The sequence below is a fragment of the Caballeronia sp. Sq4a genome, from assembly GCF_023170545.1.
Lineage (GTDB): Bacteria > Pseudomonadota > Gammaproteobacteria > Burkholderiales > Burkholderiaceae > Caballeronia.
In genome coordinates this window covers 2,824,760-2,881,791 of sequence record NZ_CP084250.1, presented here as the reverse complement: position 1 = coordinate 2,881,791, position 57,032 = coordinate 2,824,760, and the positions used below count along the sequence as shown (strand labels likewise).

At 64.2% G+C, this 57,032-nt stretch carries 51 protein-coding genes and 1 pseudogene (1 of these 52 cut by a window edge); 32 read left to right on the top strand and 20 right to left on the bottom strand.

Annotated features, from left to right (window positions below):
• Positions 1-32: 32 nt before the first annotated feature.
• Entirely contained in the window at positions 33-1,220 is a 1,188-nt protein-coding gene (gene metK / locus LDZ24_RS13705) for a methionine adenosyltransferase (protein WP_244847574.1), read from the bottom strand.
• Positions 1,221-1,504: 284 nt separating this feature from the next.
• Between metK and LDZ24_RS13700 the strand changes: the two genes are divergently transcribed.
• The 12 genes from LDZ24_RS13700 (at position 1,505) to LDZ24_RS13645 (ending at position 14,476) form a co-directional block, all read left to right on the top strand.
• A complete protein-coding gene (locus LDZ24_RS13700; RefSeq protein ID WP_248320784.1) occupies positions 1,505-2,389 on the top strand; it encodes a lipid A biosynthesis lauroyl acyltransferase in 885 nt (294 codons plus the stop codon).
• Between the two features lie 58 nt (positions 2,390-2,447).
• A complete protein-coding gene (dapF, locus tag LDZ24_RS13695; RefSeq protein WP_248320783.1) occupies positions 2,448-3,320 on the top strand; it encodes a diaminopimelate epimerase in 873 nt (290 codons plus the stop codon).
• A 34-nt stretch (positions 3,321-3,354) separates the two neighbouring features.
• Positions 3,355-4,074 carry a DUF484 family protein gene (locus tag LDZ24_RS13690; protein ID WP_248320782.1) on the top strand — a complete coding sequence of 240 codons (720 nt, stop codon included), beginning with the start codon at positions 3,355-3,357 and terminating at the stop codon, positions 4,072-4,074.
• A gap of 10 nt (positions 4,075-4,084) precedes the next feature.
• Entirely contained in the window at positions 4,085-5,008 is a 924-nt protein-coding gene (gene xerC, locus LDZ24_RS13685; protein WP_248320781.1) for a tyrosine recombinase XerC, read from the top strand.
• A gap of 36 nt (positions 5,009-5,044) precedes the next feature.
• Positions 5,045-6,244, top strand: coding sequence for a class I SAM-dependent rRNA methyltransferase (locus LDZ24_RS13680; RefSeq protein ID WP_248320780.1), 1,200 nt, complete (start codon positions 5,045-5,047; stop codon positions 6,242-6,244).
• A gap of 132 nt (positions 6,245-6,376) precedes the next feature.
• Positions 6,377-7,444 carry a GTP-binding protein gene (locus tag LDZ24_RS13675; protein WP_248320779.1) on the top strand — a complete coding sequence of 356 codons (1,068 nt, stop codon included), beginning with the start codon at positions 6,377-6,379 and terminating at the stop codon, positions 7,442-7,444.
• A 517-nt stretch (positions 7,445-7,961) separates the two neighbouring features.
• A complete protein-coding gene (dksA, locus tag LDZ24_RS13670; protein WP_061122132.1) occupies positions 7,962-8,378 on the top strand; it encodes an RNA polymerase-binding protein DksA in 417 nt (138 codons plus the stop codon).
• Positions 8,379-8,722: 344 nt separating this feature from the next.
• Entirely contained in the window at positions 8,723-9,259 is a 537-nt protein-coding gene (gene hslV, locus LDZ24_RS13665) for an ATP-dependent protease subunit HslV (RefSeq protein ID WP_175938755.1), read from the top strand.
• A gap of 12 nt (positions 9,260-9,271) precedes the next feature.
• Positions 9,272-10,609, top strand: coding sequence for an ATP-dependent protease ATPase subunit HslU (hslU, locus tag LDZ24_RS13660; RefSeq protein ID WP_248320778.1), 1,338 nt, complete (start codon positions 9,272-9,274; stop codon positions 10,607-10,609).
• Positions 10,610-10,935: 326 nt separating this feature from the next.
• Entirely contained in the window at positions 10,936-12,018 is a 1,083-nt protein-coding gene (gene ada, locus LDZ24_RS13655; protein WP_248320777.1) for a bifunctional DNA-binding transcriptional regulator/O6-methylguanine-DNA methyltransferase Ada, read from the top strand.
• A gap of 196 nt (positions 12,019-12,214) precedes the next feature.
• Positions 12,215-13,834 carry a glutamate--cysteine ligase gene (gene gshA, locus LDZ24_RS13650; protein ID WP_248320776.1) on the top strand — a complete coding sequence of 540 codons (1,620 nt, stop codon included), beginning with the start codon at positions 12,215-12,217 and terminating at the stop codon, positions 13,832-13,834.
• A gap of 141 nt (positions 13,835-13,975) precedes the next feature.
• Positions 13,976-14,476 (top strand): hypothetical protein, encoded by a 501-nt coding sequence (locus LDZ24_RS13645; protein WP_248320775.1) that lies wholly within the window; start codon positions 13,976-13,978, stop codon positions 14,474-14,476.
• 10 nt (positions 14,477-14,486) lie between these two features.
• On the opposite strand, the gene LDZ24_RS13640 is transcribed toward LDZ24_RS13645, so the two are convergent.
• Together LDZ24_RS13640 and LDZ24_RS13635 are read right to left on the bottom strand one after the other, a co-directional pair.
• Positions 14,487-16,046, bottom strand: coding sequence for a DHA2 family efflux MFS transporter permease subunit (locus tag LDZ24_RS13640; RefSeq protein ID WP_248320774.1), 1,560 nt, complete (start codon positions 16,044-16,046; stop codon positions 14,487-14,489).
• Positions 16,047-16,145: 99 nt separating this feature from the next.
• Positions 16,146-16,643, bottom strand: coding sequence for a MarR family winged helix-turn-helix transcriptional regulator (locus tag LDZ24_RS13635; RefSeq protein ID WP_248320773.1), 498 nt, complete (start codon positions 16,641-16,643; stop codon positions 16,146-16,148).
• 184 nt (positions 16,644-16,827) lie between these two features.
• Here LDZ24_RS13635 and LDZ24_RS13630 point away from each other — a divergent pair, with 184 nt between their 5' ends.
• Positions 16,828-17,115, top strand: a complete 288-nt coding sequence (locus tag LDZ24_RS13630) for a hypothetical protein (RefSeq protein ID WP_248320772.1) — start codon at positions 16,828-16,830, stop codon at positions 17,113-17,115.
• Positions 17,116-17,311: 196 nt separating this feature from the next.
• Entirely contained in the window at positions 17,312-18,880 is a 1,569-nt protein-coding gene (locus tag LDZ24_RS13625; protein WP_305854668.1) for an efflux transporter outer membrane subunit, read from the top strand.
• Positions 18,881-18,889: 9 nt separating this feature from the next.
• On the opposite strand, the gene LDZ24_RS13620 is transcribed toward LDZ24_RS13625, so the two are convergent.
• The 12 genes from LDZ24_RS13620 to gspD form a co-directional block, all read right to left on the bottom strand.
• Positions 18,890-19,672: a type II secretion system protein N gene (locus LDZ24_RS13620; RefSeq protein ID WP_248320771.1), complete on the bottom strand. Its 783-nt coding sequence runs from the start codon at positions 19,670-19,672 to the stop codon at positions 18,890-18,892.
• A complete protein-coding gene (gspM, locus tag LDZ24_RS13615; RefSeq protein ID WP_175938736.1) occupies positions 19,669-20,172 on the bottom strand; it encodes a type II secretion system protein GspM in 504 nt (167 codons plus the stop codon). Before gspM ends, LDZ24_RS13620 begins: the two co-directional genes overlap by 4 nt.
• A complete protein-coding gene (gene gspL / locus LDZ24_RS13610; RefSeq protein ID WP_248320770.1) occupies positions 20,169-21,524 on the bottom strand; it encodes a type II secretion system protein GspL in 1,356 nt (451 codons plus the stop codon). Before gspL ends, gspM begins: the two co-directional genes overlap by 4 nt.
• 31 nt (positions 21,525-21,555) lie before the next feature.
• The gene (gene gspK / locus LDZ24_RS13605; RefSeq protein ID WP_248320769.1) at positions 21,556-22,668 is read right to left on the bottom strand and encodes a type II secretion system minor pseudopilin GspK; all 1,113 of its coding nucleotides are present in this window, start codon (positions 22,666-22,668) and stop codon (positions 21,556-21,558) included.
• The gene (locus tag LDZ24_RS13600) at positions 22,665-23,348 is read right to left on the bottom strand and encodes a prepilin-type N-terminal cleavage/methylation domain-containing protein (protein WP_248320768.1); all 684 of its coding nucleotides are present in this window, start codon (positions 23,346-23,348) and stop codon (positions 22,665-22,667) included. The genes gspK and LDZ24_RS13600 overlap by 4 nt, the downstream gene beginning before the upstream one ends.
• Positions 23,326-23,724, bottom strand: coding sequence for a type II secretion system minor pseudopilin GspI (gspI, locus tag LDZ24_RS13595; protein ID WP_248320767.1), 399 nt, complete (start codon positions 23,722-23,724; stop codon positions 23,326-23,328). The genes LDZ24_RS13600 and gspI overlap by 23 nt, the downstream gene beginning before the upstream one ends.
• A complete protein-coding gene (locus LDZ24_RS13590; protein WP_255774822.1) occupies positions 23,724-24,206 on the bottom strand; it encodes a GspH/FimT family pseudopilin in 483 nt (160 codons plus the stop codon). Before LDZ24_RS13590 ends, gspI begins: the two co-directional genes overlap by 1 nt.
• Positions 24,207-24,218: 12 nt before the next feature.
• Positions 24,219-24,683 carry a type II secretion system major pseudopilin GspG gene (gene gspG, locus LDZ24_RS13585; protein ID WP_244139978.1) on the bottom strand — a complete coding sequence of 155 codons (465 nt, stop codon included), beginning with the start codon at positions 24,681-24,683 and terminating at the stop codon, positions 24,219-24,221.
• Positions 24,684-24,802: 119 nt separating this feature from the next.
• Positions 24,803-25,216, bottom strand: coding sequence for a general secretion pathway protein GspC (locus LDZ24_RS13580; protein WP_206467272.1), 414 nt, complete (start codon positions 25,214-25,216; stop codon positions 24,803-24,805).
• On the bottom strand, positions 25,216-26,433 hold the full coding sequence (gene gspF, locus LDZ24_RS13575; protein ID WP_175938722.1) for a type II secretion system inner membrane protein GspF: 1,218 nt from the start codon (positions 26,431-26,433) through the stop codon (positions 25,216-25,218). The genes LDZ24_RS13580 and gspF overlap by 1 nt, the downstream gene beginning before the upstream one ends.
• A 4-nt stretch (positions 26,434-26,437) precedes the next feature.
• A complete protein-coding gene (gene gspE / locus LDZ24_RS13570) occupies positions 26,438-27,928 on the bottom strand; it encodes a type II secretion system ATPase GspE (RefSeq protein WP_175940558.1) in 1,491 nt (496 codons plus the stop codon).
• Positions 27,929-27,933: 5 nt separating this feature from the next.
• Positions 27,934-30,369, bottom strand: a complete 2,436-nt coding sequence (gene gspD / locus LDZ24_RS13565; protein WP_248320766.1) for a type II secretion system secretin GspD — start codon at positions 30,367-30,369, stop codon at positions 27,934-27,936.
• Positions 30,370-30,965: 596 nt separating this feature from the next.
• Here gspD and LDZ24_RS13560 point away from each other — a divergent pair.
• Together LDZ24_RS13560 and LDZ24_RS13555 are read left to right on the top strand one after the other, a co-directional pair.
• Positions 30,966-31,412, top strand: a complete 447-nt coding sequence (locus LDZ24_RS13560; protein ID WP_175938720.1) for a lytic transglycosylase domain-containing protein — start codon at positions 30,966-30,968, stop codon at positions 31,410-31,412.
• 107 nt (positions 31,413-31,519) lie between these two features.
• Positions 31,520-32,737, top strand: a complete 1,218-nt coding sequence (locus tag LDZ24_RS13555; RefSeq protein WP_248320765.1) for a GTP-binding protein — start codon at positions 31,520-31,522, stop codon at positions 32,735-32,737.
• 211 nt (positions 32,738-32,948) lie between these two features.
• On the opposite strand, the gene LDZ24_RS13550 is transcribed toward LDZ24_RS13555, so the two are convergent.
• Entirely contained in the window at positions 32,949-33,227 is a 279-nt protein-coding gene (locus tag LDZ24_RS13550; protein ID WP_008352404.1) for an HU family DNA-binding protein, read from the bottom strand.
• A 503-nt stretch (positions 33,228-33,730) separates the two neighbouring features.
• Here LDZ24_RS13550 and mnmC point away from each other — a divergent pair.
• The 7 genes from mnmC (at position 33,731) to LDZ24_RS13515 (ending at position 42,745) form a co-directional block, all read left to right on the top strand.
• Positions 33,731-35,542 (top strand): bifunctional tRNA (5-methylaminomethyl-2-thiouridine)(34)-methyltransferase MnmD/FAD-dependent 5-carboxymethylaminomethyl-2-thiouridine(34) oxidoreductase MnmC, encoded by a 1,812-nt coding sequence (gene mnmC / locus LDZ24_RS13545; RefSeq protein ID WP_248320764.1) that lies wholly within the window; start codon positions 33,731-33,733, stop codon positions 35,540-35,542.
• Positions 35,543-36,274: 732 nt separating this feature from the next.
• A complete protein-coding gene (locus tag LDZ24_RS13540; protein ID WP_248320763.1) occupies positions 36,275-37,477 on the top strand; it encodes a cation:proton antiporter in 1,203 nt (400 codons plus the stop codon).
• Positions 37,478-37,529: 52 nt separating this feature from the next.
• Positions 37,530-38,645: a YbdK family carboxylate-amine ligase gene (locus LDZ24_RS13535; protein WP_175938712.1), complete on the top strand. Its 1,116-nt coding sequence runs from the start codon at positions 37,530-37,532 to the stop codon at positions 38,643-38,645.
• Positions 38,646-39,424: 779 nt separating this feature from the next.
• Positions 39,425-40,069 carry a MarR family winged helix-turn-helix transcriptional regulator gene (locus LDZ24_RS13530; protein ID WP_175938710.1) on the top strand — a complete coding sequence of 215 codons (645 nt, stop codon included), beginning with the start codon at positions 39,425-39,427 and terminating at the stop codon, positions 40,067-40,069.
• Between the two features lie 146 nt (positions 40,070-40,215).
• A complete protein-coding gene (locus tag LDZ24_RS13525) occupies positions 40,216-40,944 on the top strand; it encodes a glutamine amidotransferase (RefSeq protein ID WP_248320762.1) in 729 nt (242 codons plus the stop codon).
• 70 nt (positions 40,945-41,014) lie between these two features.
• Complete coding sequence (locus LDZ24_RS13520; protein WP_206467267.1) at positions 41,015-42,127, top strand: NADH:flavin oxidoreductase/NADH oxidase; 1,113 nt, start codon at positions 41,015-41,017, stop codon at positions 42,125-42,127.
• Positions 42,128-42,268: 141 nt separating this feature from the next.
• Positions 42,269-42,745, top strand: coding sequence for an SET domain-containing protein (locus LDZ24_RS13515; protein ID WP_248320761.1), 477 nt, complete (start codon positions 42,269-42,271; stop codon positions 42,743-42,745).
• Positions 42,746-42,759: 14 nt separating this feature from the next.
• Here LDZ24_RS13515 and LDZ24_RS13510 read toward each other — a convergent pair whose 3' ends face one another.
• Positions 42,760-44,286, bottom strand: coding sequence for a sensor histidine kinase (locus LDZ24_RS13510; RefSeq protein ID WP_248320760.1), 1,527 nt, complete (start codon positions 44,284-44,286; stop codon positions 42,760-42,762).
• A gap of 29 nt (positions 44,287-44,315) precedes the next feature.
• Positions 44,316-45,002 (bottom strand): response regulator transcription factor, encoded by a 687-nt coding sequence (locus tag LDZ24_RS13505; protein ID WP_035962098.1) that lies wholly within the window; start codon positions 45,000-45,002, stop codon positions 44,316-44,318.
• 613 nt (positions 45,003-45,615) lie between these two features.
• On the opposite strand from LDZ24_RS13505, the gene LDZ24_RS13500 reads away from it, so the two are divergent.
• Complete coding sequence (locus tag LDZ24_RS13500) at positions 45,616-46,101, top strand: Lrp/AsnC family transcriptional regulator (RefSeq protein WP_175938702.1); 486 nt, start codon at positions 45,616-45,618, stop codon at positions 46,099-46,101.
• Here the strand turns inward: LDZ24_RS13500 and LDZ24_RS13495 are convergent.
• Positions 46,077-46,613: pseudogene (locus tag LDZ24_RS13495) on the bottom strand (class IV adenylate cyclase). The gene LDZ24_RS13500 and the pseudogene LDZ24_RS13495 overlap by 25 nt on opposite strands.
• Positions 46,614-46,685: 72 nt before the next feature.
• Positions 46,686-47,588, bottom strand: a complete 903-nt coding sequence (locus LDZ24_RS13490) for a LysR family transcriptional regulator (protein ID WP_248320759.1) — start codon at positions 47,586-47,588, stop codon at positions 46,686-46,688.
• A gap of 158 nt (positions 47,589-47,746) precedes the next feature.
• Between LDZ24_RS13490 and LDZ24_RS13485 the strand changes: the two genes are divergently transcribed.
• From LDZ24_RS13485 to LDZ24_RS13450, 8 genes are all read left to right on the top strand, one after another.
• Positions 47,747-49,423 carry a GMC family oxidoreductase gene (locus tag LDZ24_RS13485; RefSeq protein ID WP_248320758.1) on the top strand — a complete coding sequence of 559 codons (1,677 nt, stop codon included), beginning with the start codon at positions 47,747-47,749 and terminating at the stop codon, positions 49,421-49,423.
• A gap of 300 nt (positions 49,424-49,723) precedes the next feature.
• The gene (locus tag LDZ24_RS13480; protein WP_175938694.1) at positions 49,724-50,503 is read left to right on the top strand and encodes an ABC transporter ATP-binding protein; all 780 of its coding nucleotides are present in this window, start codon (positions 49,724-49,726) and stop codon (positions 50,501-50,503) included.
• Positions 50,500-51,261, top strand: coding sequence for an ABC transporter ATP-binding protein (locus LDZ24_RS13475; protein WP_248320757.1), 762 nt, complete (start codon positions 50,500-50,502; stop codon positions 51,259-51,261). Before LDZ24_RS13480 ends, LDZ24_RS13475 begins: the two co-directional genes overlap by 4 nt.
• Before the next feature lie 92 nt (positions 51,262-51,353).
• Complete coding sequence (locus tag LDZ24_RS13470; RefSeq protein ID WP_248320756.1) at positions 51,354-52,574, top strand: ABC transporter substrate-binding protein; 1,221 nt, start codon at positions 51,354-51,356, stop codon at positions 52,572-52,574.
• Between the two features lie 79 nt (positions 52,575-52,653).
• Complete coding sequence (locus LDZ24_RS13465; protein ID WP_248320755.1) at positions 52,654-53,538, top strand: branched-chain amino acid ABC transporter permease; 885 nt, start codon at positions 52,654-52,656, stop codon at positions 53,536-53,538.
• On the top strand, positions 53,538-54,509 hold the full coding sequence (locus LDZ24_RS13460; RefSeq protein WP_175940556.1) for a branched-chain amino acid ABC transporter permease: 972 nt from the start codon (positions 53,538-53,540) through the stop codon (positions 54,507-54,509). The genes LDZ24_RS13465 and LDZ24_RS13460 overlap by 1 nt, the downstream gene beginning before the upstream one ends.
• Positions 54,510-54,997: 488 nt before the next feature.
• Entirely contained in the window at positions 54,998-56,164 is a 1,167-nt protein-coding gene (locus LDZ24_RS13455; RefSeq protein ID WP_248320754.1) for an ABC transporter substrate-binding protein, read from the top strand.
• Positions 56,165-56,405: 241 nt separating this feature from the next.
• Positions 56,406-57,032: the 5' portion of an ABC transporter substrate-binding protein gene (locus tag LDZ24_RS13450; RefSeq protein WP_248320753.1), read on the top strand. Its footprint extends 546 nt past the window's final position; only the first 627 of its 1,173 coding nucleotides appear in the window; it begins with the start codon at positions 56,406-56,408; its stop codon lies off the right edge, out of view.

Here is a 57,032-nt window from a genome sequence, read left to right as displayed (position 1 = left end):
CTGCCGGTTTTTTATTTATCGCGCCCAAAGGCTTACGCCACGCGCACCACCGGTTCCGTGCCGGCAGCTTCAGCCAGCAACAGCGCCTTGTCCGCGGCTTCCCACGAGAATTCCGGCTCTTCGCGGCCGAAGTGACCGTACGCCGCCGACTTTTCGTAGATCGGGCGCAGCAGATCGAGCATCTGAATGATGCCCTTCGGACGCAGATCGAAATGTTCGAGCACGAGCTTGGTGATCTCGGCATCCGACACGCGGCCGGTGCCGAACGTGTTCACCATCACCGACGTCGGACGCGCGACGCCGATGGCGTACGACACCTGAATCAGGCAGCGCGACGCCAGACCGGCCGCGACCACGTTCTTCGCGACGTAACGGCCGGCGTACGCCGCCGAGCGGTCCACCTTCGACGGGTCCTTGCCCGAGAACGCGCCGCCGCCGTGCGGAGCCGCGCCGCCGTACGTATCGACGATAATCTTGCGGCCCGTCAAACCGCAGTCGCCTTGCGGACCGCCGATCACGAACCGGCCCGTCGGGTTCACCAGGAACTTGATGTCGCCCTTGATGAGTTCCTTCGGCAGCGTCGGCTTGATGACTTCTTCGATCACGGCTTCGCGCAGTTGCGGCAGCTCGATGTCCGGCGCGTGCTGCGTGGAGAGCACGACGGTGTCGATGGAGTGTGGCTTGCCATCCACGTAGCGCACGGTGACTTGCGACTTCGCGTCCGGACGCAGCCAGGGCAGACGGCCGTCGCGGCGCAGGTTCGCCTGACGCTCGACGAGACGGTGCGACAGGTGAATGGGCAGCGGCATAAGTTCGGGCGTTTCGTCGCACGCGTAACCGAACATCAGGCCCTGGTCGCCCGCGCCCTGGTCGAGATTGTCGTCGTGCGCCTTGTTCACGCCTTGCGCGATATCCGGCGATTGCTTGTCATACGCGACGAGCACCGCGCAGCCGCGATAGTCGATGCCGTAGTCCGTGTTGTCGTAACCGATGCGCTTGATGGTGTCCCGCGCGATCTGGATGTAATCGACGTTGGCGGTGGTCGTGATTTCGCCCGCGAGGACGACGAGACCGGTATTGCAGAGGGTTTCCGCCGCGACGCGCGAGTATTTGTCCTGAGTCAGGATGGCGTCGAGAATAGCGTCGGAGATTTGGTCGGCGACCTTGTCCGGGTGGCCTTCGGAAACGGATTCGGAGGTAAACAGGTAGTCGTTCGACACGCTTCAGACTCCAATTAAGTACGGTTGAGATTCACGTAGCCGACTTCGTTTGGAGTCTGAAGCGGCGACGCTTTAGCGGATGTCCTTTCTCCGTCCTGAACCTCGATGCACGCGATGCATGCATTCGGCTCAGGCCGGCTTCGCCCCGCAAGTTGTCCATTAACTCGGCGAAGGTCTTATTATACCGGTTTCCCGTGTTTTTACAGAGTCGAACGCTTGTCGTCATTCGTCCCGCGCTTATCCTCCGCCGGTAGCCGCCGCCCGTATGTTCGCGGGAGCACCTCATGTTAGGGCGCATCGGCGTGTCGCTCGCCATCGGCTTTCTGAAGTTTCTCGCCATCATTCCTTACGGCATTACCGCGCGTTTCGGCGATGCCCTCGGCTGGCTGCTTTATAAGATTCCGAGCCGGCGCAAGCGCATCGTGCATACGAACCTCAAGCTCTGCTTTCCCGAATGGTCGCCGGAGCGCCGCGAGGAAGTCGCGCAGATGCACTTCCGCCATGCCATTCGCAGCTATGTCGAGCGCAGTGTGCAGTGGTTCGGATCGGCGAAGAAGCTGGAAAAGCTGATCGAAGTGGACAGCGCCGTCGATCTCAGCGATCCCGACCTGCCGCCCACGCTCTTTCTCGGGCTGCACTTCGTCGGCATCGAGGCGGGGTCGATCTTTCTGAACTACTCGCTGCACCGGCAATGCGGATCGCTGTATCAGCCGTTTTCGAATCCGCAGGTCGAAGAAATCGCCAAGCGGCAGCGCGCCCGCTTCGGCGCGGACATGGCGAGCCGCGCGGACAGCGCGCGCATCGTGCTGCGCTGGCTGCGCGACCGCAAGCCCGTCATGCTGGGCGCGGACATGGATTACGGCATGCGCAATTCCACCTTCGTGCCATTCTTCGGCATTCCGACGTGCACGCTGACGGCTGTCGGCCGGCTCGCGAAGACGGGCAAGGCGCAAGTGGTTCCGTTCATCGGCGAAGTGCTGCCGGACTACAAGGGTTATCGGCTGAAGATCTTCGAGCCGTGGCAGAACTACCCGACCGGCGACGACGATGCCGACGCCCGCCGCATGAACGCGTTTCTCGAAGAGCAGATTCCGCGCATTTCCGAACAGTATTACTGGGTTCACAAGCGCTTCAAGACGCGGCCGCCGGGCGAGGCGAGTTTTTATTGAGCCGCGCGGCGCCAAGCGGCACGAAACGCCGCACCGAGGCTCACATACAATAGCGGCCATGAAACTCAAGTTCACCAAGATGCAGGGCGCGGGCAACGACTTCGTCGTGCTCGACGGCTACTCGCAGGCGCTCGATCTGAGCGCCGCGCAGGTTCGCGCGCTCGCCGACCGTCATTTCGGCGTCGGCGCGGATCAGCTGCTGCTCGTCGAAAAGCCGACCGTCGATGGCGTGGACTTCAAGTACCGCATCTTCAATTGCGATGGCGGCGAAGTCGAGCATTGCGGCAATGGCGCGCGCTGCTTCGTGAAGTTCGTGCGCGATCGCGGGCTGACCGCTGCTTCGACGGTGCGCGTGCAGGTGCAGAAGGGCGTCATCACGCTGACGATGCAGGACAACGGCGAAGTGACGGTCGACATGGGCGCGCCGGTATTCGATCCGCCGCGCGTGCCGTTCGACGCGAGCGGTCTCGACGGCCGCAGCGAAGGCAACGATACGCTCTGGCCGCTCGATGTCGGCGGAAAGACGCGCTGGGTGTCGGTCGTGTCGATGGGCAATCCGCACGCGGTGCAGGTCGTGGACGACGTCGAAGCGTATCCCGTGCTCGCCGAAGGGCCGCAGATCGAGCGCCACCCGCGCTTTCCGGAGCGCGTCAACGCGGGCTTCATGCAGATCGTGGATCGGCATTCCGTCAAACTGCGCGTCTTCGAGCGCGGCGCGGGCGAAACGCTCGCCTGCGGCACGGGCGCATGCGCGGCGGTGGCCGCAGGCATCCGGCGCGGCGTGCTGGATTCGCCGGTGCGCGTCGAGACGCACGGCGGCACGCTCACGATCAGCTGGGACGGCGCACGCGACGAATCCGCCGCGCTTTTCATGGCCGGACCCGCCGCGACGGTCTTCGAAGGCGAGATCGAGCTTTCGGACATCGGCTGACTTGAGCCCACGCATTCAAACGTATCAGGCAAACATGAATCCACGCGAAGTCGCCGACTATCTGCTCGACAACCCCGATTTTTTCGTCGAGCACGCCGAACTGCTCGGCACCATCCGGCTTTCGAATCCGCACGGCAAGTCGGCTGTGTCGTTGCAGGAACGCCAGATGGAAATGCTGCGCGACAAGAACAAGCAGCTCGAGCGGCGGCTCGCCGAACTGCTGCGCTACGGCCACGAAAACGACAGCATCGCCACGAAGTTCAACCGCTGGACCGTGCGCGTGACCGGCCAGCGCGACCCGTACGCGCTGCCGTCCACCATCAGCAAAGGACTGTGCGAAGTGTTCGACGTGCCGCATGCCGCGCTGCGCATGTGGGATGTCGATGAAGCGTATCGCCAGGCGGATTTCGCGCGCCATGTCGGCGAGGAAGTGCGCATTTTCGCGGGCAGCCTCGACGCGCCGTATTGCGGCGCGAACAGCGGCTTCGCGGCGGCGCAGTGGCTCGGCGTGGCGAATTCGGCATCGGCGTCCAGCGGCGCATCGCTGGAAGACGCGTCCGCCGAACGCGGCATTCAGTCGATTGCGCTGGTCGCGCTGCGCGATCCGCAAGCCGGCCCGGATGCGCCCGCGTTCGGCCTGCTCGTGATGGGCTCGCCCGACGCGCGGCGCTTCCACGACGGCATGGCGACGGATTTCCTCGCGCAGATCGGCGTGCTGGCGAGCGCGGCACTGTCCCGCCTTCTGCCGAACTAAGCGACGCGACATGCAGCCCGCCGACCACATCGCCGCTTATCTCGCGATGCTCGAACACGAGCGGCGTCTGTCGGAGCACACGCTGCGCGGCTACACGTACGAACTCGGCGAACTGCGCGCGCTCGCCAAGGGCCGCGCGCTCGAAACGCTGACGGCCGCCGACATGCGCGGCGCGGTCGTGCGCGCGCACGCGGCGGGGCTGTCGCCGCGCTCCATCGCGCATCGGCTGTCGGCGTGGCGCGCGTTTTACCGCTGGCTCGCCGAACGCGTCGACATGTCCGCGAATCCGGTCGCGACGGTGCGCGCGCCGAAGCGCGAAAAGACGCTTCCGAAGGCGCTTTCCGTCGACGACGCAATGGCCCTGATGGACGCGCCGCGTGCCGACAGCACTGAAGCATTGCGCGATCAAGCCATGCTCGAACTGTTCTATTCGTCGGGGCTGCGGCTTTCGGAACTGGTCGGGCTCGATGTCCGTCACGTCGATACGAAGGAACATCAGTCCGCCGGCTGGCTCGATCTGGCTGCAGCCGAAGTCACCGTGCTCGGCAAAGGCAAGCGCATGCGCAAGGTGCCGGTCGGCCGCAAGGCGATCGATGCGCTGCGCGCGTGGATCGACGTCCGCGGCGAATTCGTCAAGCTGGACCCGCACGCGCTCTTTCTTTCCGTGCGCGGCAATCGCATGTCGCCGGGCGTGGTGCGCGAGCGCGTCAAGCGCATGGCGCTCTTGGCCGGCATTCCGGCGAATGTGCATCCGCACGTGCTGCGGCATTCGTTCGCCACGCACGTCTTGCAGTCGAGCGGCGACCTGCGCGCGGTGCAGGAACTGCTGGGTCATGCGAGCATCACCGCGACGCAGATCTATACATCGCTGGACTTTCAGCACCTTGCTCGTGTCTACGACTCGGCGCATCCGCGCGCGAAGAAGCGCGACTAACACCGCGGCGCCATGCGCGCTGCTCCGATCATCGCAATGAACACCATCACGCTCAAACCGGCGAAGGACAAGTCGCTCGTTCGCCGCCATCCGTGGATTTACGCGAACGCCATCGCGCGCATCGACGGCAATCCCGCGCCCGGCGCGACTGTCACCGTGCGCGCCGCCGATGGCCGCTTTCTCGCGCGCGCGTCGTACAGCCCGCATTCGCAGATTCGCGCCCGCGTCTGGACCTTTGACGAAGCCGAGCCCGTCGATCACGCGTTCTTCAAGCGCCGCGTGCAGCGGGCGGTCGCGCATCGGCAGACGATGGTCCGCGATACCGGCGCGACGCGCCTCGTCTTCGGCGAAGCGGACGGCTTGCCGGGTCTGATCGTCGATTACTACGTCGCCGATCAAGGCTCGCGCGCGCAGCTCGTCTGCCAGTTCATGGCGACGGGCGTCGAGGCGTGGAAGACGGCGATCGTCGATGCGCTGATCGCCGCGACCGGCTGCCCGAACGTCTACGAACGCTCCGATGTGTCGATCCGCCAGAAGGAAGGGCTGGAGCAGACGACCGGCGTGCTCGCGGGCGATCCGCCGCCGGACACGCTCATCACGAACGAATGCGGCGTGCGTTATCACGTCGACGTGAAGCACGGCCACAAGACCGGTTTCTACGTGGACCAGCGCGACAACCGCGTGCTCGTGCAGCAGAACGCGCAAGGCCGCGACGTGCTCAACTGCTTCTGCTATACGGGCGGCTTTTCGCTCGCGGCGTTGAAGGGCGGCGCTGCGCGCGTGGTGTCGGTGGATTCGTCCGGCGAGGCGCTCGCGCTCGCGCGTGAGAACGTCAAGGCCAACGGCTTCGACGCGGAAAAGGCCGAATGGCTCGACGCCGACGCCTTCAAGACGCTGCGCCGTCTGTACGACGAAGGGCAGCGTTTCGACCTGATCGTGCTCGATCCGCCGAAGTTCGCGCCGTCGCGCGAAACCGTGGACCGCGCCGCGCGCGCGTACAAGGACATCAATCTGAGCGGCTTTAAGCTGCTGCGTCCGGGCGGGCTGCTGTTCACCTATTCGTGCTCGGGCGCGATCGATGCAGACTTGTTTCAGAAGATCGTCGCGGGCGCGGCGGCCGATGCCCGCGTCGATGCGCGCATCCTGAAGCGCCTGGGCGCGGGCGTCGATCACCCGCTGCTCACGGCGTTTCCGGAAGGCGAGTACCTCAAGGGCCTGCTGTTGCAAATCGCGTGAGCGGCCTTATCTGGCTGCGGCAAGGTCACGCGGCGCAAAGCGTCCGCTTAGCGAATATGTTTCAATAACCGATTCAGTGCGCCACCGACCGGCCGCGCGATTCCGAACACTGACAAGGAAACAGGCGACACCATGATTCCCGTAACCATCCTGACCGGCTTTCTGGGCAGCGGCAAAACCACGCTGCTTAAACGCATCCTGAACGAGAAGCACGGCATGAAGATCGCCGTGATCGAGAACGAGTTCGGCGAAGAGAACATCGACAACGAAATTCTCGTGCAGGAAACGAACGAGCAGATCATCCAGATGAGCAACGGCTGCATCTGCTGCACGATTCGCGGCGATCTGGCGCGCGCGCTGGAAGACCTCGCGAACCGCAAGAAGGCGGGCACGCTCGACTTCGACCGCGTGGTGATTGAAACCACGGGTCTCGCGAATCCCGGTCCGGTCGCGCAGACGTTCTTCATGGATAACACGGTCGCCGACGAATTCCTGCTCGACGCGATCATCACGCTCGTCGATGCGAAGCACGCGAACGCGCAGCTCGACCAGCACGAAGTGGTGCAGCGGCAAGTCGGTTTCGCGGACCGGCTGTTCATCACGAAGTCCGATCTGGTGGATGCAGACGCGCTCGAAGCCCTGAAGCACCGGCTGGTGCACATGAACCCGCGCGCGGCGATCAAAGTCGTCAACTTCGGCGATGCCGACATCAAGGAAATTTTCGATCTGCGCGGCTTCAACCTGAATTCGAAGCTGGAAATCGATCCGGACTTCCTCGCGGAAGACGAGCACGATCATGACCACGATCACGCGCACGACGATCACGACCACGCCACCTGCGGTCACGACCACAGCCACGATCACGAGCATCATCATCACCACCATCACGCGCACCACGACGACAAGATCAAGTCGTTCGTGTATCGCAGCGACAAGCCGTTCGATCCGAACCGCCTCGAAGACTTCCTCGGCGGCATTTTGCAGATCTATGGCGAGCGGCTGCTGCGCTACAAGGGCGTGCTCTATATGAAAGGCGTCGATCGCAAGGTCGTCTTTCAGGGCGTGCATCAGATGATGGGCAGCGACCTCGCCGCCAAATGGATGCCGATCGAGAAGAAGAACAGCAAGATGGTGTTCATCGGTATCGAGCTGCCGAAAGATCTGATCACCGACGGCCTCGACGCCTGCCTGGTGAAGTAACGACCCGGCACGCATTTCGCTGATCTGCGCCAAGCGCGCGAAAGGCGGGACGCAACGTCGATGCGAAGATGCGCCGCCCGCGAGCCTCGCCGGCGGCGTTTTTCTTGGGCGTTTATTGTCGCGGTTATGTAGTCGCGCCCACCAAGCGACATCGCTTTTTGCGTGTTCAGGCGTTATATTTTTGAAATTCCGGCGGCTTTCGACAGGGTTTTCCTCGGTTATCGTCGGAAATTGCGGTTCAGTTACAATACAGCCCCACTGGAGAAGGGCGAATCCGTTCGGCGCATACGAATACGGGCGTTGGCCGTCGGATGTCAGAAAAGGATGCCCCGGCGGACGATCTGCTGATAGGCCGCGAGGGCCATAAGGCGAGCGTTGAAACGGAGCAGCCAATATCGGTTTCCAGAGGAGTTCGGCCCCGCATCGAGTGTCGCGTGACGCCAAAACGCTGCATGCATGCGGGCAACGCAAGTGCGGGCGTTGCCAAGACATCGCCTTACATTGAAGAAGCAAGCAGATGACAACGAAACTCTTGACCGAAGCCGAAATCCTGAAGATGAGCGAGAAGGACTACATGAACGAGGAACAACTCGCCTTCTTCAAGAACCGGCTCGAGCAGTTGCAAGCGGACATTCTCAAGAATGCCGGCCAGACGACGGAAAACCTGCGGGAAACGGTGATCGTGCCGGACCCGGCGGACCGCGCGACCATCGAAGAAGAGCATGCACTGGAACTGCGCACGCGCGACCGCGAACGCAAGCTGCTGAAGAAGGTGCAGCAATCGCTCGCGCGCATCGAATCCGGCGACTACGGCTGGTGCGAAGAAACCGGCGAGCCGATCGGCATTCCGCGTCTGCTCGCGCGCCCCACGGCCACGCTCTCGCTCGAAGCGCAAGAGCGCCGCGAACTGCGCCAGAAACTCTTCGGCGACTGAAGCGGCAAGCGCGGCGAACGGTGCGGGCCCGCCCGCAACGGGGAACGCGCCGCCGCGAAAATCCGCGAAGTCGGGCGCTGGCACGAACAAAAGGCACACGTGAATCGTGTGCCTTTTTGCTTTTCGGGCGTCCACGAAACCCACACCTTGATAATTCCGGCCGCGCCCTAAACTGATCTCGACGCGCCCGCTCATCGCGAAGGCGCGCGCGCGGCGCCGTACGCTTCGAGCCTTCCGGCCAGGCGGAACCCCGCGCCGTGCACTCCATCGAATTCTCGACTGCGTGGCGGCTCGTCACTGATCGCAAGCCGCCCGCGTTCTTCTGGTTTTCTTAAGGAACGCACATGGAACAATTTCACGGCACGACCATCGTCTCCGTGCGACGCGGCGGCAAAGTCGCGTTGGGCGGCGATGGTCAGGTGACGCTCGGCAACATCGTCATGAAGGGCGGCGCCAAGAAAGTGCGCCGCATCTATGGCGGCAAGGTGCTGGTCGGCTTCGCCGGCGGCACGGCCGACGCGTTCTCGCTGCTGGATCGCTTCGAAGCGAAGCTGGAGAAGCACCAGGGCAATCTGACGCGCGCCGCCGTCGAACTGGCGAAAGACTGGCGCACCGACCGCATGCTGCGCCGTCTCGAAGCCATGCTGATCGCCGCCGACGCGCAGGCCACGCTCGTCATCACCGGCAACGGCGACGTGCTCGATCCCGAAAACGGCATCTGCGCGATCGGCTCCGGTGGCGCGTATGCGCAAGCCGCCGCGCAGGCGCTCGCGGAAAACACCGAGCTCTCGCCGCGCGATATCGTTGAAAAGGCGCTGACCATCGCCGGCGATATGTGCATCTACACCAACCACAATCGCGTCATCGAGACGATCGAATAAAGGAACCCAGCGATGACCACCATGACTCCCTCCGAAATCGTCTCCGAACTCGACAAACACATCATCGGCCAGGGGCGCGCCAAGAAGGCGGTTGCCGTCGCGCTGCGCAACCGCTGGCGTCGCCAGCAGGTCGCCGAGCCGCTGCGCCAGGAAATCACGCCGAAGAACATTCTGATGATCGGGCCGACGGGCGTCGGCAAGACCGAAATCGCGCGGCGTCTTGCGAAGCTCGCGGACGCGCCGTTCATCAAGATCGAGGCGACGAAGTTCACCGAAGTCGGCTACGTGGGCCGCGATGTGGACAGCATCGTGCGCGATCTGATCGAAATCTCCGTCAAGCAGACGCGCGAGGCGGAAATGAAGAAGGTGCGCACGAAGGCGGAAGATCGCGCGGAAGACCGCATTCTGGATATCCTGCTGCCGAGCGCGCGCCCGGTCGGTTTCGGCGCGGCCGAAGCGACCAGCGAAGGCGATAACACCACGCGCCAGACGTTCCGCAAGCGCCTGCGCGAAGGCGCGCTGGACGATAAGGAAATCGAACTGGACGTCGAGTTGCCGCAAGTCGGCATGGACATCATGGGCCCGCCGGGCATGGAAGACATGACCGAGCAGATTCGCTCGATGTTCGCGAACATCGGCGGCGGCAAGAAGACGCGTCGCAAGGTGAAAGTGAAGGAAGCGCTGAAGCTGCTCACCGACGAGGAAGCCGGCAAGCTGCTCAACGACGAAGAGGTCAAGACGAAGGCGGTGCAGAACGTCGAGCAGAACGGCATCGTGTTTCTGGACGAGATCGACAAGATTGCGTCGCGCAGCGAAGTCGGCGGGGCGGAAGTGTCGCGCGCGGGCGTGCAGCGCGACCTGCTGCCGCTCGTGGAAGGCACGACCATCAACACGAAGTACGGGATGATCAAGACGGATCACATCCTGTTCATTGCGAGCGGCGCGTTTCACCTCGCCAAGCCGAGCGATCTGATTCCCGAACTGCAAGGGCGTTTCCCGATTCGCGTCGAGCTGGATTCGCTGTCCGTGGGCGATTTCGAGTCGATCCTGAATTCGACCGATGCGAGTCTCGTCAAGCAGTACAAGGCGCTGCTCGCCACCGAAGGCGTAGAACTGGATTTCGCCGAGGACGGCATCCGGCGTCTGGCCGAAATCGCGTTCTCCGTGAACGAGAAGACGGAGAACATCGGCGCGCGGCGGCTCTATACGGTGATCGAAAAGCTGCTGGAGGAAGTATCGTTCGCGGCGGGCAACCACGCGGGCCAGCCGGTGAAGATCGACGCGGCGTACGTGGATCGCGCACTGGGCGATGTCGCGGAAGACGAGGATTTGTCGCGCTACGTGCTTTAAGTCGCACCGGCAAAGGGAGAACCGGGCCTTCGCGCCCGGTTTTTTTTCGCCTGGTGCGCGAGAAGGCAAAAAAAAGCCCGCCTAGTCGGCGGGCTGAATCCATATCAGGAGGAGACATGGAGGAGACAGTTCCAATCATACACAGCGGGTTGATGCGACGCAATAGAAATTTTAGTAAAAACCCCTATGGCGTCGATGTGTGGTATCTGCGCGTCACTTTTTGTTGCAACGCTGGACGAGCCGAAAATGACAGAGCAAGGAACGGCGCGTAACCTCACCGGCACGGCTTTACATTGGACGCGTACCCTGAAGCCGCCGAGGTCATCATGAACGCCGCTGAATTCCCCCGCTATCAAACCGACGAAAGCCGCTGGCAAGCCGTCGCCAAGCGCGACGCCCAAGCCGACGGCGCATTCTTCTTCGCCGTGCGCACGACCGGCGTGTTCTGCCGGCCGTCATGCGCGTCGCGGGCGCCGCGTCGCGAGAACGTCTCTTTCTTCACGACGACCGACGAAGCGCAAGCCGCCGGATATCGCCCGTGCAAGCGCTGTCAGCCGACGAGCCTGCCGCGCGAACTCGCCATTGTCGAGCGCGCGTGCAAGGTGCTCGACGCCGATCCGCAGCAGCGCATGACGCTCGCGCAACTGAGCGACGCCGTGCATGTCAGTCCGTTCCATCTGCAAAGGCTGTTTTCGCGGATCGTCGGCATTTCGCCGCGGCAGTATCAGGCCGCGAGGCGGGCAGGCGTGCTGCGCGACGCGTTGCAGCGCGGCCGCGACGTCACGCGCGCGGCGCAGGACGCGGGCTTCGGTTCCTCGTCGCGCATGTACGAGGCCGCGCCCGCCGAACTGGGCATGACGCCTTCCGCGTATCGGCGCAAGGGCGCGGGGCTGACCGTGCGTTATGCTACCGCCGCCACGCCGCTCGGGGCCGTGCTCGTCGCCGCGACCGACAAGGGCGTCTGCAAGATCGCATTCGGCGACGATCCCGCCACGCTCGTCGAGCAACTCGCGGCCGACTTCGCGCTCGCCGAGCGCATGCGGGACGACGCGCGCATGGAGCCGTTCATCGCGCAGATTCGCGCGTATCTGCACGGCACGCGCGAGCGTTTCGATCTGCCGCTCGACATCGGCGCGACCGCGTTTCAACAGCGCGTGTGGGACGCGCTGCGGCAGATACCGTATGGCGAGACGCGCAGCTACACCGACATCGCCGCGTCGGTCGGTTCGCCGGGCGCGGTGCGGGCCGTCGCCAGCGCGTGCGCGTCGAATCCAGTGGCGCTCGCGATTCCGTGTCATCGCGTGATCGGCAAGGACGGCGCGATCGCGGGCTATCGCTGGGGACTCTCGCGCAAGGAAGCGTTGCTGGACACCGAGCGCGCGCATAGCGAAGCAGGAAAGGTCGCCTGAGAGCCGGATTTCGGCCGAAGCGCCCGGCGTCGAACGACGCGCGGGCGCTTTTTCGTTGCATCGGCGTTTCGCGTCGATCGCGCTGCGAACCGCGCCAATCGGTGCCGCAAGCACGGGCAACACCGAGATGTTAAAGTGCCCGCTACCCGAAAATTTGACCGAGCGCGTTCCAGTGCGCTCTTCGCAGAACGCTTCAATGGCAAACACGAATCCCGCTCACTCCGCAGCCGGCGCGTATCGGCGCAGGCTCGCCGCGCTCGCGTCGGGCTCGCATGCCGACGCCCTGCGCCAGGGCTTGCGCGGCATCGAAAAAGAAAGCCTGCGCGTGACGCTCGAAGGCAAGCTCGCGATGACGCCGCATCCGCGGTCGTTCGGCTCGGCGCTCACGCATCCGCTTATCACGACGGACTACTCCGAAGCGCTCGTCGAACTCATCACGCCCGCCGAGCCGGACGCCGCGCGCGCGCTGGAGCGGCTCGACGCGATCCATCGCTTTGCGTACGCGCATCTCGGCGACGAACTGCTGTGGAACCACTCGATGCCGAACGCGTTGCCGCCCGAGAACGAGATCCCGCTCGGCTATTACGGCACGTCGAACATCGGCAAGCTGAAGCACGTGTATCGCCGCGGACTCGCGCTGCGCTACAGCCGCACGATGCAATGCATCGCCGGCATTCACTACAACTATTCGCTCGACGAAAACGTGTGGCGCGCGTGGCAGGCGCTCGATCCGGCGAGCACGCTGTCGTTGCAGGACTTCCGCTCGGAGCGTTACTTCGCGCTGATCCGCAATTTCCGCCGCACGAGCTGGCTCTTGATGTATCTGTTCGGCGCGTCGCCGGCGCTGGATAAGCGCTTTGTCGAAGGCAAGCCGCATCAGCTCGAAGCCTTCGACAGCGACACGTTCTATCTGCCGCATGCGACCAGCCTGCGGATGAGCGATCTCGGCTACACGAACAATCCGGCGCAGGCCGATCTGCTGCCGAGCTACGACCGTCTGGACGCTTACCTCGACGTGCTCGCGAAAGCCGTGAGCCAGCCGTACGCGCCGTACGAAGCCATCGGCACGCAGCGCAACGGCGAGTGGGTGCAGATCAACACGAACGTGCTGCAAATCGAAAACGAGTTCTACTCGACCATTCGCCCGAAGCGCGTCACGCGCTCCGGCGAGCGTCCGCTGCACGCACTGGCCGAGCGCGGCGTGCAGTACATCGAAGTGCGCTGTCTGGATATCGATCCTTTCGCGCCGGCCGGCATCGCACTTGAGACCGCGCGTTTTCTGGACGCGTATCTGCTCTACTGCGCGCTCGAAGACAGCCCGCTGTTGCCGCGCGAGGCGAGCATCGAAGCAAACGACAACTTCAGCGCCATCACGAAGGAAGGACGCAAGCCGGGCCTCACGCTGCGTCGCGACGGCGCGAAAGTGTCCATGCAGCAATGGGCGAACGAATTGTTCGATGCGATTGAGCCGGTCGCCGACACGCTCGACGCGCTTTCCGGCAGCGACGACCACATTCGCGCGCTCACTGCGCTGCGTCCGCGCATCGCGGATGCTTCGCTGACGCCGTCGGCGCGCGTGCTTCAGACGATGCGCGACAAGCAGCAGTCGTTCGAAGAATTCGCGTTCGACATCAGCCGCGAGCACGCGGAATACTTTCGCCGTCGCCCGCTGCCGCCTGAAGAAGAGCGCAAGATGGAAGCGCTCGCGGCGCAGTCGCTCGCCGAGCAAGCCGCCATCGAACGCGAGCAGACCGAGCCTTTCGACGCGTTCATCGCCGCGTACGGGAACTACAAGCCCGACAGCGTCGGTGTCTGAGCGCACACAACGAGCCGTTTTTTCTTGCTGCGCCGTGGCGCGTGCGGCAAAAACGACGTGTTTTGCAACAGAGCGAAACGCGCCGAACACCGTACGCGCGTGCGGGCCAAAATCGGCTTTTTATCGACTATCGGGAATGCGATGAACTACCGACTCATCAGCGCAGCCGCGTCGCTGGCCTTGATCGCCGGATGCGCGGCCGAAACGCAGGTCAGCAGCCAGACGATCGAGCAGGCCACCGCGCCGCTCACCTGCATGAGCAAGCTCGAATGCGACGCCTGGTGGGCGCGCGCTCAGGTCTGGGTGACGAATCATTCCGAGTACAAGTTGCAGGCCATCACCGATTCGGTGATTCAGACGGCGGGTCCGTCGAGCGGCAAGCGCGCGCTCGCGTATCAGGTCACGAAGACGCCGAGCAACGAAGGCACCGCGACCATCGGCTTCGCGGCGCACTGCGACAGCCCGCTCGGATGCGATCCGAATCCGTGGCAGGCGGGCGCGGACTTCAAGCAGTTCGTGCGCAACGGCACGTCGCGGCCCGTGAGCGCGACGCCGCAAGCCGTTCAGCAGCCGCAGCAGATGCAGTCCGTGCCGCTGAATCTGGACAGCCAGCCGGCGCAATCCGTCACGCCGATTCAGTGACGCCCGCGCGTCAATGCCCCATCGACGCCGACGCGCCCTTGCGCGGACGCGTCAACCAGACCATCGCGGCGAGCACCAGAAACGCATAGAACGAGACGCGGAAGAAGTCGTTGGTCGACATCATGTACGCCTGCGCGGCCACGACGCGATCCAGTTGCGCGGTGAGCGCCTGCCCCGACAGGCCGACGCCCGCGAGCAAATCGGAATAGGCGGTGGTCGTCTGCGCGTACGGCGTGACCGATTCGGTGAGCACGGCGTGATGCCGGATCATGTCGTTTTCCCAGAACGTGGTGCTCACCGCCGTGCCGATCGCGCCCGACAGCGTCCGCAGAAAGTTCGACAAACCCGCCGCGCCCGCGAGCCTTTCGTCGGAAACGCTGGAGAGCGTGATCGTCGTCATCGGCACGAAGAAGCACGCCACGCCGATGCCCTGGATCAGACGCGGATACACGATGTCGTGAAACGGCGTGTCGAGCGTGAACGTCGAGTTCCAGTACGACACGAAGGCGAACACGATAAACGCGAAGCTCGCCACGACGCGCAGGTTCATGCGATGCATGTTCTGGCCGATCATCGGCGAAAGCACCAGCGCGAGAATGCCGACCGGCGCGGTCGCGAGTCCGGCGAGCCACGGCGTGTAGCCGAGCACCGTTTGCAGCCACAGCGGCAGCACGACGACCGACCCGAAGAACGCGAGAAAGCCGAGCGACGTGATGAGCACGCCCATCGCGAAATTGCGGTCGCGAAAGAGCGACAAGTCGATGACCGGCTCTTTCTCCGTGATCTCCCAGACGAACATGAACGCGAGCGAGATGGCCGCGATGATCGCCAGCGCCACGATGAAGTTCGAATTGAACCAGTCGCGGTCCTTGCCGAGGTCGAGCATCATTTGCAGACTCGCGACGCCGATCACAAGCAGCGCGAGCCCCACGCCGTCGATGCGCTGATTCGTCGTCTTCGTCTCATGGCCGCGCAACAGGAAGTACGCGATAGCCGCCGAGAACACGCCGATCGGCACGTTGATATAGAAGATCCACGGCCACGTGTAGTTATCGGTGATGTAGCCGCCCATCACCGGGCCGAAGATCGGCGCGACGATCACGGTCATCGCCCAGAGGCCGAGCGCGAGCCCGCGCTTCTCCGGCGGATAACTGCGCATGAGGATGGTTTGCGAGAGCGGGACCATCGGGCCGGAGACGAGGCCTTGCAGCAGCCGGAACGCGATCAGCGACTCGAAATTCTGCGCGAAGCCGCACAGCGCCGAGGCGACCGAAAACAGCAGCACGGAAATGGTGAAGAGTTTGACCTCGCCGACGCGCCTCGCGAGCCACCCGGTCAGCGGCACCGCGATCGCGGACGCGACCGAATACGACGAAATGACCCAGGTTCCTTCGCTCGTCGCGACGCCGAGGCTGCCGGAAATCGTCGGCACGGCGACGTTGGCAATGGACGTATCGAGCACTTCCATGAACGTGCCGAGCGCGAGGCCCATCGTCAGCAAGGCGAGGATGCCGCCGGTCAATGGAGCCGGGGCGGCGGGATCGGGCGCGGTCGTGGCGGTCGTTGACATTGTTCTTGTGCTCCAGCGCGTGGATTATGCGTGACGCGGCATTCTCTGCCCAGACAGTGATTAGGGCAACTCGTGCCGGCTTAAAGTCGATGAATTGCTCTAGTCGGCGTCGGGGTCGTCGAGCCCGCAGCCTGCGCTCGCGTCCGTCGGCGAATTGCCGATGATGCGCGCCAGCATGGCGATTAGAAGGTCCAGTTCCGCGCGGCTGAAACCGTGCAGTTGCTGGTTGAGCACCGCCGCGCCGATGGCCGGCAGCCGCGCGGCGGCGTCCTGGCCGCGCTCCGTCAACGTGAGTTCGACGATGCGCCGGTCCGCGTCGCTGCGCGTGCGACTGACGAAACCTTTCTTCTCCAGCCGGTCGAGCATCCGGGTCATCGACCCGCTGTCATAGGACATCTCTCGCGACAGTTCGAGCGGCGTGCGCGCCCGCCCCGACGCCAGCGAAAGGATGACGCCGATCTGCTGTGACGTGAGATCGAGCGGCTTCAGCGCCTCATCCGTGCGCGCGACCAACACATTGCGCGCCTTCGCGAGGTGATAGCCGAGGCTCGTTTCGAGGCGGATCGTGGCGGGATCGTAGAGCGGTTCGCTATGCATGCGGTTTGACGTCGGCGCGGCGTGCCGCGAAACAACAGTTCGGTAAAAAGCAATCGCCAGTATCTTGAAAAGTAGTTGCATAGTCAATATTATTCTATGCAACGAGTTATGCGCTTCATGCGCCGCCCGAGACTATGTTTTGATCCCAGCTGCGTCGTTCGAACGACGCTTGAAGAGACCGTAAATGACCCGCTTCGCAGAGACCGCCCGCACCGCCAGCCGACGCATCGGCCAAGTCAGCAGCACGATCGCCAGTGCTTCCCGTCACTTCGTCCCGCCGAAGCTGAATTCGTGGAAGCTCGCGCTTTATCTGATCGTGTTCCTGCTGCCGGGCGGCTCGCTGGCGGTGCTCGGAATGGGCTGGTTCGAGAATCGGCATCGGCGCAAGGGCGCAGCTTCCGAGAAAGCGGGCAGTGCGTCGTCGCGCACGCTGATCGGCGGGCCGTGCGCGGGCGGCTCGACCGGCCGTTGAATCGCGTTCATCGTCGCGAGTAACGCGCCGTAACCTATATCTTCCCGCACGTAACACCCGCCTTACGGCTAAGCCGTTACCCTAACGTCTGCCCGACGCCCGCTGCGAACCGCGCTGCGGGCGTTCCGTTACTATCTCGGCTGACCGCGTTCGCCGCGCCGGACGAACCGCCGCCAACCGAATTCTCGACAAGCAGATGCCGTATCGCCCCGCCGTTTCCGCCTCCATCGCGTCCCGCCGTTCCGCCGTTCGCCGCACTGAGCGCAATCTGAGCGCCATTTCGATTGCCGCTGCCTGCGCAATGTCGATCGCGGGTTGCGCCGTCGGCCCGGATTATCAGCGGCCCGCCACGCCCATGCCCGCCGCCTTCAAGGAAGCGCCCGAAGGCTGGAAAGTCGCCGAGCCCGCCGACCGCACGGACCGCGGCGACTGGTGGAGCGTCTACGACGACGCGCAACTGAACGATCTCGAAACGCGTCTGAACCGGTCGAACCAGACCATCGCGCAGTACGCGGCGGCGTATCGCCAGGCGCGCGCGCTGGTCGGCGAAGCTCGGGCGGCGTATTTCCCGACCATCGGGGCGTCCGCGTCGGCGTCGCGTTCGGGCAGCCGCCTGACGAACGGGACAGCCACGAGCCGCAGCACGGTCGGCAACGACTACAGCCTCGCGCTCGATGCATCGTGGGAGCCGGACTTGTGGGGCAGCATCGGCCGGACGGTGATGGCGCAGAAGGCGGGGCAGCAGGGCGCCGCAGCGGACCTCGCCAACGCGCGTCTGTCCGCTCAGGCGACGCTCGCGCAGACGTACTTCCAGTTGCGCGCGCTCGACGCGCAGCAAAAGCTGCTCGACGAGACCGTCGCCGCGTATCAGCAGTCGCTCAGGCTCACGCAGAACCAGTACGCGCAAGGCATCGTCGCGCGCTCGGACGTGATTCAGGCGCAGACGCAATTGCAGTCGGCGCAGGCCGCGGCCATCGACAACGGCGTGGCGCGCGCGCAATACGAACATGCCATCGCGGTGCTCGTCGGCGAGCCGGCGTCGACGTTCTCGCTCCCCGCGATGCCGCTCGACGCTACGCCGCCGACCGTTCCCACCGCGATGCCGTCCGCGCTGCTGGAGCGGCGTCCGGATATCGCGTCGGCCGAGCGGAAGGCGGCGGCGGCGAACGAACAAATCGGCATCGAGATGGCGGCGTATTTCCCGACGCTGACGCTCTCGGCGCAAGGCGGGTTCGAAAGCACGGTGTTGTCGCAACTGCTGCGCGCGCCGTCGCGTTTCTGGACGCTCGGGCCGGATATCGCCGCGACGATTTTCGACGGCGGCTTGCGCGCGGCGCGCACGGAAGCCGCCCGCGCCGCCTACGATCAGAACGTCGCGACGTATCGGCAAACGGTGCTGACCGCGTTTCAGGACGTCGAAGACAATGTCGCGTCTCTGCGCATTCTGGAGAAGGAAATCGTCGTGCAGCAGCAGGCGGTTCAGTCCGCGCAGCAGGCGCTCGCCATCATCAACAATCAGTACAAGGCGGGAACGGTCGCGTTCATCAGCGTGCTGACCGCGCAGACCACGGCGTTCACGGCAGAGCAGAAGCTCGCGAGCATCGCGGGCCAGCGCATGGTGGCGTCGGTGGGGCTGGTGAAGGCGCTGGGCGGCGGCTGGGACGTCGCGCAGATGAACCGCGAGACGGGCGGCGTAGAAGCGCCGGCGCCGGCTTCCGCGCCAGAGGCGATGTCCGCGACGGGGAAGAACGCAGCCGGCGGCTGATTTCGCGCTCTAATAATGGTTGAACGTCAGCGCGACGGTATCCGGATCGGTGTGTCGGCCGAGCAGATTCAAGAGTCCCGCGAGATTTTCGCGCTGCGCCGGTTCAGCCTTCGCGGTGCCTTCGAAGGTCGTCGCGTCTTGCGAGATCACGCCGCTGCCGGTCAAGAGCAGCGGGCCTCGGGTTGTCGAGAGATCAATGCTCGCCGTCGCCCCTTGCGCCTGCAACGCGACGCGGTACGACCCGAGCGGCTTGACCCGTGACACGCGCGAAGCCATGTCGTCGAGCGTCACCACGAACTGTCCGTAAGCGTTCCTGCCGAGCAAGCGGAATTCGGTCCACGAAAGCCGCACCGTTCCCTCGAAATTCAGCGTATTGAACGGCGCGCCCAGACCGGCGAGCAGCGTTGCCGGAACCGCGATTCCGCCCGCCGAAAGCGTCGCGCCACGCGTCGTGGCATCGACGATCACGGCGTCGGGCATCGCCTCGGTCTGCCGCATGGTCATGTGCACGCGGCCGGTGAAAAGCGGCCAGAACGCCGTCGTCCATTCGATGCGCCCCGGCAGCAGCGTCGCGCCGGAGCCGTCGCTGCTCGCCGCGAGCATCAGCGTTGCCGAGCCGCGCCAGAGTGAACCCGACGGATCGGCGAGATTGACGTGGCCGCCCGTCGCCTTCGCGAACTGCGGCGTGATCCACGCGGCGGGCATCATCACGAGCAGCGTGCCCGCCACCGAGAGCACCATCACGATGAGTCCCGGCAGCGCGAGCCTGAGTCGGCGAGTCCAGTAGCTCATTTGACGCTGGCCGGTTGCAGCGATGCCGTCAGGTCCACCTGACCGTCCGGCTTGAGCGCCTGAATGTGCGCTTCCGACACCTGCACCTTGAACTGCTTGCGCGCGTCGTCGAGCCACATCGTCCAGTTCGGAAACGACGCGTTCTTCAACTGAATCTGCACCGCCGCGCCAATGACCTGCACCTGCGTCGGCTGCATGTTGTTGTCCGCGAGCGACTTCGCGAGCGCATCGCGCAGCGCGCCGCCCGTCGGCGTCACGCCCTCGGCGCTGCCCGCGAGCGAGCGCGCTTCGTTAGCCTGCGCGGTCATCGTGGCGAGCTGGCGCTGCATCGTCGGCAAGGTGTCGCGCAGGCGGGCGCGGCCTTCATACGCGGGCGCCCACAGCACGAGATAAACCAGCGCGATGCCGAGCAGCAGGCCGCCCCACATCAACAGCGTCTTTTCGCGCGGCGTGCGCGCCTCCCAGAACTCGGAGAGCGTTCGTCCGATTTCCGCTTTCATTGGCCGCTCCTGATGGTCCATTTGCCGGTGTTCGTGTCGATGGCGCCGTTCAGCCCGTTGGCCGCGAGGCGCTTGCCGAGGTCAGGATCGACCTTGATGTCCGGCTTGAAAGTCACTTCCAGATGACGGTCCCGATAATCCAGCCCGGCGATGCCGTTCACCGGCACCGGGCCGAGCGAGCGCGCGAGGCCGTCCGCGAGCGACAGAAAATCCGACGGCGACAGTTCGCCCGACGCCACGCGCAGCCGGTCGAGATTGCGTGCCATCTGGTCGGGCGCGTCGAGCACGGTCGTGGTCTTGGGGAACGCGTTGAGCAGCAGTTCGGTCATCTGCGCGTTGATGGCGTCGCGCTGGCGCGAAAGCTGAATCCACTGCACGTTGATGCCGACAATCGACACGATGACCGACGCCGCCACGAGCGCGATCGGCACGCGCAGGCGGCGCATGGTCGCGCGGTCGAGCCGCCACGGCTGCGCCGCGAATTCGAACTGGCACAGGTCGAAGCGGCTCGCGAGCGCGTTGCGGGCGAGCGCTTCGAACGCGAGCGGCTGCGCGCCCGCGACGGCCGCATGTTTGCCCGACGCCGCGAGGCGCGGCTCGTCGCCGGGAATGTCGGCGAGCGAATACAGCGTGAACGGATGCCCGCCCGCCAGCGCGTCGAGCGTCGGCGCAATCGAATCGACGGGCAGCGCGAGCCCTTCGCCGAGCGCCGCGCGTTCGCCGCGCGCGATGGCGATTTCCACGCGCGGCGCGCCGCCGGTCCCGGGCGCCGCCGCTGGCACGTCGCCGATCAGCGCGGGCGCGGTCGAAATCACGTTGCCGAGCAATCCCGCGATGAAGGGCGTCGGCGGCGCTTCCGCTTCGGCGGCTTCGTCTTCGCCTTCCGGTGTCTCGATGACAGGCGCGGCGGCCGGAACGGGCAGGCAGCGCATGGCCGGTACCGCCTTCAGATTGCGATGCCCGGTGCTCATGAACGCATCGCAGACGAAGCGGAACCAGCCGCGATCGATGACGGCGACCACGCGCCTTCCGTCGGCGAGCGCGACCGGATCGACCGCGATGTGGCACGTCTGCGGGTCCTGGATCAACTGGTCTTCGACCACGTTCGGCAGCGCCTGACGCAGCCTCGGACCTTTGAGCGGCGGGACGGTAGCGGCGAGCAGCAGCGTGTCGCGCGCCGCGACGATCAGCACGGTCGCGTTGGCGCGCGGCAGAAGGCCGACAGCGGCGCGGCCGGCGCGCTGCGTCTCGCCGCGCTTGTCCAGCAGCAGAAACGGCAGGTCGGGCAGTTGCCACTCCTGCGAGCGCACGGCGGGATCGCGCGGCGGTAATAGAACGATCAGTGTGCTCAAAGGCCACTTCCTCTTGTCAGTAACAGCGTCATCAGAGCGCGTCGCGCGTAAAGACGATGCGCGTGGTGTGCGTCGTCGGATCGCGATACACGAGCGTCATGCGCTCCAGTTGCGCGCGCTCATGTTCGACGCGGCCGTGAATCACAAAATAGCGCGTGGTCACGTCGAGCTGGTTCGGATCGATCGACGTGGAACGGACGCCCGCGCCGGTCAACGCGAGCTGCACGTTGCCGATGTCGTGGAAAAACACCGTCTCACGCCGGGCGACGAACGCCTGCGCCTGCGAAAGGCTCATGCCCGGCACCACGGCCGCGATCACCGTGGCGGGCGCGGTGTTCATGTTCACGGCGGTCGTCGTCGGCAGCACGGTCACGAACGGCCGCAGCTTCGCGACCGCTTCGGCCGAAAAGCCTGGCACGTCGAGCAGCGAATCCACGCTGATCATTTGCAGCGGCGCGACCGGCGCGTCGCTATCGGCGTCCTTGAGGCCGGGATCGTCGGTGAAATTGCCGCCGCCCGTGCCGCCGCCTTGCGCAATCGCCGCCATGGCCTCCGCGGGCGAGCTCGCCGCAGTCGCGCCGTTGCCCGTCTGCGTCTGGAAGCGCGTGGCGGAGCGCGAGAGTCCCGCGCGCATCTGCAAGGCCACCGTCTTCGCGAGCGATCCGTTGATGCCGAGCATCGTCAAAAGCCGCTGGAACGCCTGAATCTGCTCGACGTTGATGGTGAGCACGCCGGGCGTCGGCGTCGCGACGAGGTTGCGCAAGTTGAACTTCGCCTGCGCGTCCTCGATGGAGCCGGACAGAAACGTCTGCGCGCCTTCCTGCGAGCGCACTTCGCCGATCTGCCCGAGGAAGTCGGAGAGCTTCGTCTTCGCGATCGGCACGCCCCACACGCCGCCGAGATACGTGACGGTCGGCGATGTATCGGCTTCGGAACGCAGAATGAGCCGCGTCCAGTCGAGCGCGCTGCGCGAAATCCACTGCGCCTGCGCAAGCAGCCGCTGATTTTCGATGCGCCGCACTTGCACCTGCTGCCGCCACAACATGCCCGAGACGAGAATCGACGAGAGCGCGACCACCAGCAACGCGCTGATGATCGCGACGCCGCGCTGTCTTTTGCTCAGGCCCGAGGCACGCATCGTCATTCTCCGACCAGAAACACGCGCGTGATCGGCACGCGCAGATTCGGCGCGCCAACCGCCACCTGAATGCCCGACACGGCACGCGCGAGCGGCGCGTTGCCGAGTTGCGGCACCTTCAGATTGTTGTCGTTCTCGTTGATCTGCGAAAGCACGTCGGCCATGCGCGTGGTCCAGCCCTTCTGCGGAATGTAGACGCGCGTTGCGAGCGACCGGACGCCGCCCAGCAACGGCACGGCGCTCCAGCCATCGGCGGTATCGCTCGACGACAGCGCGCGCCGCACCTCGCCCACGTTTTCCAGCGGCGGCGACGCAAATCGCACGATGCGCCCGTCCGTCAGCCGATACCGCACCACCTGCAGGCGCGGCGCGGTGGCGGGCGCGAACACGCCGCGCACGATCTGCAGCGTGCCGTTGCCGAGCGAGACGGCGGGCTGGCCGGCTTCGTCGTCGGTCGCGGCCTGACGCGCGTCGATGCGCATCTGGTCGAACAACTGCGCGACCACGCGCTCGTCTTCCATCGCGTTCGTGATGGTCGCGCGGCCGCGAATGATCTGGTCCAGCCCGCGCCACGACAACACGGCGATCACCGCGAGAATGGCGATGGCGATGAGCATTTCGAGCAGCGTGAAACCGCGCTGCCGGCGCGCCGCGCGGCGCGAATCAGAGCGAACGATTCGTTTCATTCGCCACCACCGTGACCATCTGCGCGAGATAACCGGCGCGCCCGGGCGTCGCGACGAACATTTCGACGCGACGGAAAATAGGATTCGGCGTCGCCGAGACGCGCTGCGTGCAGACGAGCTTCAGATTGCCCTGCGAGCAGTCGAAGGTGCGCGAGCCGATATCCGGAAACACATGCGCGAGCCGCAGTTGCGCGAGTTCGTTGTCCGCGCTCCAGCCTGCGAGCAGACGCCGATGCAGGTCCGCTTCGCTCGTCGCCATCGATCCGACCGCGCGCAGCGACGCCGCGAGCGCCACCGCGAGGATCGCCAGCGCGACGAGCACTTCGATCATCGTGAAGCCGCGTTGTGCGTCGCGTTCTGTGGATCGCGCGCGCATCACCGCACCTGAAAGCGGCCGTTGCCGCTGCCGATGATCGTCGCGCGCCCCACCGCCGAGACGAGCGTGATTTCCATGGGCGTGTCGATGGCTTCGGTGCCGAAGACGAGCCGGCTCACGGTCTTGTCGGAATCGAGAAATTGAATGCTCACGCTCGTCACGCCGCCTTCCCAGCGGCGCGCGCGCAAGAGGTCGTCGCGCAGCGGGCGCCAGCCGTCTTCGGTGCGAATGTCGAAGCGGAACCCGCCTTCCACCGGCTGAAACGCGATCGGCCGGGCGCGCACTTGCGCTTCGTCGCCCGCCGATTCGAACAGCAGCGCGAGCCGTTGCGCTTCTTCGTTCAGATCCGTGCGCGGATTGCGCGTGAGCTGCAGCGACGCGAGCGACACGAGCAAGCCCGCGATGACCAGCACGACGAGCATTTCCAGCAGCGTGAAACCCGCATTCCGACGCGCCGCCCTGTGCCTGCCGTGCCTGTTCACTTCACGTTCCTTTTACTGCCACGAGCCGACGTCGGCATCGTTGCCCTCGCCGCCCGCCTTGTTGTCCGCGCCGTAGCTGAACACGTCGATTTCGCCGTGCACGCCCGGATTCAGATATTGATACTGGCCGCCCCACGGATCAGCCGGCAGGCGTTCCAGATAGCCGCCGTCCTTCCAGTTGTTCGGCACGGGTTCCGTCGTCGGCTTTTCGACGAGCGCGCGCAGACCCTGCTCCTGCGTCGGATAACGGCCGTTGTCCAGCCGGTACAGCTTCATGGCCTGCATGATGGTGCCGATGTCCTGCTTCGCGGCCACCCGACGCGCTTCGTCGGGGCGGCTCATGATCTTCGGCACGATCAGCGCGGCGAGAATGCCGAGAATCGCGATCACGACCATGATCTCGATGAGCGTAAAACCCCGTTGACGGCGCGCCTTGGCCTTGGTGATTTCCATGCGGCGTTGCGTCCACATTTGCATGACTGCTACCTCGTGTTGATTCAGGGCTTGCGCCCGCTTGATTTAAGAAACATGCGGCTTCGTTTGACCGAAGCCGCCGAGCATTCTATCGACCGGCCTTCATCGCGCCGTGACCGTGCTCAACGGACGTAGATCGTCGGTCCGGGCGGCACGGGCGGCAGGAAAATTTCCGACTTCACGCCGTTGCGCTCGACGATGATCGAACGCGCCTTCACCTGCGAGAGCTTCACGCCCTGCGCGAGCGGCCCGCCGAGCGACACCGCGCGCGGCGGCTCGCCGCCGTAGCTCACGATGGCCGCCGCGCCGCCTTGCAGCGCGAGAATGCCGAACAGATGCACGTCCGAATTCGCTTGCCGCTCCAGTTGCCCGCCGAAGATCGTCGCGGCCTGTTCGACCGACGGCGTACGCGTCGCGGCGGCGGCGGGCAGCGGCGCGGTCTGGCGAGAAGTCAGCGTGACGACCCAATAGGTCACCGTCACGCAAAAGAGCGCGAGCGCGGCGAGCGTGAGCAGGCGGGTTTGCAGGGCGTTCATTACTGCACCAGATTATTCAGTTCGATGATCGGCAGCATCACCGCGAGCACGATCACCAGCACGACGCCGCCCATCGCGAGAATCAAGAGCGGTTCGAGCAGGCTGGTGAGGAACATCGTGCGGCGTTCGAGTTCGCGCGCTTCGCCTTCGGACGCGCGGTCGAGCATCGTGGTGACGTCGCCGGTGGCTTCGCCCGAGCGGATCAAATGCACGAGCACGGGCGGGAACGTCTTCGTATTGGCGAGCGCCCGCGAGAGCGCGGAGCCTTCGCGCACGCGCACGATGGCGTCGTCGACGTTCTGGCGCATCGCGGTATTGCTCAACGTTTCGCCCGCCGCTTGCAGCGCGCGCAGGATCGGCACCCCGGCGGCCGTGAGAATCGCGAGCGTGCTGGCGAAGCGCACGGTGTTATAGCCGCGCACCAGCTTGCCGACGAGCGGCGCCGTCAAGAGCCAGCGGTCGAACGCCAGGCGCGGTCCGGGCCGCGACAAAATGCGCCGCACGAGCCACGCGACCAGCACCACGCCGATCAGCACCGCCCACCAGTAACTGCGCACGAAGGCGGACAGCGCCATCATCATCACGGTGAGAAACGGCAGCGCCTGCTTCGTGCTGGCGAACACGTTCACGACCTGCGGCACCACGTAACTCAGCAGAAACGTGACGATGCCGAACGCGATGATCGTCACGATGCCCGGATACGTGAACGCGAGAACGATCTTCTGCTTCAACGCGTTGCGCTGCTCGATGTAGTCCGCGAGACGCGAAAGCACGAGCCCCAGCTTGCCGGTGTGCTCGCCCGCCGCGACGAGCGCGCGATAAATCTCCGGGAAGTCCTTCGGATGCTGCGCGAGCGCGTTCGCAAACGAATGGCCGCCGAGCACTTCGGCGCGGATCGCGGCCATCAGTTCGCGAATGTAATCGCGCTCGGATTGCTCGGTGAGCACGGACAACGTTTCGCCGAGCGGCAGCCCGGCGATCAACAGACTCGCGAGCTGGCGCGTGAGAATGGCCTGTTCGCGCTGCGACAGCCGTCGCCCGAGCGAGAGCCGCTGCTGCCGTTCGCCGCGCGTGCGCGTGCCCGCCGCCTCGACGACGAGCGGCGTCAGTCCTTGCGTGCGCAGGTGGCTGCGCGCGGCGCGGGCGCTGTCGGCGTCGAGCACGCCGGTCTGCGTCTTGCCCGCCTGGTCGATGGCTTCGAAACGGAACGCCGGCATACGCTTATTCTCCGCCAGTCACGCGCAGCACTTCTTCGAGCGATGTCACGCCCGCGTTCAGCCAGCGGTTCGCGTCCTCGCGCAACGTGCGCATGCCGTTCGCGCGGCCCGCCGCGAGAATCTCGGCGTCGGCGGCGTTGCGATGGATCAGCGGTCGGATGGCGTCGTCGATCAGCAGCAGTTCGTACACGCCGCGCCGGCCCACGTAGCCCGACTGGCCGCACCGGTCGCAACCGACGGGATGCCAGTGCTTCACGCCGTCTTCTTCCTCGCGCGCTTCCTTGCACACCGGGCACAACTGGCGCACGAGACGCTGCGCGAGTACGCCGAGCAGCGACGACGCGAGCAGATACGGCTCCACGCCCATGTCCGTGAGACGCGTGACGGCGGAGGCGGCGTCGTTCGTGTGCAGCGTCGCGAGCACGAGGTGGCCGGTCAGCGACGCCTGCACCGCGATCTGCGCGGTCTCGAGGTCGCGGATTTCACCGATCATGATGATGTCCGGGTCCTGACGCAGAATGGAGCGCAGCGCCCGCGCGAACGTCATGCCGATGCGCTCGTTCACCTGCGTCTGGCCGATGCCCGACAGATCGTATTCGATCGGGTCTTCCACCGTCATGATGTTGGTGGTCGTGGTCTCGAGCCGCGACATCGACGCGTAGAGCGTCGTCGTCTTACCGGAGCCGGTCGGCCCGGTCACGAGCACGATGCCATGCGGCCGGCCGATCAGCTTGTCGAACTGGACGAGCGTGTCGCGCGCCATGCCGAGCGTTTCGAGATTCAGCCGCTGCGCGTCCTTTTCGAGCAGACGCAGCACCGCGCGTTCGCCGTGGCCGGTCGGCAGCGTGGACACGCGCACATCCACCGGGCGGCCGCCGACGCGCAGCGTGATGCGGCCGTCCTGCGGCAAACGTTTCTCGGCGATATCGAGCTGCGCCATGATTTTGATGCGCGAAATCAGCGCGCCGTGCAGCGCCTTCTTCGGACGCACGACGTCGCGCAGGGTGCCGTCGACGCGAAAGCGCACGACCGACGCGTTTTCGAACGGCTCGATGTGAATATCCGACGCCTGTTCGCGCGCCGCCTGCGTCAAGAGCGCGTTGATCATGCGGATGATCGGCGCGTCGTCTTCGGACTCCAGCAGGTCTTCCACTTCGGGAATGTCCTGCATCAGGCGCGAGAGATCGACTTCGCCTTCCACTTCGCCGACCACCTGGGCCGCGCTGCCGTCGTTACGGGCGTACGCCGAGTTGATGGCGGCTGCGAGTTCGTCGCCGGACTTGCGGACAATCGTGAGTGCGCCGAAATTGCGCGCGACTTCCGCGAGCGCCGCGTCGTTCGTGCGCTCGCTGATCCACACTTCGATGCCGTCGGCATGCTGCTGGGCGACCAGAATCTGGCCGGTACGCGCGAAGCCGTAGGGCACGAGCCGCGCTGCGAGCGGCGACGCGGCCGTTGCTTCCGTCGCGGTCGTGGTTTCGGCTTCGGCGTTCAGCGTGTTCACGGCTGTCCTCCCGTCTGATTGCCGCCGAGCGGCGCGGCGCTCGGCGCGTTGTTCGGCACCGCGTAGCCCGTGGCGGCGTTGCCGGGCATGGCGTTCGTCGCCGCGTTGCCGGGCATCGCGTTGGTCGCGCCGTTCGCGGGCGCCGGGTAACTATTTTGCGGCGCGCTCTGATACGGCTGCGGCGCCGGACCCGCGTTCGGGTCCTGCGGCAGCGTCGAGCTGGGCACGCCGCGCGTCAGGTTGTTCCAGTCGAGCAGATTCTGGGCCGGGGCGCCACCGCCTTCGCTCGGACCGAGCGGCTTCGGCGGCATCATCGGCACGTTCTGGTCCTTGATGATGCGGTTGTCCGTCGTCGAACCGTACTGCTGATTGCGCAGATATTCATAGCGCGTATTGGCGATCTGCGAGGCCGTCGCCTGATCGCGAACGATCACCGGGCGCAGGAACACCATGAGGTTCGTCTTCGTTCGCGTCTTGCTTTCGCTGCGGAACAGGCTGCCGATGAACGGAATGTCGCCCAGCAGCGGAATCTTGCTGTTGTTGTTGTTGTACTGATCCTGCATCAGCCCGCCCAGCACGACGATCTCGCCGTCGTCGGCCAGAATGGTCGATTGCACCGAGCGCGTGTTGATGGTCACGCCGCCCGGATCGGTCTTGGTCGTCGCGTCGACGCTCGAATCTTCCTGATAGATCTGGAGCTTGAGCACGCCGCCGTCGGTGATCTGCGGCTTGACGTGCAGCGTCACGCCCACGTCGCGCCGGTCGAACGTGTTGAACGCGGTCACGGACGTGGCGGCGTTCGCGGTCGGCGTGGCGTAGGAGCCCGTCACCACCGGCACGTTCTGGCCGACGACAATCTTCGCTTCCTCGTTGTCGAGCGTGATCAGGTTCGGCGTGGACAGAATGTTCGCATCCGCCGAGGTGGACAGCGCCTGAAGCAGGCCGCCGAGCCCGAACAAGTTGCCGAAGCGATGCAGCAGACCGATGTTCAGGCCGTTGGCGAGCAGGCCCGTGGTCGAGGTGACCGCCGACGGATTCTGCGCGATCGCATTGCCCTGCACGGTCAGGTCGAAGATGTTCGTGTTGCCCGAGCCGAAGCTCGTGCTGCCGTAGAGCGCGTTGTTGCCGCCGTTCGAGAGCAGCAGGCCCTGCCACTGAATGCCGAGATTCGCGCCGCTCGTGGCCGAGAGTTCGACGATCAGCGCTTCGATATAAACCTGCGCGCGGCGCGCGTCGAGCTGGTCGATCACCGTGCGCAGATTGCGGTAGACCGGATCGGCTGCCGTGATGATGAGCGAATTCGTCGCGGAATCCGCCTGGATCATGCCGCCGCCGCTCGTGTCGTTGCCGGTGTCGTTGTCCTTGTTCGAGGAAAAGCCCGCGTCGCGCGTGCCGCCGGTGCCGGACATCGGATTGTTGCCCGTGCCCGAACCGCTGCTGCCGAGGCCGCCGGGCAACGGCGGAACGCCTGAGGTGCCCGTGGAAGACGACGAGTTGCCGAGCCCACTCTGCCCGAAGGAATTCGACGAGTTGGAGCCGGAGCTGGTCGACGAGTTGTCCGAGTTGCCGCCGCCCTTGCCCAGCATGGCGCGCAGCGTCTTGGCAAGCCGCGTCGCGTCGGCGTTGCGTAGCGGCACGACGTGCATGTTGCCCGGTTCGGACGTCGGCGCATCGAGCTTTTTCGCGAGCGCCTTGGCCGCCGCGAGCCGCGCGCTGCTGGAGGCACGGAACATCAGCGAATTGGTGCGCGCATCGGGCGTGACGGTGACTTTCAGCGTCGCGTCCGTGCTGCCGATGGTGCCGGGATCGAGCAGCTTGTTCATCTGGTCCGCGACATCGATTGCGTTCGCGTTCTTCAGCTGCACGATGTCGACTTCACGGCCCGCCGCCGTGTCGATGCCCGCGATGATGCCCGCGATGCGCCGCACATTGTCCGCGTAGTCCGTGACGACGAGCGTGTTGTTCGCCGGATAAGCGGCGATGGTGTTGTTCGGCGAGATGAGCGGCCGCAGCACCGGCAGAATGTTGTTCGCCGACTCGTTGTGCAGCACGAACACCTGCGTGACGACCTGGTCGCCGCGCGCCGGCGGCGCATTGCCGACGTACGTCGGCACGCCTTGCAGCTTGGCGTCGGCTTCGGGCACGACTTTCAGAACGCCGTGATCCTGCACGAGCGAGAAGCCCTGCATGCGCAGCGACGCCTGCAGCGTCTTCAGCGCCTGCTCCTCCGGCACCGGATTTTCCGAGACGAGGTTGAGCTGCCCCTTGACGCGGGGATCGACGATGATGGTTTTGCCGGTGGCCGCGCCGATCGCCTTCGCGACCTGGTCGATATCGGCATTGACGAAATTCAACGTCACTTGCGCGTGCGCGGCTTGCGCGACGATAAGTCCCGCCGCCAGCAGTGCCGTCGCGATGCGACGCAGTGCCATAGGTTGTCTTCTCATGGATGTGATGTCTGAGCCGGGATACAAAGAACCGGCTAAGGCAGCACCGTTCGTCAATCCGAGGGCGCTGCCAACCGTGGTGCGAACGTGTCCGCCCGACCACGATTATTTATAAAAATGTGACGATAGCAGCTTTGTGTAACGAAATAGTGCAACTTCGTTCGCCGCCGCTTTCGCCCAGCGGCTGCATGCCAAGTGTTCCAGTGCGCTCAAGCTTTCCGACGCCCTGCCGATAACCCATCGGAAGGCTTTTGTCAGACAAGCGACGCACACGGGACCCGAATTGTAACCCGATTAGATTACTTTATTATTCATACGTTTAAGAAACCGCCGATAGTCAGCAGAGGATTCCCGTTGGTTCAATCCGCGGTCCGTTGGACCTATGTCGGCTAGCCAACTTATGGTCGAAGACGTCAGCCGGTATCATACGGGCGGTTCCGTTCCCCAGGCGTCGGCGTAAAGCTCGGGTTTTCCCGATGCCACGGGCGTCAGACGAGAGCGGACAACGAATCTTGGCGCACGCGCGAGGCGCGGCGCCGGCAGCATGACGGTTCCGCACAGGCGGATGGAGTAGAACGAAGATGAAGCGATTCCTGCGAATACTTGCGATGGGTTGCGGCGCCATGCTGGCGGCCGCGTCCGCTCACGCTGACTGTTTCGACGAAGCAGCGAAGTATCAGAAGGTCAATCCGCTCATTCTGCGCGCCATCGCCTGGCAGGAATCCCACAACAAGCCCGACGCCATCAACAAGAACGCCAATGGCTCGACCGACTACGGGCTGATGCAGATCAACTCCATCCACCTCAACACGCTTTCCCAATACGGCATTTCGAGCGGCACGCTGATGGAGCCATGCAAGAGCGTCTATGTCGCCGCATGGCATTTGCGCCAGAAGATGAACAAGTACGGCAATTCGTGGCAGGCCGTCGGTGCTTACCATTCCGAAACGCCCGCGCTGCGCGACAAGTACTCGGCGCAGATCATCGAGATTCTGCGGCGCTGGAAGTTGCTGCAAGCGTCGAAGTAATTCCCGGTTCTTCAGCGCGCGAGCCGCCGCGCCGCTCGGCGCCTTGCCTCCGCTCACCCCGCGTTTGATGCAGAATCGTGACTTCGATTCTCGTCCACACGCCCGCAATGAACCAAACGCCACTGCCAGTCACCGTGCTCTCGGGTTTCGTCGGCGCGGGCAAGTCCACGCTCCTCGATGCATTGCGCAACAACAGCGAGGGCGTGCGCATCGGTTCCTTCGCTTGCAGCGCGGGCGATGACGCGATGCAGTCCATTGCCGATGCCATCACGCGGCTCACCGAGCAGCAGCCTCGTTTCGATGCGATCGTGATCGAAGCGCCGCCCGGCGTGAATCCGATGGATATCGCCGAGCACTTCGCTTTCGGCGACGACGAAGACGCGCCTTTTGCAGGCCGCGCGCATCTCGATACGTTCGTCACCGTCGTCGACGCATCGACTTTCATGCGCGATTACGCGTCGGCGGAGTCGCTTGCCGAACGCGGCATCTTGCTCGGTGGCGAAGCGTCCGACGAAGACAAAACGGTCGTGGAGGCGCTCGTGGAGCAGTTCGAATTCTGCGACGTGATCGTCATCAACAAGACGGACTTGGTCGGCCAGGACGAAGTGGACCGGCTCGCGCAGATCTTCCGCGCGTTTAATCCGCGCGCCGTTCTGCTGCGGACGGAACACGGCAAAGCGCCGCTCGGCGAACTGGTGAACACCGGCCGTTTCGATCTGGATGCGACCGGCAGCGCCGCAGGCTGGCTCGCGATTCTGAACGATGAACACGAAGACGCTAGCGACGCGGATGCGTCGGGCGTCCGGCATTTCGTCTATCGGGCGCGCAGGCCGTTTCATCCGGAACGGCTGTGGAATCTGCTTCACGAGGAATGGCGCGACGTGCTGCGCGCGAAGGGCTTCTTCTGGCTTGCGACGCGCAGTGTCGTCGGCGGGTCGCTGTCGCAGGCGGGCGGCACGTTGCGGCACGGTCCCGCCGGCGTATGGTGGGCCGCGCAGGACAGAAGCGAATGGCCAACGGATGATCCGGAGCTGGAAGCGGAGATCGTGGCGGAATGGTTCGGCGATCCGGACGACAACAGCATCGGCGATCGACGGCAGGAGCTGGTGCTGATGGGCGTCGATCTCGACATCGAAGCGTGGCAGCGAAAGTTCGACGCGTGCCTCTTGACCGACGACGAATGGACGCGCGGCAGCGATGCGTGGCAGCACTTCGGCGATCCGTTTCCCGCGTGGGATGTCGAGGATCACGACCATGAGCATGATGACGACCACGAGCACGACCACGGCCCCGACTGCGACTGCGAAGACCATCATCGGCATTAGAAGATGAAAAAAAACCCGCCGATGGCGGGTTTCATGGTCCTCTTGGTCTCCGGCTTTTTTCCGCTCATGCGGACGAACCTGAGTAGCTTGCGCAAGACGGGCGCTATCAAGATACGAACACGGTACAACTAAACACGAGCGATGGCGCTGATAAACGCTGAAAGAGCTGCCAGGCGCTGCGCAGCGAGGCGGGCCGCCACGGGCCAGACGCTCAGCGCTTGTTGACTGCGTCCTTGAATGCCTTGCCAGCCGTGAACTTGACGGTCTTGGCGGCCGGAATCTTGATGGATTCGCCGGTCTTCGGGTTACGGCCCGTGCGTGCTGCGCGCTTTCCCGAACCGAAGCTTCCGAAACCGATCAACTGAACTGCGTCACCCTTCGAGACAGCCTTCTTGATGACTTCGAGCAACGTGTCCAGCGTCTCGCCGGTTTGAGCTTTGCTGGCGCCGGTCTGAGCGGCTACGGCGTCGATCAATTCCTGTTTGTTCATTAAGGTTCCTTTATCAGTTTAGGTTGACACGAACAGCGCGAACGCGCCGATTATACGTGCGCAAGCCGTGCAGTCGAGTAGGGACGGGCCTCTGGCGCGTCCGTCCGACGATTCGGCGCAGTTTCGCGCCATGTCACCGGCGTTGCATCCCATCAAATCCCTCGCGCCGCCTTCGAACGAGGCGCTTGGTATGATAGCGCAGCGCAAACCCAATCTGGACAAGGGTTTCAAAGATTTACCCTTATGTAACGGGCTGTTCCGGGCGGCCTCCGTGGGCCGATCACGCGCGGCTCGCTTTCGTCTGCCAAAGCCGCCTGATCGGACAGCGCGCCGTTGGTTTTTGCCAACGTTTCATCGCCAATTCCTTGGCCGTTTCGCGCTGTAAGCCTTGTCGGTACTGGCTTTCGCGGATGCAACCGGTCGTGCTTCAGTGCGGCGCGCGGCGGCGTTCGCCGACTATCCGACGCCTCACAGACGCCCGCTTTCCCTCCCAGGCTTGATGCATGACCGATACATCGCCCGTTAGCGAGCCGCTTCTCGCGCAGCACGATCTTCCGGCGCGCTGGAAGACGAAGCGCGTGTTCACCTTCGTCGATGCCGCCGTGCGCTTCGACACTCAAAGTCTCTTTCTGGCGCTATGGCGTCTTTGGCGCGACGACGCCGCGCGCTGCGAGCGCCTTCATGTGGTCGCGGTGGCGCCACTGCGCGCGCTCGATACGCCGCCGCCCGCCGACAGTGATCCTCTCTTAGCCGAACTCGCCCGCGTCTGGCCGATGCGCGTGCCCGGCGTGCATCGGCTCGAATTCGAAGCGGGGCGCGTCGTGCTCACGCTTGCCGTCGGCGACGACATGCTGTCGAAGCTCTGGCTGCGCGCGGACGCGTTTCATGTCGATGCAACGCAAGACGACGATCCGCGCAAGTGGAGTAAGACGCTAGCGCGCTTCGCGGGCGATGGCGCGACGCTCTGCGTCGACGTCGCCGAGGCAGGCCGCGACTCGTGGACGCGTGCGCTCGCTACCTCCGGCTTCGAATGCCGTCCAAGCGACGGTCGAATCGCTGCGCATTTCGCGCCGCGCTGGCGCGTTCGGCGTCATGAGCCGCCGCTGGCCGCGAACGTGACAGCGCGCGAGGCCATCGTCATCGGCGCGGGACTGGCGGGGTGCGCGGTGACGTCGTGCTTCGCGTCGCGCGGCTGGCGCGTGACGCTGATCGACCGGCACGCATCGCCCGCGCAGGACGCGTCGGGCAATCCTGCCGGCGTCTTTCACCCGATCGTGTGGCGCGACGACAGCATCGCCGCGCGCCTCACGCGGGCGGGCTTCCTGTGCGCGCTGCAACGATGGCAGACGCTCGAAGCCGCAGGCCACGACTTCCGGCGCAGCGCGGGTCTGCTTCAAATCGCCGATTCGGAAGAAGACGCGAATGCGCTCGCCGACGCCATCGCGCGATTCGGCTATCCGCGCGACTACGTGACGCCGCTGACGCGCGACGAGGCTTCGCGCATGGCAGGCGTAGAAGTGGCGCGAGGCGGCTGGCTCTTTCCGCGCGGCGGCGCCATTTCGCCCGCCGCGGTCTGCGCGGCGCAACTCGCCGCTGCCGGCGACGCGCTCACCACGCGCATGAATACGGCCGTGACGCAGATCGCGTTCGACGGCCGCGACTGGCGTGCCTTCGACGCCCAAGGCGAACTGATCGCGAAAGCGCCGGTTATGGTGCTCGCCAATGCGCACGACACGGCGCGTCTCGCCAGCCTGCACGAAGATCCGACGCGCGGCGTGCGCGGTCAGCTTTCGATTGTCGAGAAGAGCCCGCTCGATGCGCTGACGCTGCCCGTGGTCGGCGACGGCTATGCGGTGCCGCTCGGCGCGCGGCGCACGCTGATCGGCGCCACCTACGACATCGACGACACTGATCCGCACGTGCGCGAAGCCGGGCATGCGGAGAACGTCGAGCGCGTCGGACGCATGCTCGGCGGCATCGACGATATACGCGCCGCGCAGGGCCGCGTCGCGTTTCGCTGCGTGACGAGTGATCGCATGCCGATGATCGGCTCGCTCGCCGACGAAACCGCCGGCCGCCGCGATGCCCGGCGTCTTTCCGGCGCATGGCCGCTCGACCTGCCGCGCTTGCCGGGCTTGTATGGCGCGTTCGCCTTCGGTTCGCGCGGGCTCGTCTGGGCGACGCTCGCGGCCGAATTGATCGCGTCCCAAGCGGAGGGCGAGCCGTGGCCGATCGAACGCGAACTGGCCGAAGCCGTCGATCCCGCGCGATTCTTTTTACGAGCGTTACGTCACGGAGAAATCGGCCCGGCCTAGTTATCCTCGGAAATCTGTGGATAAGTCGGCGAAATCCGCAAGAACGAGCTGTGGGCGCGTTGTGCACGTAAACGGGACAAGCCGGAGACCACCCGTTAACCGCCAAAAGTTGTTCCGAGTTAACGGCGCGAGACGACTGGGTTTACCGCGCGCTTTTTCGGTTGACATGTGCTTGATCGGAAAGCACAAAAGCCACTTGTCCACAGCGGCTGCGGCGCCTTGTTAACTACTACTACGTTTATATACAGTAAACCTGTAAACACCTGAAGACGACGTCATCGGAAGCACTGGAAACGCGTGAACTGCCGGTCAGCTTTTCCGAATAAGATCGTTTGCGGTCGGCTTTACCTCATAAGAATCATAAACTTGCAGTTTTCGCCGGGGACATGACTGTGTGGCACAATCGCGCTTCTTCCTGCGTCGCGCCGTCCAGACGGCGAGCGCCTCAATGGAACGACGCTTGCAACGCGAAACTCCGATCATCGCGCTGCAACGCCGTTCGCTGCGTCCGGCCAGTCTCGCTTTAAGCGTCGCACTGGACCGGGGCGCATCGTCTAATCCTTGCACGGCCGGTTCCGTGACGCCGTGTTCGTTCGTATTCGTTTCGCCTGAATGAACTACGCCCGTGGCGGGAGCGGGTCGTGAGCATGCGTGTCGTCCGCTGACGTTTTTCGCCCACCGCGCGGCCGGACGTGCCCCTCTGCCTGAAGCAACGAAGGAGAAGCCCACACGATGAATTCGGCATTTTCATTTCTGCCCGCCTGGCCGCTCGAACCCGACGCCATTCTCTGGGCCGGTCTCGCGCTCGTCACCGCGGGGCTCGCCGGAGAACTGCTATGGCGCGCGTGGCGTCTGCCGCGCATCACCGGCTATGCGGTAATCGGGCTGATCGCGGGCAACGCGGGCCTCGGCGTGATCGACGCGAGCGCGGGCGGTCTGTCGCGTCCGCTGCTCGACGTCGCGCTCGGGTTGCTGCTTTTCGAACTGGGCGGCCGGCTCGATCTGCGCTGGATCCGCCGCAATCCGTATCTGATTCTGTCGAGCATCGCGGAATCGACGCTCACGTTCGGTCTCGTGCTGATCGCGCTGATCCTGTTCCATGTGCCGACGATGCCGTCGGTGGTGATCGCCGCTATCGCGATGTCCACGTCGCCGGCCATGGTCATTCAGCTGAAAACCGAGCTGCGCGCGGAAGGCCAGGTGACGCAGCGCCTGATGACGCTGACCGCGTTGAACAGCATGTACGCGGTGATCGTCGAAAAGCTGGCGGCGGGCGTGCTGCATCAGGAGATCTACGGGAACGCATTCGCGACGATCCTTCAGCCGCTTTATCTGCTGATCGGGTCGCTCGTGTTGGCGTTTCTGCTGGCGCGCGCCTGCAATCTGCTTTATCGACGCCTGAACGCCAACGATGAGCATTCTTTCGTGGCGCTCTTCGGACTCGTGCTGCTCGCCATCGCCATCGCTCACCTCTTCAAGCTCTCGACGATCTTCGCGTTGCTCGCGGCCGGCATCATCGTGAAGAACGCGGACGAGCGGCCGCAGTTGTGGCCATCGCACTTCGGTTCGGCGGGATGGCTGCTCACCGTCATTCTTTTTGCGCTCACGCTGACATCGTTTGCGTGGCGAGATATCGCGCTCGGCGGCGTCGCGGCGCTCGGGCTGGTGCTCGCGCGCTTCATCGGTAAGCTGGTCGGCGTGCTGATCTTCGCGAAGCCGAGCGGGCTCGAATGGAAGCAGGGCGTGGCGCTCGGCGTGGCGTTGACGCCGATGTCGGCGCTCGCATATCTGCTCGTCGACGATATGTATGTGCTGTATCCCGATTACGATCCGACGCTGCGCGCCATCGTGATGTGCTCGATCGTGCTTCTGCAGATCGCGACGCCGTTCGTGGTGTACCGTAGTTTGTCGGCGGTGGGCGAGCGGCGCGAGTGAGCGCGTTTAAGCATCGCCCGGCCGGCAAAGCATTGATTCAACAAGAGGCGTCATGGCACTAGAACCCTTCATCAACTCGGAACCGTTCACGTTCGGCGTCGAGCTAGAAATCCAGGTCGTGAATACGCACGACTACGATCTGACCAAGGCCGCGTCCGACCTCATGCGTCTCATCAAGGACGAGAAGATTCCGGGCAACATCACGCCCGAGATCACCGAAAGCATGATCGAGCTGTCGACCGGCATCTGCACGACGCACGAACAAGCCGTGACGGACTTGCGCAAGATCCGCGATACGCTCGTGGCGGCGGCGGACCAGCTGAACGTCGGGCTGGCCGGCGGCGGCACGCATGCGTTCCAGCAATGGAGCGACCGCCAGATCTACGACGCGCCGCGCTTTCAGTACATCTCCGAGCTGTACGGCTATCTCGCCAAGCAGTTCACGGTGTTCGGTCAGCACGTGCATATCGGCTGCCCCGACCCGAACAGCGCGCTTTTCCTGCTGCATTCGATGTCGCGCTACATTCCGCACTTCATCGCGCTCTCGGCTTCGTCGCCGTATATCCAGGGCGTCGACACGGGCTTTCACTCAGCGCGGCTCAATTCGGTGTTCGCGTTTCCGCTGTCCGGCCGCGCGCCGTTCGTGCTGACGTGGGACAGCTTCGAGGAATACTTCTCGAAGATGGTCCATACGGGCGTGGTGAACAGCATGAAAGACTTCTACTGGGACATTCGCCCGAAGCCCGGCTTCGGCACCATCGAGGTCCGCGTGATGGATACGCCGCTTTCGGTCGATCGCGCGGCGGCCATCGCGTGTTATATCCAGACGCTCTCCCGCTATCTGCTGCTCGACAAGCCGCTCATGCCGCAGGAAGACGACTACCTCGTCTACACGTTCAACCGCTTCGAGGCATGCCGCTTCGGGATGGAAGGCACATGCGTCCATCCGCAGACGGGCGAGCGGCGCACGGTCGCCGAAGACATTCTGGCGACGCTCGACGTGCTCGCGCCGCATGCCGAAGCGCTCGGATCGCAGGCCGCGCTCGCGCAGATCGCCGACATCGCGCGCGGCGGCGTCAACGATGCGACGTGGCTGCGCGGCGTGTTCGACAAGGAAAAGTCGTTGCACGAAGCCGTGAGACAGCAATGTCTCCAATGGCGCGCGTAATAAAGCGCGTAAGTGGCGTGATTCGAAATCCTTAAGGCACGCTTAAGACTTTTCGAGCATCGTGACGTATTGACGGTTCGCCCACATAGGCCGCTTGGAACATCTCCTAAGCGGCTTTATTGTTTTCCGTGTGTAGGGAATGCGTGCATGCCGCAGTGAGAATAAAATGCGCGCGCTAACGTTTGAGCGTAACCAAAGCACTTTCCTCAAGGTTTTCGTGTAGCGTCCGTATACATCAGGAAGGCTGTCGGTGAACGCGAAGTTAGTGCGGACAACACAGGAATCCTCTAGCGGTAAGAAACGTTACGGAGCGTTACGGGGCATGTAGCCGTTGGCAAAAAAGCAGGCACCATGACGGTAATTGGCAATGAACGGCAGTCCTTTCGGCTCGAGCGGCAGTCGGTTGGTGGTCCAGAGCGCAGTCTCAACGAAATACCGCGCTTTTCCACGGGTTATCCACAGTTTTGCGTGGATAATTAAGGTGTACGTTTGGTCTCAGTCGCTTAGAATGGCGACTTCGCTGATGGCGGGGTATAGTCGGCGAGAAAGCAGCGCCACGGCACCATACAAGAAGGCGCAAAACGAAGAGGGTGCAATGTCCCCATTCAGGCAAACCGAATTGGCTTGGTACGCCTGAATTTTGAGACGGCGGGGACCACAAACCGGGAGTCATCCCGAGAAACGGGGCAACCTGAATCGGGGCAGCTTTCGGGGCGAGGTGTTCGCTTATCAGCGAACGGGCTGTCGAAACCCATAAAGCGGAAAACAAGCGAAACATTATGAGTGAAGGCGTTTACGGAGAGCAGGCGACGGGGCGGGTGACCCACGGCCTGCTGCGGCTGAGCACGGCGATGCGCAGCCAGGCATGGGAATGGGCGGAAGGTGCGGGGCTGACGCCTACCCAGGGTGAAATTCTCGTGTTGCTGATGCAGCGCAAGGGGCCCATGCGCCTCGGCGAAATCGCACGCGAGACGGCGTTGACGGCCGCGACCACGAGCGATGCCGTGAGCACGCTCGAAGGCAAGGGGCTCGTCGAAAAGCGCCGCGCGCTGGACGACGGCCGCGCGCTGGCGGTGCGCCTGACGTCGCGCGGACGCACGGCGGCGAAGAAGGCGCTGCAATGGCCCGACTTCCTGTCGAAGGCAGTCGGCACGCTGCGCGAAGACGAGCAGGCGACGTTCTATCGCACGCTGCTCAAGACCATTCGCCAACTGGAAGCCCAGCAGCACATTCCGGCGCATCGCATGTGTCTCTCGTGCACGCACTTCGAGGTCAGCAAGAACCCGAAGAAGGTGCCGCACCATTGCGCGCTCTTGCAGATCGACATGGCGGACACCGATCTTCGTCTCGACTGTTCGGTATACGAAGAAGGCGATCTCAACACGCAGAAGAAGAGCTGGAAGGTCTTCGCGCAGATCGCCTGAGTTCGGGCGCAGCGGCATTTGCGGCATTCCACGCTGTGAGGCAGCGGCCAGTCGGTTAGACTGTGCCCGTCGCGCCTCGCCGCGAGGCGCGGCTCGTCATGTAGAGACGTTCCGAGCCACGCACGCCGATCCACGGAAAGCCGCCGATGAAACCTGAAGTCCTGGCCATTCGCCACGTTCATTTCGAAGACCTCGGCAGTCTGGAACTCGTCGTCGGCGACCGTGGCCACCTCGTGCGCTATCTCGATGTCGGGCGCGGGCGCATCGGCGCGCCGAATCCGCTCGATCCTTCGTTGCTCGTCGTGCTCGGCGGGCCTATCGGCGCGTATGAAGACGCGCAGTATCCGCATCTCGCTCCGCTTTTGTCGATGCTCGAAAAGCGCATCGCCGCGGGGCTTCCCACCATCGGCATCTGTCTCGGCTCGCAACTGATCGCGCGGGCGCTCGGCGCGCGCGTCTATTCATCGAATGATCTCGAACTCGGCTGGTCGCCGCTCACGCTGACCGACGCCGGGCGCGCTTCGCCGTTGCGTCATCTCGAAGCGGACGGTCACGCGGTGCCCGTATTCCACTGGCACGGCGATACATTCGATCTTCCCGACGGCGCGACGCTGCTCGCGTCCACCGAGCGATGCGCGCATCAGGCGTTCTCCTGGGGCGACCATGTGCTCGCGCTCCAATGTCACGCCGAAGTGCTCGCGGACCGCTTTGAGAACTGGCTCGTCACCTATCCGGGCGATCTCGCCCGCAGCGGCACGACCGCCGGCGCCTTGCGCGAAGCCACCGCGCAGCACGGTCCCGCGCTGGAACGCGCCGCCCGCGCGATGTTCGGCGAATGGCTCGACCGCTTTCCGGTCGACGCGCATCGAGACTGAGCCCGGCGCTGCACGAACAAAACGCAGGTGCTATTCTCGTTCGCTTCTTTCTTCGCGACGGGCTTCACACATGAGCGCGCTGTTCACTCCGGCCACGCTGCGCAGTCTGCAGTTGCCGAATCGCATTGTCGTTTCGCCGATGTGCCAGTACTCCGCCGAGCGCGGCGAAGCCACGGCGTGGCACATGATCCATCTCGGCCATCTGGCGCTCTCCGGCGCGGGCATGCTGTGCATCGAGGCGACGGCCGTGGAGCCCGACGGACGCATCACGCCGGGCGATCTCGGCCTCTGGGACGACGCGACCGAAGCGGCATTGCGTCCCGTGCTCGCCGCCATTCGCCAGCATTCGAAGATCGCGGTGACGATGCAGCTCGCGCACGCAGGCCGCAAGGCATCGAGCCAGAAGCCGTGGGAAGGCGGCCAACTCGTTTCCGTCGCGGATGGCGGCTGGATGACGCATGCGCCGTCCGCCATTGCTCACAAGCCGGGCGAAACACCGCCGCTCGCGCTGGACACCGCCGGCTTGCTGCGCGTGAAGGAAGCGTTTGCCGCGTCGGCGCGGCGTGCGGCACGGCTCGGCATCGACGCGCTCGAAGTTCACGCGGCGCACGGCTATCTGCTGCACCAGTTCCTGTCCCCGCTCGCCAATCAGCGCACGGACGAGTACGGCGGCTCGCGCGAGAACCGCATGCGCTATCCGCTCGAAATCTTCGATGCCGTGCGCGCCGCGTTTCCCGCCGACAAGCCGGTCGGCGTGCGCGTCTCGGCGACGGATTGGGTCGAAGGCGGATGGGATATCGAAGACACCATCGCGTTTGCCGCGCAACTGAAAGAGCGCGGTGTCGACTGGATCGACGTCTCCTCGGGCGGCGTATCGCCGCAACAGAAGATTCCGCTCGAGCCGGGCTATCAGGTTCCGTTCGCCAAGGCCGTGAAGGAAGCGACCGGCGTGAATACCATCGCCGTCGGTCTCATCACGGATGCGAAGCACGCGGAAGAGATCGTCGCGAGCGGGCAGGCCGATTTCGTCGCGATGGCGCGCGCCATGCTCTACGATCCGCGTTGGCCGTGGCACGCGGCGGCCGAACTAGGCGCGACCGTCAGCGCGCCGCCGCAGTACTGGCGCTCGCAGCCGCGCGAGCAGAAGCATCTGTTCGGCGACATCTCGTTCGGACAGCGTTGATGCCAAGCGGTTGAGATCGAAGCGCGCGGGAGTGTACGATACCGTGCTGACGGTCGAACGCGGCGCCTTCGAGGCCACCGCGTTTTTTTATTGCCACAGGCCAAAGCGCCCCACATAGATTCGATATTGAAGGACCATTCGATGAGTTCACGGAGGATCACCGTTCGCCGCTCGGGCGTGCATGGCAAGGGCGTGTTCGCCGCGAAGCCCATCGCGGCCGGCGAAGAGGTGATGGAGTACAAGGGCGAGCGCATTTCGTGGAAAGAGGCGCTGCGCCGGCATCCGCATAACCCGGACGAGCCGAACCACACGTTCTACTTCGCGCTGGAAGACGGGCGCGTGATAGACGGCAAGATCGACGGCAACAGCGCCAAGTACATCAACCATTCCTGCGCGCCGAATTGCGAGGCCGAAGAGATCGAAGGGCGTGTGTTCATTCGCGCGCTGCGCGATATCGAGCCGGATGAAGAGCTCAATTACGACTACGGGCTCGTGATCGAAGGGCGCATCACCAAGAAGCTCAAGAAGGAATACGAGTGCCGCTGCGGCGCGAAGAAGTGTCGTGGAACGATGCTCGCGCTGAAGCCGGAAAAGAAGTCGAAGAAAGAAAAGAAGTAAGCGGACCGCGCCGCCTAGTGCCGCGTGGAATCCGTCGCCGAAGCATGCGCTTTGACCGGCAGACGCACGATGAACCGCGCGCCGCCTTCCGGCGCATCCTCGTAATGCACGCTGCCGCCGTGCAGCGCGACGATGTCGTGCACGATGGCAAGCCCGAGGCCCGCGCCGCCTTCCACGCTTTGTCCGTCGCCACGGAAAAATCGCTTGAAGAGATCCGGCTGCTGGTCGCCCGGCACGCCCGGACCGTTGTCCTCGATCACCACTTCGCCGAAGCGCGCGCCGGTCGCGTCGCGCCATTCGCCGACCGTCAGCGTGATGCGCGCGCCGTCATAGCGTGAAGGCGGCACGTACTTGAGCGCGTTGTCGATCAAATTGGCGATCACTTCCCGCGCCAGCACGACATTGCCGCGCACGACGATCGGATGTTCGTTCTCGGGATCATCCGTGCGTTGAAAGCCGAGATCGACGCCGGCTGAAAGCGCCCGCGGCACCCATTCCGCGCCGGTTTCGAACGCCAGCGCGGCGAGATCGAAATCTGCGAAGCGCGCCGCCTGTTCGCCCGGTTCGGCGCGTGCCAGCGACAACAACTGATTCGACAGCCGCACGGCACGGTCCGCCGACGCGCGAAGTTCCTTCACCGCTTCGACTGCCTTCGCGGGATCGCGTGAACTGAGCGCCTGCTCTGCGTGCAGCTTCACGGCCGTCAGCGGCGTGCGCAACTGATGCGCGGCATCCGCGATGAACTTGCGCTGCGCATCCAGCGCCGCCTGCAAACGCACGAGCAGCGCGTTCATGGCGCTCGTGAGCGGACGGACTTCGCTCGGCACGTGCGATTCGTCGACCGGTTCAAGCGAGATGTGCGTCTGGCGATTGAGCGCGTCGGCCAGATCGGTGAGCGGGTTCAGCTGCTGGTTCACGACGCGCCACACGATCACCCAGCCGGCGAGCAGCAACAACAGCAGCGGCATCATGATCGCGACGAGAAACTCAACCGCGATGCGATACCGCGACCCCACGCGCTGCGCCACTTCGACGACGATCGGATTGCCGCGCGGTTGCGGCACGCGAACCTGCGCGGCGCGCACGCTGGTGCCCTGATAGTGCGTCTCGAAGACGTAGGCGTAGTGAATGCGCCGCACGGAAGTGCCCGTGAGCGGCAAGTCGGAATCGCCGGCGATTTCCTGATCGCCCGTGCTGATGCGATAGACGAGCTGCTCGATGGGATCGGAGAACATTGCCTGCGCGAGCGGCGGCACGGTGACGGGCGCATCGACGCCGGCAAGCTGGATCTGCTTGGAGATGGCCGTGGCGAGATCCGCGAGCGAGCGGTCCACCACATGCTGCGTGTACTGCCACGCGAGCCAGTACGCCATGAGCCCGCTCATCAGCGCGAGCAGGGACAGCGGCGCGGCGAGGCGGCGCAGCAGCGTGCGCCGCAGGCTCGGAGGCGCGGCAGGGTGAGCGGGCTTCGATCGCGCCAGATCGAGCCAGTCTTCGCGGGCGAAACGCTGATCGCCCGCGCGCCGGGTAGGAAGTCGCAAAGCGTTCTAGGGCAGAAGCGGCCGGTTCCTCACGCCGCCTGCCGGATCTCCTGAAGCAGATAGCCGAAACCGCGCACCGTGACGATTTCCACGCGCGTGTTCTCGAGCTTCTTGCGTACGCGATGCACATAGACTTCGATCGCGGTGTCGCCGAGATCGCCGCCGAAGTGCGTCAGATGATCCTGCAACTGCGCTTTGCTGACCACGCGGCCATGACGCAGCAGCAACATTTCGAGCACCGCGAATTCGCGCGGCGAGAGTTCGAGCGGGCGCTCGTCGTTGAAGATGCGGCGATCCACGCCCGAAAGCCGCAAGCCGCCGAGCGTCACTTCGGGGCGCGGCACGTCGCCGTGCGGTCCGCTGCGGCGCATCACTGCGCGAATGCGGGCTTCGAGTTCCTGCGGCTCGAACGGCTTGAGCATGTAGTCGTCGGCGCCGCTGTTCAGCCCCTGCACGCGGTCGTGCAGTTCGTCGCGTGCGGTGAGGATGATGACCGGCGTGTGCCGGTTGCCCTGCCGAAAGCGCGAGAGCAGCGTCATGCCGTCGATGCCGGGCAGGCCCAGATCGAGAATGACGAGCTCGTGGCGGTTTTGCGCGAGCGCCTGCTCGGCAAAGATGCCGTCGTGAACCATGTCGACGGTGAAGCCGGATTGCTCCAGGCTGCTTTGAATGCCGCGCGCAATAGGGCGGTCGTCTTCAATCAGAAGGATTCGCATGAAGTCGCTCAGTACAATTGGGTTGCGCTCGAGCCGGGCGCCCAGGCCGGTGATTGACGACGCGGCGGCGCAGGTTCGAGCCGGATCAAAACCGTTACCTCTTATGCGGCGCCGCCGACGCCTCGTTCGCGCGAGCGGCTTTACACCGAATGCCTGTCCCTGGACGTGGCTGTCTGCCACTCGGCGCACCGTCGAGCCGAATCTTCGTGGATGCGGCCGCTTGCCGTCTCTCAGCGGCACTGCGCTGTCCGTGGTGCGCTGCTGATTGTACAGCTTCAATATCGCGAGCCTCGTTGACGGTGGAACGCCCGTGGGCCGCGGAGTTGAACAAGTTTACGCCTACTTGAAAATTCGCCTACATGAATGAAAGATAGGCTCCGCAGCGGCTTACGGTCTTTCTTTTTTTGCCTTGCATAGCGCGTGACACGGGGCGCGGACGGCATTGGATGCCTTTCGGCAATGTCATGGTTGGTAATACGCTCGTTACCTTGTTGGCTACCGTAAGCCGATATTCAGGTCGTGCGCGACGGGCGCGCTTCCCGCGTGGTTATGGCGGTTTCCCACGGCCGATGCGCTAAAGTCGCATCTTCTCCCGTCTTCGCGCGCGCCCGCCATGCTGGAACTGGACCATTTCGACCTCGCCCTGCTGGACGTCCTGCAACGCTTCGGGCGCGCGACGCATCAGCAGCTCGGCGAGCAGGTGCCGCTGTCGCCGTCGCAGATCGGACGGCGCTTGCAGCGGCTAGAAGCCATCGGCGTGATCGAAGGCTACCGCGTGATGTTGCGGCCCGAGAAGCTCGGCCTCGGCGTGACCGCGTTCACCAGCCTGAAGCTGAAGCATCACAGCGATTCGGTGATCGAGCAGTTCCAGCAGGAAATCGACACGCTGCCCGAAGTGCTCGAATGCCACGCGACGGTCGGCGATGCGGATTATCTGTTGCGCATCGTCGCGCCGGATCTGAACGCGCTTTCCGGCTTCGTCATGAAGAAGCTGATGCGCGTGCCGGGCGTCGACAGCGTGCGCTCGAACATCGTGCTCACGACGTTCAAGCGCAACGGCCCGCTGCCGCTCGCTCACCTCGCGGCGGACGCGTCCTGACCGGCGTTCAGCAGATCGACATACGCGACCGGCACGAGATCCGCCGCGCCCACGCCGAGGCGCTCGAACATGGCGTGTGCTTCCGCTTCGCCGCCGGCTTCGTCGTCGTCCTGGCCGAGCAGCACTTCCAGTTCGACGAAATCGCCGAGGCCGTCCACGCGATCCAGATGAATGCGCGTGCGCCCGACGAGAAACACATGCCGCTCTTTCGAAACGATGCCGCGCGTGGTGAGCGCCTGCGCGAGCAGCGCGTGCATGGCTTCGGGATTCGTCACGGGGCTGCGCGAGTAGTACGAGACTTTGGGGCCGTCGCGGTCGTCGCGCTGATAGAAGATGAGTTCGGACGGCGTGCCGTCGTCGAACTGGCGCAGCTTCAGGCGGCCGGTCGGCACGTCGTAAAAAAAGTCCTGTTGCCGGAACACGAGCGGCGCATCCGTGGCGAGCGCGGCAGCGCGTTACCGCAGTTGGTCGAATTGATGCGCGCGTGCCTTGATTTCGATGTTGCGTGCCATAAACGAGGTCTCCGGTTGTCCTTCGGGTGAGGGCGCAGCAGCGAGACTAGCAAAGAATCCGTGAAGCCTGGGTTACACGGACCACTGGGCATCGATCAGGCGCAGCGCCGCCGCGATGGCCGGTTCCTCGCGACGCTCGGCGAGCGCGACGAACGATAGCTGTGTCGGCACGGTGACGCCTTCGACGATCGTGAGCGCGTGCGCATGCGCCTCCGCCAGCGCGATCGAATCCCGCGCGAGCGACAATCCCACGCCCGATTTCACGAGATCGAGCATCGACGGCTCCTGATCGACCTCCGCGACGATCACCGGCGTCGCGCCCGCCTCGCGGAACACGCGCGACAGCAGCCGGTTATGCGCGGATTCCGGCGGCGTCCAGATCCACGGCAGCTTGGCGAGCGTCGCCCACGCGCGCTTGCCCTTGTTCACGCGGTTGTGCCAGCCGGCCGGCGCCAGCACGCGATACGAGAACGGCGTGAGCCGGACGACATGAAAACGCTCGCCGTCGCGCGAACCGTCTTTTGCCGGATCGCCGATGTAATAGCCGACGTCCAGCTCGCGCGAGCGCACGCGTTCGAGCACCCAGCCCGACATGCCGTGACGCAGCGCCGTTTCGATGCGCGGATGCGCTTCGACCAGTTGCCGCAAAAAGCCGCCGAGCCGCAAGAACTCGGGATCGAGAATAGTCCCGATGCGCAGGGTTCCGCTGACGTCATGCCGCAGCGCAGCGGCCGCGCGCTGTACGTCGGCGGCGGCCGCGAGCGCGCGTTCGGCGTGCGGCAGCAGGGCTTCGCCATCGCGCGTCAACAAGAGACCATGCGACGTCCGCGCGAACAGCACCACGCCCAGCGTCTCCTGCAAGTTCTTGATCTGCAGGCTGACCGCCGGCTGCGTGAGATGCAGTTGCGCCGCGGCGCGCGTGAGGTTGCCTTCACGCGCCACGGTCAGAAAAGCGCGGAGCAGGGTGTAGTCCATCGGCTGATATTAGCGCGTCTTATATCGCTCTTGAACATATCTCATTGGATTGGCGGGCGGCGACCGCAGTACGCTTGACGGCACCGATGTGTCGACACATCGGAAAGGGCGCAGACAAAAGAGACACACAGACGCCCACGCCGAACAGGAGACAAGTCATGAAACAGAACGCCCGCAAGCTCGAAGGCGAATTCGACTACATCATCGTCGGCGCGGGCACGGCCGGATGCGTGCTCGCCAATCGCCTCACCGAAGACCCCGACGTTACCGTGCTGCTGCTCGAAGCGGGCGGCAAGGACGACTATCACTGGATCCACATTCCGGTCGGCTACTTGTACTGCATCGGCAATCCGCGCACGGACTGGCTGTACAAGACGCAAGCCGAACCCGGCCTCAACGGACGCGCGCTCTCGTATCCGCGCGGGCGCGTGCTCGGCGGATGCTCGTCGATCAACGGCATGATCTACATGCGCGGCCAGCGCGAAGACTACGACGAGTGGGCGCACATCACGGGCGATTCCAACTGGTCGTGGGACTCGGTGCTGCCCGTTTTCATGCGCAGCGAGGATCACCACGGCGGGGCCAATCCATGGCACGGCGTGGGCGGCGAATGGCGCGTCGAGAAGCAGCGGCTCAAGTGGAAAATCCTGGAGACGTTCGCGCAAGCCGCGCAGCAAAGCGGCATTCCCGCCACCGACGACTTCAATCGCGGCGACAACACAGGCGTCGGTTATTTCGATGTGAACCAGCGCGGCGGCATTCGCTGGAATGCGGCGAAGGCGTTTCTGCGCGAAGCGATGAAGCGCCCGAACCTGACGACGATCACCGGCGCGCACACGCAACGGCTCGTGTTCGAAGGCACGCGTTGCGTGGGCGTGGAATATCGCGGCGGCGATGTCGAGTACATCGCGAAGGCGCATCGTGAAGTGATATTGAGCGCGGGCGCGGTGAACTCGCCGCAGATACTCGAACTTTCGGGCATCGGCAATGGCGCGCGCTTGCAGCGGCTCGGCATCGACGTGGTGCGCGATTTGCGCGGCGTCGGCGAGAATCTGCAGGATCACTTGCAGTTGCGCATGGCGTACAGGGTCAACGGCGTGCGCACGCTCAACACGCTTTCGGCGCGCTGGTGGGGCAAGCTTTTGATCGGCATGCAGTACGCGTTCATGCGCAGCGGTCCCATGTCGATGGCGCCTTCGCAACTCGGCGTGTTCGCCAAGTCCAATCCCTACGATGCGTCGATCAAGCGGCCCGATGTTCAGTATCACGTGCAGCCGTTGTCGCTCGAACGCTTCGGCGAGCCGCTGCATGCGTTCAATGCTTTTACGGCGTCGGTTTGCAATCTGCGGCCGACATCGCGCGGAAGCATCCATATCACGTCGCCGGATGCGCATACGCCGCCGCTGATCGCGCCGAACTATCTCTCGACCGACCGCGACCGCGAAGTGGCCGCGAACTCGCTGCGTCTCACGCGGCGCATCGTGAGCGCGCCGGCATTGGCGCGCTATGCGCCGCAAGAGATTCTGCCGGGCGTGCAGTATCAAACAGAAGAAGAGCTCGCGAAGGCGGCGGGCGGTATCGGCACGACGATCTTTCATCCGGTCGGCACATGCCGCATGGGCATCGACAACGATCCGGGCGCGGTCGTCGACAGCCGCTTGCGCGTGCTCGGCGTGCAGGGTTTGCGCGTAGTGGATGCATCGGTGATGCCGGTCATCACTTCGGGCAACACCAATTCGCCGACGTTGATGATCGCCGAACGCGCGAGCGACATGATTCGCGAAGACCGGCGGGCGGTGCGGTCGCAAGAAGTCATCGCGGCGGCGCTTGCGTAGCTGCAGGCCGTCGCAGAGCACGCATCATGCCTTGGACGCGTGCAGCGACGGCCCTTCGAGGCTTGCATGAGTCAGTGCAAATCCCTTAGTGCAAATCCCAATGATTGCGCTGCATCATTGGCGCGACAATGGCCCCGGATCACGTGATGCTCGCTGTTTGTCGCGCCTGCTTTCCTGCGGTGCGCAACCGGCTACGAAGCGAAGCGGCATCGTGACGGAGACACCGTCCGGTGCGCGCGACAGAAAAATAAAGCGCAGGCGAACACATCGTTCAGCGCCTCACTTCGCATGGAAGGGGACATGATTCTCGGCGACACCATTCTGGAAACGCGAGGGCTCACGAAAGAATTCAAAGGCTTCACGGCCGTGAATGACGTGAACCTGCGCGTGCGCCGCGGCTCGATCCACGCGCTGATCGGACCGAACGGCGCGGGCAAGACCACTTGCTTCAATCTGCTCACCAAATTTCTGGAACCGACTGCGGGCCAGATCGTCTTCAACGGCACCGACATCACGCGCGAGCGCCCGGCGCATATCGCGCGGCGCGGCATCATCCGCTCGTTTCAGATTTCCGCTGTGTTTCCGCATCTGACCGTGCTGCAGAACGTGCGTATCGGCTTGCAGCGTCAGCTCGGCACGTCGTTCCAGTTCTGGCGCAGCGAACGTTCGCTCGATGCCTTGAACGATCGCGCGATGGACCTGCTCACGCAAGTCGGCCTCACCGATTTCGCGGATGTGAAAACCGTCGAGCTTTCGTACGGCCGCAAGCGCGCGCTCGAAATCGCCACGACGCTTTCGATGGAACCCGAACTCATGCTGCTCGACGAACCGACGCAGGGCATGGGACACGAGGACGTGGATCGCGTGACCGCGCTCATCAAGAAGGTATCGGCGGGACGCACCATTCTCATGGTCGAGCACAACATGAACGTGATTGCCGGCATCTCCGACACCATTACCGTGCTTCAACGCGGCGAAGTGCTCGCAGAAGGCAGCTACGCGGAAGTATCGAAGAATCCGCTCGTGATGGAAGCCTACATGGGCAGCGCCGACGCGGCGCTCACCGGAGCGCACGCATGAGCACGATCGCGGAAGAACGCCGCTCGCTCGAGGCGAACGGCGCGGCGGGGAATGCGCCCGCGCTGGAAATCGAAGGCTTGCAGGCGTGGTACGGGGAATCGCACATTCTGCATGGCGTGGACCTGAAGGTGAATCGCGGCGAAGTGGTCACGCTGCTCGGCCGCAACGGCGCAGGACGCACGACGACGCTTCGCGCCATCATGGGTCTGACCGGGCGGCGCACGGGCTCCATCCGCGTGGGCGGACGCGAGACCATCGGGCTGCCCACGCACAAGATCGCGCATTACGGGGTCGGCTATTGTCCGGAGGAGCGCGGCATCTTTTCGAGCCTGTCGTGCGAGGAGAACCTGCTTCTGCCGCCGCTCATTGGCGATCCGAAGCAGGCGATGTCGCTCGATGAGCTCTATTCCATGTTCCCGAACCTGAACGAGCGGCGCGCGAGCCAGGGCACGCGTCTGTCGGGCGGCGAACAACAGATGCTCGCCGTCGCGCGAATCCTGCGCACGGGCGCGAACCTTCTGCTTCTCGATGAAATCTCCGAAGGCCTCGCGCCCGTCATCGTCCAGACACTCGCGCGCATGATCCTGATGCTCAAGTCGCGCGGCTACACGGTCGTGATGGTCGAGCAGAACTTCCGGTTCGCGGCGCCGCTCGCGGACCGCTTCTATGTGATGGAACACGGGAACATCGTCGAGCATTTCGGCGCGGGGGAACTCGAAGCGAAGATGCCGGTGCTGCACGAACTGCTCGGCGTGTGAAACGCATCGCGCATCGGCCGGCCATCACGGCGACACGACAACACCAGTAACACCAGCAGCGCAGCAACAATCAAAAACTCATGGAGACTGGAATGAAAAAGAAGACCCTCGCGCGCCTCTCTACTCTTTGCTTTGCGGCTGCGGCGGCGAGTGTGACGCTCATGAGCAGCGGCGCGCAGGCTGCCGACGGCAATAGCGTCAAGATCGGTTTCGTCACCGACTTGTCGGGCCTCTATGCCGATATCGACGGACAAGGCGGGCTCGAAGCCATCCGCATGGCGATCGCGGACTTCGGCGGCAAGGTGAACGGCAAGCCGATCGAGCTCGTGTATGCGGACCATCAGAACAAGGCGGATATCGCGGCATCGCGCGCGCGTGAGTGGATCGACCGCGACGGCGTGAACGCGATCATCGGCGGAACGAACTCGGCCACCGCGCTTTCGACGGCGCAAGTCGCGGCGGAAAAGAAGACGCCGTACATCAACATCGGCGCGGGCGCGGACAACCTCACGAACGAACAGTGCTCGCCGTACACCGTGCACTACGCGTACGACACGATGGCGCTCGCCAAGGGCACCGGTTCGGCGGTGACGAAGCAGGGCGGCAAGACGTGGTACTTCCTGACCGCCGACTACGCGTTCGGCAAGGCGCTGGAGAAGAACACGTCGGATGTCGTGAAGGCGAACGGCGGACAGGTGCTCGGCACGGTGCGTCATCCGCTGTCGGCGTCGGACTTCTCGTCGTTCTTGCTACAGGCACAGGGATCGAAGGCGCAAGTCCTGGGTCTGGCGAACGCGGGCGGCGACACGATCAATTCGATCAAGGCCGCGAAGGAATTCGGCATCACCAAGTCGATGAAGATCGCCGCGCTGCTGATCTTCCTCTCGGATATTCACAGCCTGGGACTGGAGACGACGCAAGGTCTCGTCGCGACGGACAGCTGGTACTGGAACAAGGACGACAAGACGCGCGAGTGGGCGAAGCGCTACTTCGCGAAGATGAAGAAAATGCCGACGAGCCTGCAAGCCGCCGACTATTCCGCCGTCACCACGTACCTGAAGGCCGTGCAGGCCGCCGGCACGACGGACAGCGACAAGGTCATGGCGCAGATGAAGAAGGCGAAGATCGACGACTTCTACGCGAAGGGCTACGTTCGCGAGGACGGCGCGATGATTCACGACATGTACCTGATGGAAGTGAAGAAGCCGTCGGAATCGAAGGAACCGTGGGACTACTACAAGATCACGGCCACCATTCCGGGCGATCAGGCGTTCGGCACGAAGGCCGAGTCGCGCTGCGCGGCCTGGAAGTAAGTTTTTCGGCGACTGACGCCGCAAGCGGTCCCGCGCGACTGCTTGCGGCCATGCTTCGATCCAACCCTCGGCAGGTTCAATGGAAATATTCGGCATCCCGCTCGCCGCGATGATGAGCCAGTTGCTGCTCGGACTGGTGAACGGTTCGTTCTACGCGATCCTGAGTCTCGGGCTCGCGGTGATCTTCGGCTTGCTCAACGTCATCAACTTCGCGCACGGCGCCCTCTTCATGCTGGGCGCCATGCTCGCGTGGATGGGCTATTCGTACTTCAACGTCCCGTATTGGGCGATGCTGCTGCTCGCGCCGGTCATCGTCGGCTTGCTGGGCGTGGTCATCGAGCGGTCCATGCTGCGCTGGTTGTACAAGCTGGACCATTTATACGGGCTCCTGCTGACGTTCGGCCTGACGCTCGTGATCGAAGGCGTGTTCCGTTCCATCTACGGTTCGTCGGGCCAGCCGTACGACGTGCCATCGCTCTTGTCCGGCGCGACGAATCTCGGCTTCATGTTCCTGCCGAACTATCGCGCGTGGGTCGTGGTGGCGTCGCTCGTCGTGTGTTTCGCGACGTGGTTCGTCATCGAAAAGACGCGTATCGGCGCGTATCTGCGCGCGGGCACGGAGAACCCGAAGCTCGTCGAAGCGTTCGGCGTCAACGTGCCGCTGATGATCACGCTGACCTACGGCTTCGGCGTCGCGCTCGCGGCGTTCGCGGGCGTGCTGGCCGCGCCGGTCATCCAGGTCTCGCCGCTCATGGGGCAGTCGATGATCATCACCGTGTTCGCGGTCGTGGTGATCGGCGGCATGGGCTCGATCATGGGCTCGATACTCACGGGCCTGCTGCTCGGCGTGATCGAAGGCTTCACGCGCGTGTTCTATCCGGAAGCGTCCGCGACGGTCGTCTTCGTCATCATGGCGCTGGTGCTGCTCGTGCGCCCGGCGGGACTCTTCGGCAAGGAAAAATGATGCAGAGAAAAGTGCTCTACGCGCTGTTGCTGGTCGCGTTGATCGCGGTGCCGTTCGCGGGCGTGTATCCGGTCTTCATGATGAAGGTGCTCTGCTTCGCGCTCTTCGCGGCGGCGTTCAACTTGCTGATCGGCTATACGGGCTTGCTGTCGTTCGGGCACGCGATGTTTCTGTCGAGCGCGGGCTATACGGCGGGCTATGCGATCCAGACGCTCGGCTTCACGCCCGAGCTCGGCATCGTGCTCGGCACGGCAGTCGCGACGCTGCTCGGCGTGATCGTCGGACTGCTCGCGATCCGGCGGCAAGGCATCTATTTCGCGATGGTCACGCTCGCGCTCGCGCAGATGGTCTACTTCGTGTTCCTGCAAGCGCCGTTCACGCACGGCGAAGACGGCCTGCAAGGCGTGCCGCGCGGCAAACTGTTCGGCGTCCTCGATTTGAGCAGCGACGTCACGCTCTATTACGTCGTGCTCGTGTTGATGCTGCTCGCATTCGCGCTGATCGTGCGCATCGTGCATTCGCCGTTCGGGCAGGTGCTGATCGCGATCAAGGAGAACGAGCCGCGCGCGGTCTCGCTCGGTTACGACACCGCTCGTTACAAGCTGCTCGCGTTCGTGTTGTCGGCGGGGCTCGCCGGTCTCGCGGGCGCGACGAAGACGCTGGTGCTCGGCTTCGAAACGCTCGGCGATGCGTACTGGACGATGTCCGGCCTCGTCGTGCTGATGACGCTCGTCGGCGGCATGAGCACGATGTTCGGACCGTTGCTCGGCGCTGCGATCATCGTGGCGCTGGAAGACCGGCTCGGCGACATCGGCGCGGGCATCGCGAAGGTGACGGGCGTCGCGTGGTTCAACTCGCTCGGCGAATCGGTGACCATCGTGACGGGCATCATCTTCATTGCGTGCGTATTGGCGTTCAGGCGCGGCATCGTGGGCGAAATCGTCGCACGGGTGCGGCCGTTGCAGGGATAGAATCTAATTTGGTATCCGAAGTAAGTGCGATCAGCAGGCCGGTAGTTAACGGCGCAAAGAGCGCCCTTTTAAGTGCTTGTATGCACCACTAGGGTAAATGCTAGGTTGTGGCGAAATGATACGGCCATTAATATCCGTCCTAGTTCTGAAGCACCCAGATTTTTGAGGTGGAGAACGAGGAGACATGAGGCACGAAGTGCCCGAGACGAAAGGCGCTGTTGGATGAGTCCAACGGCGCCTTTTTATTTTTCCGGCCGATAATCTGAATCGCCTGACGGATTCATCCGGCCGCGCATCGAGCGCGATTCATCGGTCAGAGCATAGCTACTAAAACGTCTGCCGGATGTGGCCGAAACGCTTGATGCGCGGCGCGCCCATGGCTACACTGCATTTCCCGACTCTTCGGTCGGCGATTCGCAACAGATAATCCGCAGCAAAGAATCAGGCGTTATTTCTATTCGGACACACGATCGACGGGGTGGAAATCAATGAAGTGGGCATTACGCGGTAAGGCGGTCGCAATGGCCGTCGCGGGATTATCGGCGGTATTCAGCACTCAGGTTTTTGCAGACGTGAAAATAGGCGTGACGGTATCGGCCACGGGGCCGGCCGCATCGCTCGGCATTCCCGAAAAGAACACCATCGCGCTATTGCCGAAGGAAGTCGCGGGGCAGAAAGTGCAGTACATCGTTCTGGACGACGCCACCGATTCCACGCAAGCCGTCAAGAACGCGCGCAAGCTCACGAGCGAAGATCACGTCGACGCGCTGATCGGCTCCACGGTGGTTCCGAACTCGCTTGCGATGATCGACATCGCCGCCGACACCACCACGCCGATGATCTCGATGGCCGCGGCCGCGAGCATCGTCGAACCGATGGACAGCAAGCGCGCGTGGGTCTTCAAGACGCCGCAGAACGACATTCTCATGGCAACCGCCATCGCGCAGCACATGTCGAATCACGGCGTGAAGACGGTGGCGTTCATCGGCTTCTCGGACGCGTACGGCGAGAGCTGGTTCAAGGAGTTCTCGAAGGCGGCGGATCTCGCCAAGATTCGCGTCGTCGCGAATGAACGGTTCGCGCGCAACGACGCGTCGGTCACCGGCCAAGTGCTCAAGATGATGTCGCAGAACGCGGACGCGGTGCTGATCGCGGGCGCGGGCACGCCGGCCGCGCTGCCGCAGAAGACGCTCAAGGAGCGCGGCTACAAGGGCAGGATCTATCAGACGCACGGTGTCGCGAACAACGACTTCCTGCGCGTATGCGGCAAGGATTGCGAAGGAACGTTCCTGCCCGCCGGGCCGCTGCTCGTCGCAGAACAACTGCCGGACAGCAATCCCGTGAAGCAGGCCGCGCTGACCTACAAGAAGGCGTACGAAGGCGCGTATGGCGCGGGATCGGTGTCGACGTTCGGCGGCCACGCCTGGGACGCGGGCCTTATTCTGCAACACGCGATTCCGGTTGCGCTGAAGAAGGGGCAGCCGGGCACGCCCGCGTTTCGCGAGGCATTGCGCGCGGCGATCGAAGACACGAAGAATCTTGCGGCATCGCACGGCATTTTCAACATGAGCGCGAACGACCACTCCGGCCTCGATCAGCGGGCGCGGGTGATGGTCGAGATCGTCGGCGGCAAGTGGAAGCTCTCGGGCAACTGACCGTCGATATGTGAGTCGATTTGAACCAAGGCGCGTTTCCACCAACGCGCCTTTTTTTCGTTCGAAAGAAGAGGGCGCACAACTGCGCACGACGGCCTCATTGGTCAGGGAAAACGAGCCTAGGCATGTGCCGGGGTGGTCCATAGATTGGGGCGGCTGAATCGGCAGGGTTATCGATAACAACTCGCAGCAGCGCACCACGGGGGTGCGCCACAAGCAAGATCGCGTTTGGAGACGAGCAATGAAAACGAAGAAAGCATGGGTCAAAAGCGGCATTGCGCTGGCAGTCGCCGGCAGCGCGATGTTCGGCGCGGGCGCAGTGTTCGCGCAGGTGAAGATCGGCGTGACGCTGTCGGCGACGGGGCCGGCCGCATCGCTCGGGATTCCCGAGAAAAACACCGTCGCGTTGTTGCCGAAGGAAATCGGCGGCAAGTCGGTCGAATACATCGTGCTCGACGACGGCACCGACACGAGCCGCGCCGTGCAGAACACGCGCAAGCTGATCGACGAAGATCACGTCGATGCGATCATCGGTTCGACGGTCACGCCGAATTCGCTCGCGATGATCGATCCCGCGTCGAGCGCCAAGACGCCGATGATCTCGATGGCCGCGTCCGCGTCAATCATCGCGCCGATGGACGCGAAGAAAGCGTGGGTCTTCAAGACGCCGCAAAACGACGCGCTGATGGCCGACGCGATCGCGAGTCACATGGAAAAGCACGGCGTGAAAACAGTGGGCTTCATCGGCTTCGCGGATGCGTACGGCGACGGCTGGTACTCGGTCTTCAACGCGGCGGCGACTGCGCACAAGCTGAAGATCGTCACGAACGAGCGGTATAACCGCCCCGATACATCGGTGACGGGTCAG

What these genes read in the sequence shown, in the direction of transcription:
- LDZ24_RS13625 (WP_305854668.1), top strand. Translation starts at nt 17,312, where the DNA reads ATGCCGTATCGCCCCGCCGTTTCCGCCTCCATCGCGTCCCGCCGTTCC.
- LDZ24_RS13460 (WP_175940556.1), top strand. Translation starts at nt 53,538, where the DNA reads ATGCAGAGAAAAGTGCTCTACGCGCTGTTGCTGGTCGCGTTGATCGCG.
- LDZ24_RS13540 (WP_248320763.1), top strand. Translation starts at nt 36,275, where the DNA reads ATGAATTCGGCATTTTCATTTCTGCCCGCCTGGCCGCTCGAACCCGAC.
- LDZ24_RS13455 (WP_248320754.1), top strand. Translation starts at nt 54,998, where the DNA reads ATGAAGTGGGCATTACGCGGTAAGGCGGTCGCAATGGCCGTCGCGGGA.
- dapF (WP_248320783.1), top strand. Translation starts at nt 2,448, where the DNA reads ATGAAACTCAAGTTCACCAAGATGCAGGGCGCGGGCAACGACTTCGTC.
- hslU (WP_248320778.1), top strand. Translation starts at nt 9,272, where the DNA reads ATGACCACCATGACTCCCTCCGAAATCGTCTCCGAACTCGACAAACAC.
- gspM (WP_175938736.1), bottom strand. Translation starts at nt 20,172, where the DNA reads ATGAAAGCGGAAATCGGACGAACGCTCTCCGAGTTCTGGGAGGCGCGC.
- LDZ24_RS13645 (WP_248320775.1), top strand. Translation starts at nt 13,976, where the DNA reads ATGAACTACCGACTCATCAGCGCAGCCGCGTCGCTGGCCTTGATCGCC.
- gspK (WP_248320769.1), bottom strand. Translation starts at nt 22,668, where the DNA reads ATGACGATGCGTGCCTCGGGCCTGAGCAAAAGACAGCGCGGCGTCGCG.
- LDZ24_RS13630 (WP_248320772.1), top strand. Translation starts at nt 16,828, where the DNA reads ATGACCCGCTTCGCAGAGACCGCCCGCACCGCCAGCCGACGCATCGGC.
- gshA (WP_248320776.1), top strand. Translation starts at nt 12,215, where the DNA reads ATGGCAAACACGAATCCCGCTCACTCCGCAGCCGGCGCGTATCGGCGC.
- LDZ24_RS13680 (WP_248320780.1), top strand. Translation starts at nt 5,045, where the DNA reads ATGAACACCATCACGCTCAAACCGGCGAAGGACAAGTCGCTCGTTCGC.
- LDZ24_RS13560 (WP_175938720.1), top strand. Translation starts at nt 30,966, where the DNA reads ATGAAGCGATTCCTGCGAATACTTGCGATGGGTTGCGGCGCCATGCTG.
- gspG (WP_244139978.1), bottom strand. Translation starts at nt 24,683, where the DNA reads ATGCAAATGTGGACGCAACGCCGCATGGAAATCACCAAGGCCAAGGCG.
- LDZ24_RS13635 (WP_248320773.1), bottom strand. Translation starts at nt 16,643, where the DNA reads ATGCATAGCGAACCGCTCTACGATCCCGCCACGATCCGCCTCGAAACG.
- LDZ24_RS13535 (WP_175938712.1), top strand. Translation starts at nt 37,530, where the DNA reads ATGGCACTAGAACCCTTCATCAACTCGGAACCGTTCACGTTCGGCGTC.
- LDZ24_RS13470 (WP_248320756.1), top strand. Translation starts at nt 51,354, where the DNA reads ATGAAAAAGAAGACCCTCGCGCGCCTCTCTACTCTTTGCTTTGCGGCT.
- gspD (WP_248320766.1), bottom strand. Translation starts at nt 30,369, where the DNA reads ATGGCACTGCGTCGCATCGCGACGGCACTGCTGGCGGCGGGACTTATC.
- LDZ24_RS13475 (WP_248320757.1), top strand. Translation starts at nt 50,500, where the DNA reads ATGAGCACGATCGCGGAAGAACGCCGCTCGCTCGAGGCGAACGGCGCG.
- ada (WP_248320777.1), top strand. Translation starts at nt 10,936, where the DNA reads ATGAACGCCGCTGAATTCCCCCGCTATCAAACCGACGAAAGCCGCTGG.
- dksA (WP_061122132.1), top strand. Translation starts at nt 7,962, where the DNA reads ATGACAACGAAACTCTTGACCGAAGCCGAAATCCTGAAGATGAGCGAG.
- LDZ24_RS13500 (WP_175938702.1), top strand. Translation starts at nt 45,616, where the DNA reads ATGCTGGAACTGGACCATTTCGACCTCGCCCTGCTGGACGTCCTGCAA.
- gspF (WP_175938722.1), bottom strand. Translation starts at nt 26,433, where the DNA reads ATGCCGGCGTTCCGTTTCGAAGCCATCGACCAGGCGGGCAAGACGCAG.
- LDZ24_RS13480 (WP_175938694.1), top strand. Translation starts at nt 49,724, where the DNA reads ATGATTCTCGGCGACACCATTCTGGAAACGCGAGGGCTCACGAAAGAA.
- LDZ24_RS13620 (WP_248320771.1), bottom strand. Translation starts at nt 19,672, where the DNA reads ATGAGCTACTGGACTCGCCGACTCAGGCTCGCGCTGCCGGGACTCATC.
- LDZ24_RS13505 (WP_035962098.1), bottom strand. Translation starts at nt 45,002, where the DNA reads ATGCGAATCCTTCTGATTGAAGACGACCGCCCTATTGCGCGCGGCATT.
- hslV (WP_175938755.1), top strand. Translation starts at nt 8,723, where the DNA reads ATGGAACAATTTCACGGCACGACCATCGTCTCCGTGCGACGCGGCGGC.
- LDZ24_RS13515 (WP_248320761.1), top strand. Translation starts at nt 42,269, where the DNA reads ATGAGTTCACGGAGGATCACCGTTCGCCGCTCGGGCGTGCATGGCAAG.
- LDZ24_RS13555 (WP_248320765.1), top strand. Translation starts at nt 31,520, where the DNA reads ATGAACCAAACGCCACTGCCAGTCACCGTGCTCTCGGGTTTCGTCGGC.
- LDZ24_RS13465 (WP_248320755.1), top strand. Translation starts at nt 52,654, where the DNA reads ATGGAAATATTCGGCATCCCGCTCGCCGCGATGATGAGCCAGTTGCTG.
- gspI (WP_248320767.1), bottom strand. Translation starts at nt 23,724, where the DNA reads ATGCGCGCGCGATCCACAGAACGCGACGCACAACGCGGCTTCACGATG.
- xerC (WP_248320781.1), top strand. Translation starts at nt 4,085, where the DNA reads ATGCAGCCCGCCGACCACATCGCCGCTTATCTCGCGATGCTCGAACAC.
- mnmC (WP_248320764.1), top strand. Translation starts at nt 33,731, where the DNA reads ATGACCGATACATCGCCCGTTAGCGAGCCGCTTCTCGCGCAGCACGAT.
- LDZ24_RS13520 (WP_206467267.1), top strand. Translation starts at nt 41,015, where the DNA reads ATGAGCGCGCTGTTCACTCCGGCCACGCTGCGCAGTCTGCAGTTGCCG.
- LDZ24_RS13640 (WP_248320774.1), bottom strand. Translation starts at nt 16,046, where the DNA reads ATGTCAACGACCGCCACGACCGCGCCCGATCCCGCCGCCCCGGCTCCA.
- LDZ24_RS13525 (WP_248320762.1), top strand. Translation starts at nt 40,216, where the DNA reads ATGAAACCTGAAGTCCTGGCCATTCGCCACGTTCATTTCGAAGACCTC.
- LDZ24_RS13490 (WP_248320759.1), bottom strand. Translation starts at nt 47,588, where the DNA reads ATGGACTACACCCTGCTCCGCGCTTTTCTGACCGTGGCGCGTGAAGGC.
- LDZ24_RS13550 (WP_008352404.1), bottom strand. Translation starts at nt 33,227, where the DNA reads ATGAACAAACAGGAATTGATCGACGCCGTAGCCGCTCAGACCGGCGCC.
- LDZ24_RS13700 (WP_248320784.1), top strand. Translation starts at nt 1,505, where the DNA reads ATGTTAGGGCGCATCGGCGTGTCGCTCGCCATCGGCTTTCTGAAGTTT.
- LDZ24_RS13600 (WP_248320768.1), bottom strand. Translation starts at nt 23,348, where the DNA reads ATGAAACGAATCGTTCGCTCTGATTCGCGCCGCGCGGCGCGCCGGCAG.
- LDZ24_RS13530 (WP_175938710.1), top strand. Translation starts at nt 39,425, where the DNA reads ATGAGTGAAGGCGTTTACGGAGAGCAGGCGACGGGGCGGGTGACCCAC.
- LDZ24_RS13690 (WP_248320782.1), top strand. Translation starts at nt 3,355, where the DNA reads ATGAATCCACGCGAAGTCGCCGACTATCTGCTCGACAACCCCGATTTT.
- LDZ24_RS13580 (WP_206467272.1), bottom strand. Translation starts at nt 25,216, where the DNA reads ATGAACGCCCTGCAAACCCGCCTGCTCACGCTCGCCGCGCTCGCGCTC.
- LDZ24_RS13485 (WP_248320758.1), top strand. Translation starts at nt 47,747, where the DNA reads ATGAAACAGAACGCCCGCAAGCTCGAAGGCGAATTCGACTACATCATC.
- LDZ24_RS13675 (WP_248320779.1), top strand. Translation starts at nt 6,377, where the DNA reads ATGATTCCCGTAACCATCCTGACCGGCTTTCTGGGCAGCGGCAAAACC.